The organism is Bacillus silvicola (assembly GCF_050524305.1).
Taxonomy (GTDB): Bacteria; Bacillota; Bacilli; order Bacillales; family Bacillaceae_G; genus Bacillus_A; species Bacillus_A cereus_AT.
In genome coordinates this window covers 645,001-702,671 of the sequence record NZ_JBNGVC010000013.1, presented here as the reverse complement: position 1 = coordinate 702,671, position 57,671 = coordinate 645,001, and the positions used below count along the sequence as shown (strand labels likewise).

Below are 57,671 nucleotides of genomic sequence, written 5' to 3'. Positions count from 1 at the left end.
TAAGCTATTAGTCCAAAACTTGTTTTTTAACGTTTGATCTTCTTCAATGGAAGCTATACCTTCAACTTCAATGTAATCTTCATCTAATTTCTTTCCCTCTCGCCCAAGTAGTACATGTACATTTGGATTCTTTTCGATATCTGTTATCTTTTTTGAATTTCGATCTGTTGCAACATATAGTACAAAATCTTCGTGGAAAAACATCATAAAGGCACCATGTGGCTTATCGTTACGTACAGTAGATAATACGCCAGTACGTTGACCTTGAATAATAGTTGCGATTTTTTCTTTTAAGTGCATATTTTTAACCCCTTTTCATAATTTATAATTTTCTCCGTTTAAACAAGATAATTTAAATATCTTTCATACTGTTTTCTTCAATCTGATTTTTTAAACACAATTGTGATGAAATCGGACAAGTTAGGAGAAGAATAATATTAATGATGAGGAGAAATACATACGATGGAAGGATGGAAAGCATGTTTAATAAAATATTTCTTATAGTAGCGCTTATAGGTGTACCACTTTCTGTACTCGGGAAAACAATGCATTGGCCTCAAACAATTATGTTTGCTGTATATTGCATTACGATTATCGCATTAGCGGGGTTTATGGGGAGAGCAACAGAAAGTTTAGCAATTGTCTCTGGACCTCGGATAGGTGGATTATTAAATGCAACGTTCGGTAATGCCGTTGAACTTATCATTTCAATTTTCGCACTTCAGGCAGGATTAATTGAAGTAGTGCTAGCATCTTTAACTGGTTCTGTACTTGGAAACTTACTATTAGTAGGAGGGCTATCCTTCTTTATAGGAGGCCTTAAATATAAAAGACAAAGCTTTAATGTTTATGATGCAAGGCATAATTCAGCTTTATTAATATTTGCTGTTGTTGTAGCCTTTGTTATTCCAGAGATTTTTTCAATGAAGATGGATGCTGGAAAGACGTATCAATTAAGTATTGGTGTTTCTATTATCATGATTCTTATGTACCTTGCTGCATTGTTATTTAAGTTAGTTACGCACCGTGGTGTATATCAACATAAAAGTGATGAAGTAGCACATGAGGAAGAGCCAGAGTGGTCCAGAGGTAAAGCGTTACTCATTTTAGCGATAGCAACACTTGCAGTTGCTTATGTGTCAGAGGCTCTCGTACATACTTTTGAAACGGTCGCAAAGTCGTTTGGCTGGTCGGAGTTATTTATCGGGGTTATTATCGTTGCAATTGTTGGTAATGCAGCAGAACATGCATCTGCGATTATTATGGCGTATAAAAATAAAGTGAATATCGCAGTAGAAATTGCAGTAGGTTCTACATTACAAATCGCGATGTTTGTTGCTCCTGTATTAGTACTACTATCCATGTCCTTTGCACAAAGGATGCCTTTAGTATTTACAATACCAGAACTTGTGTCCATGATTACAGCCGTTTTCTTAACGATTGCGATTTCAAATGATGGAGATACAAACTGGTTTGAAGGAGGCACTTTATTAGCAGCGTATGTCATTATGGGAATTGGTTTTTATTTATTATGAAAAATAGGCATAACAATTGTGCCCAGAGAAAACAATAAACAAAGTAGCATATATACCTTTATGTAGGAAGGAGCCAGACAGGTGAAACGAGTATACAGCATATGTCTTTCAACCATGGTCTCGTTTATTTTATTATTTCCTAACAGTAGTTTTGCAAAGACAACGGTAGAAGTAAAAATGCCTTCATCTGTTTTAAATATTTCAAAAGATAATACATTTCCAAATGACGCACAAGATTTACCGCGTTTACAGCCAAGTAAGTTTGCGCAAGAACTATTGAAAACAGCAAATATCAAAATTGAAAACCCTGATTTAATTCGAATGTTTAATGAAACAACAATTTCGAATGCGCCACTTGCAGTAGGATACCGAGCAAAAATTTATTTAGGTCAATGGGCATTAAATTATGAATCAATAGATACATCGATTAACTGGGAATATAAGCAAGTGAATCGAAATGTATATGACAATCGCGGGGGGGATCGCTTATACCCACTTCGCTATAAACAAGAAACCCAAAAGACAATCGAAGGTGATTTAACAGCAGATATGAAAGATGCTGCAGATGTGAAAAAAATGATGCTTTTAAAAGCGCTTGAAAAAGTACAATTGCCACTTTCATTTAAAACGACAATTGGTTATGGTACAGGACATGAGCGTGTATATAATATTAGTCCGAGTCAACTTGGATATTTATACGCTTATACACCAGCAGTAAATGAAAAAGGAAAAGTAACATTTGGCGAAGTCTACCTTGTGTTAAAAGGGAATCAAAAAAGGCTTGTCGTGAAAAATATTACATCTCAAGGAATTGGGGCAGCTATTCCAATTCATGATCATTTGTTTTTTAAATTTATTTCTTCATCGCATTCGCAATAATATGAAAAACGTCAGCTTATAAGCTGACGTTTCTATTTATAGTGTAATATTTGCTGTTTTTGATAAGAAATCTTCTGTCGGATAGTAGCTGTTTTTTACAAGAACATTTGGTCCAAGACATTTTACTGCAGGACAGTGACAGCTTAATGATTTTGCTGTTTTTGAAGCGCTCCATTTTTCATACGCTTCTTGTAATGTGTTTGTTTGTATGTTTCCTAGAAGTGGAACATCACCAAAGTCGGTCACAATAATATTTCCATCGAAAATATTTACGTTTAAACGAGAACGGCCATCTGGGTCATTACGAACTGTTACATTTTTGCTTTCTTGTAATTTTTTAAATGTAGCGATGTCTCGCTCATCATCACTGCAAGCATAGAAAGGTAATGTTCCGAATAACATCCATACATTTTCATCGCGAATTTCTAGTAAATGCTCAATTGCATCACGAATTTCAGCTTTCGTTAAAATTTCTAAATTGCTCGCGAAGTCACTCGGATACATCGGATGAACTTCATGACGCTTACATCCCATTTCTTCGACAATTTGACGATGAATATGTTCCATATGTGGTAGGGTTCTTTTGTTTAACATTGTTTCTGCTGATACGAGTACACCTGCATTTGATAGAGCTTTACTATTTGTAATCATTCTTTCGAATAATTTTGCGCGTTGTTCATAAGTAGGTTTACGCTCCATCATTGCAAATCCGCCTTCAACAAAGTCATCAATTGTTCCCCAGTTATGTGAAATGTGCAATACATCTAAGTAGGGAATAATTTGTTCATAACGTGCTAAATCTATAGTTAAGTTTGAGTTGATTTGAGTGCGAACGCCTCGTTCATGAGCGTATTTTAAGAGTGGTGTTACATAGTTGTCGACGGATTTCTTTGAAAGCATAGGTTCTCCGCCAGTAATACTTAAAGAACGTAAATGAGGAATCTCATCTAATCGTTTTAATAAAAGCTCCATCGGAAGCGGATTTGGATCTTTCGGCTGTAATGTGTAACCAACAGCACAATGCTCGCAACGCATATTGCATAACGTTGTCGTTGTAAACTCAACGTTTGTTAATAGTAGTTTGCCGTACTCTTCAAGGTCCATATACGCTTCCCATGGATCGTAAGAAGGAGTAATCGGCTTCATTTTTTGTGATATCGTCATATGAAATACTCCTTTGACTATTGAAATAACAATTTGTCCATTCTCTATAATAGAAGAATATGTACTTTTTATAAAGTGAAACTTTTTAGCGGAAAAAGAGAGAGGGCTTACATTATAGCGGATGACCGTGACAAAATTGATGAAATTTCATGCCCATAGCAATCATTTTTGCGGTATAATAAAAGCAACTCGAATTAAAAGGAGAGTGCCTTCATGGGAAAAGCAATTCAAGATAAAGATACACAATTAGTATATTTAAAAGAGCGTTTAAATATGTTCATTGAAGTAATTGATACAATTGAACCTGAAGAAGTAGAGTTAGAAGATGTAGATCGTCTTCTTGCGATGTTAGATGAATTAGAATTAAAATGTGAGCAATTTAAAAAAGACGAATAATATATTAAAAAGGCTGCCAATACAAAATTGGTAGCCTTTTTCTGTACGGATAATAGAAGGAATATAGAAAAAAAGGTATAATCAAGTTGTGAAAAATTTCATTTATACTTTAATAGCGTGATAAATAAAAAGCTGAAGAGCATAACAATGGAATTTTCATCTCATAACGTTTTGGTAGCGTTCACAATTGAGGGGGAAGTAACAATGGAAAAGCTTCAAGAAAGCATGTATCAACTAGTTGTTGAAACGTCAACGAACTTACCGAAAGATGTTCGTCGTGCGATTCAACAAGCGAAAGAGCGAGAAAACGCAGGGACTCGTTCAGCGATGGCACTTGGCACAATTACGAATAACATTAAAATGGCAGATGATAATATCTCGCCAATTTGCCAAGATACAGGGATGCCAACGTTTAAAATTTATACACCAGTTGGTGTGAATCAATTAAAACTGAAGGAAGCTATCTATAGTGCGCTTGAGCGGGCGACAAAAGATGGTAAACTTCGCCCTAACTCTGTTGATTCTCTTTTTGGAGATAATAGTGGAAACAATTTAGGACCGGGAACACCAGTTATTAAGTTTGAGCAATGGGAAAAAGATTACATTGATGCACGTTTAATTTTAAAGGGCGGCGGCTGTGAGAATAAAAATATTCAATATAGTTTACCGTGTGAATTAGAAGGGCTTGGACGTGCAGGTCGTGATTTAGAAGGAATTCGTAAATGCCTTCTTCATGCAGTATATCAAGCACAAGGCCAAGGGTGTAGTGCAGGTGTAATCGGCGTCGGTATCGGGGGAGACCGCACATCAGGTTACGAATTAGCAAAAAATCAATTATTCCGCACATTAGATGATGTCAATCCAGTACCAGAGTTACAAAAACTTGAAGAGTACGTATTAGAAAATGCGAATAAACTTGGCATTGGTACGATGGGATTCGGCGGAGAGACAACTTTACTTGGTTGTAAAATTGGCGTATATAATCGCCTGCCAGCTAGCTTCTATGTATCTGTTGCCTATAATTGTTGGGCATATCGCCGCCTTGGTGTAAAAATCCATCCTGAAACAGGAGAAATTATGGATTGGTTATACCAAGAAGGTGAAGACACACTTCAGCAAGAAGCTGCACAAGAACAATCAGAGCAGCGTGAAATCGTATTACAAGCTCCAATTACAGAAGAGCAAATTCGTGAACTTCGTGTTGGTGATGTTGTTACAATTAACGGCATGATGTATACCGGACGTGATGCGATTCATAAACATTTAATGGATAATGATTGTCCAGTAGATTTAAATGGACAAATTATTTATCACTGTGGTCCAGTTGTAGTGAAAGATGAAAATGATAATTGGCAAATTAAAGCGGCAGGTCCAACGACAAGTATCCGTGAAGAGCCATATCAAGGCGATATTATGAAAAAGTTCGGTATTCGTGCTGTAATTGGTAAGGGTGGTATGGGTGCTAAAACATTAGCTGCTTTAGAAGAACACGGTGGTGTGTACTTAAATGCAATTGGTGGTGCAGCACAATATTATGCTGAATGTATTAAAGAAGTGAAAGATGTTGATTTCTTACAATTCGGTATCCCGGAAGCAATGTGGCATTTACGTATCGATGGTTTTAAAGCAGTTGTAACGATGGATTCTCATGGGAAAAGCCTACATGCTGATGTTGATAAAACATCACTTGAAAAATTGGCGAGCTTTAAAGAACCTGTATTTAAGTAAAGAGAAATACACCTCGAATCATTCGAGGTGTATTTTTTTGGTATATATAGAAAAACATGTTCAGCATGAAAGGAAGAACGAAAACAGAAACTACAGGTACGATTATATATGGAAAGGAGACTATTTATGAAATATAAATGGTTATATATAGGTCTCATTTTTTCAATTATGATGGCACTTGTTCCAGTTTCAACATTTGCTTATACGAATACACCACATAACTGGGGAATCCCACGCCCTAAAAATGAAACGGTGCCAGATGCAGGGAAATTATATACAGAATTACTACAAAAAAATGGTGGGTTTTACTTAGGCGATACGAAGAAAAAAGATATTTATTTAACATTCGATAATGGATACGAAAATGGATATACAGGGAAGATTTTAGATGTACTGAAGGAGAAAAAAGTACCAGCAACTTTCTTTGTGACGGGACATTATATAAAAACACAAAAAGATTTATTATTAAGAATGAAAAATGAAGGACATATTATCGGTAATCATTCTTGGAGTCACCCTGATTTTACAACGGTAAATGACGCAAAACTTCGTGAAGAATTAACGAGTGTAACGGAAGAAATTAAAAAAGTAACTGGGCAAAAAGAAGTGAAATATGTACGTCCTCCGCGAGGGGTGTTTAGTGAAAGAACGCTAGCTCTTACGAAAGAAATGGGATACTATAACGTGTTTTGGTCGCTTGCATTCCTTGATTGGAAAGTAGATCAGCAAAGAGGATGGCAATACGCTCATAATAATGTAATGACTATGATTCACCCAGGATCTGTTTTGTTACTTCATGCGATATCAAAAGATAATGCGGAAGCACTTGCGAAAATCATTGATGATTTGCGCGAGAAAGGGTATCATTTTAAAAGCCTAGATGATTTAGTAAACAGCAATCAACCGTAAGCATGTATGCTTGCGGTTTTCTCATGCTATAATGATGTGTAAAAAGGATGGGGAAACGTATGTGGAGCGAACATGTTACGTTAGAATATCCGTACCATTTTGAGGAAGTACTAAAGCGTTTATCTTTCGATCCGTTAAACGTCATTCAATTAGACGAGAAAGTAATTTATGTCCCGCTTTTTATAGACGAAGAACAGATTGTTGTTCGTTTGCAAGGGATTGGTACTGTTCAAAATCCACAGTTTTGGATTTCTAGTCAGACAGGAGATCCAGAGAAAGTAATGAAACGAATGAGGTCCATCTTTCATTGGAATGATTCGTTTCAAGATATACAAAATCATTTTTCAAACACATCATTACGTCCACTATTTGAAATGTATGCCTATACTCCAATTATTTTAGAATTCGATTATTTTGCATGTTTACTTCGCTGTATCATTCATCAACAAATAAATTTGAAATTTGCTACTGTGTTAACAGAACAATTTGTAAAACGATATGGAATAGAGAAGAACGGTGTATTCTTTTTCCCCACTCCGGAAATAGTAGCAAATATTTCAATAGAAGAATTGAGAGAGCAGAAGTTTAGTCAGCGGAAGGCTGAATATATAGTAGGATTGGCAAAACATATTGTAGACGGTAAATTAGATTTAGCGAGTATAGAAACCAGGGCGGAAGAAGAGGTTTCGGCACAATTGTTACCAATTAGGGGGATTGGTGCATGGACAGTGCAAAACTTTTTAATGTTTGGGCTTGGACGGAAAAATATGTTTCCAAAAGCAGACATCGGAATTCAGCGCGCAGTGCAAGGTATATTTCAATTAGATGATAAACCGGATGATGCATTTTTAGAAAACGTGAAACAAGAGTGTGAACCATACTGCAGTTATGCAGCGTTATATTTATGGAAAAGTATAGAGTAGAGGTGTAATAATGATACAAAAACAACAAGAGAGTAAGTTGGAAGTTGGTCAAACGTTTCCTGTGACAATTAAACGTCTTGGGATTAACGGAGAAGGCGTTGGTTATTTTAAGAGACAAGTTGTATTCATTCCAGGGGCATTACCAGGAGAAGAAGTTGTTGCTGAAGCAACGAAAATTCAGCGTGGCTTCGCTGAAGCAAAAGTGAAAAAAGTTCGTAAATCGTCACCACATCGTGTGAAAGCACCGTGCTCAGTATATGAGGAATGTGGTGGCTGTCAATTGCAACATTTAGATTATAAAGAACAATTAAATCAAAAGCGTGATATCGTTGTACAAGCATTCGAGAAGTATATGAATAACAGTCTAGAAGAGAAAATTCGTCCAACGCTTGGAATGGAAAATCCATGGCATTATCGTAATAAAAGTCAATTACAAGTGGGACGTAAAGATGAAAAGGTTATTACAGGATTATATAAACAAAACTCACATCAGTTAATTGATATTTCTCATTGTATGATTCAACATAAAGCAACGAATGAAGCGACAAAAGTCGTAAGACGTATATTAGAAAAATTAAATGTTTCTATTTACAATGAGAAAAAACAAAAAGGTTTAGTACGTACAATTGTGACACGTACTGCAGTTCAAACAGGGGAAGTACAAGTCACACTTATTACAACAAAAGAAGAATTACCAAATAAAGAGCAGTTTATCACAGAAGTACAAAAGCAGATGCCAAGTGTGAAATCAATTATGCAAAACGTGAACTGGCGTAAAACATCTGTTATTTTCGGTGATAAAACATTTAAATTAGCTGGAAAAGACGTAATTCAAGAAACACTTGGTGATTTATCATTTGAATTATCAGCGCGTGCATTCTTCCAGTTGAATCCAGAACAGACGGTTGTTTTATACGATGAAGCGAAAAAAGCAGCTGCTTTAACAGGCAATGAGAAAATTGTAGATGCTTATTGTGGTGTTGGTACGATTGGACTTTGGCTTGCGAATGATGCAGCGGAAGTACGTGGTATGGATGTAATTCCAGAAGCGATTGAAGATGCAAAGAAAAATGCAAAACGCCACGGATTTACAAACACAAAATATGAAGCTGGAAAAGCGGAACAATGGTTACCAAAGTGGGTAAAAGAAGGCTGGCGTCCAGATGTCATTGTTGTCGATCCACCGCGTACAGGTTGCGATGATAAATTACTTGAAACGATTTTAAAAGTGAAACCGAAACAAGTTGTTTATGTGTCTTGTAACCCGTCATCGCTAGCACGTGATGTAAATGCATTAATGCAGAGTTATGAAGTGGAGTATGTGCAACCAGTTGATATGTTCCCACATACAGCTCATGTAGAAAATGTAGTGAAGCTTGTTAGAAAGTAAAGTTTATTCATATTCCCTCATGGTATGAGGGAATATTTTCTATGAAGGAGAATACTATGCACAATTATAAATTAACGATTCAGTATGACGGTGCGCGTTATAAAGGGTGGCAACGTCTTGGTAATAACGATAATACGATTCAAGGGAAAATCGAAAGCGTAATATCTGAAATGGTCGGGAAAGAAATTGAAATTATCGGCTGTAGTAGAACAGATGCGGGTGTACATGCTTTGAATCAAGTAGCTAATTTTAAAAGTGATGAAAAGTTAGTGGAACATAAAGTGAAAAAGTATTTAAATCAATACTTACCAAATGATATTAGTATTACGAGTGTAGAAGAAGTATCAGATCGTTTCCATGCTCGTTACAATTCTAAAGCAAAAACATATCTTTATAAAATTTGGAATGAAGAGCATACGAACCCATTTATGCGTAAACACAGCATGCACGTGAATAAACAATTAAATGTGGAAAGTATGAAAGAAGCGGCGAAACATTTAGTTGGTTCACATGACTTTACTGCTTTTTCGAATGCAAAATCTAAGAAAAAGTCTATGGTTCGTGAAGTGTATACACTTGATGTGATAGAAGAGGCAGGATTTGTACAAATTAGAGTAAGTGGTAATGGATTCCTTCATAACATGGTGCGAAAAATTGTTGGGGCATTAATTGAAGTTGGATTAGGACAATTAGATGCTGAAGCAATTCCAAACATTTTGGAGGAAAAACAGCGCAATCAAATTAATTGCCTTGCTGAGGCGAGTGGTTTGTATTTGGAGAATGTTGAATTTTAATAATAAGTAAAAAAATCGAGCTGATAAGGCTCGATTTTTTTATGTTTTGGCGTTAAGAAGATTTCTCTCTCTTCATACGCAACTTCAAATTCCAAAAAGCAGCAAGCATAATAGCTGCAAAGGAGCCGCTAATTGTTCCTAAAAGTTTTGCATAAGGAAAACTACTCATATCAGTATTAATAAATAACATCATACATAGCATGGCAGGGAAAAAGTATAAATATTGTAATAGCTTTAACTTGTTATTATTACTCATATATATCGCCCCCTTCTAGCATGTTATATGTTTATCGTAACATCAATTTCCATTTTTTTGCACCTGGTGAAATATTCATTTCATATGTGTAAATGCAATTTTTTAATTCGATATTGTAAGTTTTGCCTACTTAATCCTAAAAACTTTGCAGCTTGTGAGATATTACCATGATTCTCTTTAAGGATTTGATTGATGTAGTTCTTTTCCATTTCTTCTATTGTGCGCTTTAAAGTTTTAGGTGTATCAGCAGTCTGACTAGTTAGGGAAGGTTGTATATGGAATTCTTTTTTTATTCGTTCGCGAAAGCGAGTGGGAAGATGAAACGCTGTAATGACATTTTCATCTTCTATTAAGTTCATTGAACCTTCTATTATATGTTCCAATTCTCGTACGTTTCCGGGCCAATCGTGTGCATAAAAGAATTCTCTTACATGTACATCTATATCCGTTACGCTGAGCCCAAATTGAGTGTTATACTTTTCGATAAAGTGCTGAATAAGAGCTGAAATATCTTCTTTTCTTTCACGTAAAGGTGGAAGACATAAAGTAACGACGCTTAATCGATAATATAAGTCTTCCCTTAAGCGATTGTGCGTAATAGCTTCAAGAGGATCTTCATTAATAGTTGCTATAATACGAACATCAATTTCTTTTTCTTGTGTGCCTCCGATTCTTCTTATTGTTTTTTCTTGTATAGCTCGTAATAACTTCGCTTGAAGTGCTGGACTTAATGAATTGATCTCATCTAATAATAAAGTTCCTCCGTTTGCTTCTTCAAATAAACCAGCTTTATCGATAGCTCCTGTAAAAGCACCTCGGTTCGTACCAAATAATAAGCTTTCCATGAGTGTATCAGGTATAGCGGCACAGTTTTGTGAAATAAATGGTTTTGTTGAACGCTGACTTTCATTATGGATACTTTGTGCAAATAGTTCTTTACCGGTCCCTGTTTCTCCTACGAGAAGTATGGATGAGGAGGTACGAATTACCCTCTTTGCTTCTGTAATGACCGATTGAATAGCACTAGAATCACCGATTATGTGATCAAAGGTAAACTTAGTATTTTGTTTTCGAGAAAGGTTCGTTTTCATTGTTTGCTTTAAATAGCTTATCTCTTTGGAAATTTCAATAGCACCTTTAATTTTTCCATTTTCTATTATAGGAAAAGTATCATTAATCGTCGTAATTTCTTGCCCTTTATTGTTAAAATACGTTTGTTTTATATTTTTGTTTGTTTTTCCAAGCTTTAATGCCTCTATAAGAGTACTACTTTTATTTTCTTCAAATGCAAATACTTCTAAAGGATTTTTATATAGCACATCTAAGCGGTCCATTGATTCAATTTCCATCATTTTGCGGTTATAGATAATCGTTTTACTTTCCTCATTAATAATATGAATCCCAATATCTAGTTCATTGAGTAAAGTTTCGTATAGCATATTCATTTCAATAATCTTTTTAAAATTGATTTCTTCTGTATACATGTATTATCTTCTCCTCGTTATACCCTATGAAGACTGACTTTTTATAATTTTATTAAAATTCTTATAAAATCGCAAAAATTTTTTGCTATTTTCCCTTAAAACTTTTCAAATGATAGAAAAATTTTGCGGTTATGCAGATTTTTTTCGTAAGAAATCCTAATTTTACATAGGTGTTGAGGTTGGTACGTATTTTGCATGAATAGTAGTTGAAATCTTTAAATTGAAGGAGTGGGTGGATTAGAATTTTTCATAGGGTATACGACATTTCAGTGCAAATTAATTAAGAGGAGGAATTTATAAAGTGAAGACGGTTATAGAAGGCGTGTATAGTCCTTGTTACGGGAAAGTAGAGAAATTATTTGTTACTGAAAGTTCTTACGTATATGAGTGGGAGAAATTAGCGTTAATTGAAACAAAAGATAAGCAGCAAGTGGAAATTAAAGTGGGAATCAGTGGTTATATTGAATCATTAGAAGTGGTAGAAGGAGAAGCTATCGCTGATCAAAAACTATTAATAACAGTGAGGGATGATCTATTAATAACAGGAAGTGATTAATAGAAGTAATATGTATTTTGCACTTTTTAATAATTATTTTTACTATGAAGAATCTTAAAAGCGCTTACATTAAATGGGTTTGCAAAGTGAAAAGGGGGGAGTTATATGATGGATCAAAACCAAGGATTAAAAAGGGAATTGAAAAGTCGGCACATATTTATGATTGCACTCGGGGGAGTTATTGGTACAGGACTTTTTTTAGGATCGGGTTATACAATTCATGAAGCTGGACCTGGAGGAGCAATTGTAGCGTATCTTGTTGGTGGGTTTGTTATGTATTTAACGATGCTCTGTCTAGGAGAGTTAACGGTTGCGATGCCTGATGCAGGATCTTATCAAACATATGCTACAAAGCACATTTCTCCTGCAGCAGGTTATGTAGTCGGATGGATGTCGTGGCTAAACTGGTCCGCTACGATAGGTATTGAATTAATTGCAGTTAGTATTTTGATGAAACGATGGTTTCCTGATGTACCGTCATGGATTTGGTGTGTAGTGTTTGCAGTGTTGCTCTTTGGTATTAATGCGTTATCTTCAAGAAGTTTTGCGGAAGTTGAATTCTGGTTTGCAAGTATTAAAGTAATTACAATCATTGCATTTATTATTTTGGGCGGGGCAGCAATGTTTGGTTTTCTAGATATGAAAGGAAATGAACCAGCACCGATGTTTTCTAGCTTTACTGATTATGGTGGATTGTTCCCAAATGGATTATCAGCAATTTTAATTACGATGATTGCAGTTAACTTTTCCTTCCAAGGAACAGAACTAGTTGGTATTGCAGCTGGTGAGAGTGAAAATCCAGAGAAAACGATCCCGAAGGCAATTAATAATACGGTTTGGCGCATACTTGTTTTCTTTGTACTATCTATTTTTATTCTTGCGGGACTATTTCCTTGGCAGCAAGCAGGCGTGATAGAAAGTCCATTCGTAGTTGTATTTGATAAAATTGGTATTCCTTATGCGGCTGATATTATAAATTTCGTTATTATTACAGCGGTACTATCAGTTGCGAATTCAGGATTATATGCAACTTCCCGTATGCTATGGTCGATGTCTAAGCAAGGAATGATTAGCCCGATTTTTAGTAAGTTATCTAAAAACGGTGTTCCTATTTATGCATTGATTGTAAGCACGATTGTAGGGTGTCTCTCATTACTATCAGGTATTTATGCGGAAGATACAGTTTATTTATGGCTTCTTTCAATTGCAGGGTTCGGAGCGATATTAGTTTGGGCATCAATCGCTCTATCTAATCTATTAGCTAGAAGGACATACGTGAAGCAAGGTGGGGATATTAAAGACTTGAAATTTAAAACGCCATTGTATCCATTCGTACCACTGCTTGCTTTAGTATTAAATTTAACAGTAATTGTAGCTATGGCTTTTATTCCAGAACAAAGAATGGCATTGTATTGTGGTATTCCATTTATGATAGTTTGTTTACTGTTTTATCGTGCTACCAAAAATAAAAGAAGTAAAGTAGAACTTATTGAAAAGACAAATACAACCGAATTAGAAAGTTTATCCCGCATTAACGGGCAGTAAAACTCCCACCTCAAAATTCGGCTGGAGCAAAGAAGTTAGGTGGGAGTCGGGCTGCCCGTAAACGCCCGATTGGTGAGGAATGATAATTAGTGGGGATGAACACCCCCACTAATTATAGTTTCACTTTATAATATTGATTGATTTGGAGACTGTAAGATTGTAAACAGTCTCTTTTTTTGTGAAAATAAAGCTGGAAACATACTACGTATGCAAAGGGGAATTAGCAATGAATCAAGAAGTTTCACAGCTATTAGAACAGATTGATTTACGAAAAGAGGAGCTACTAGAACTCACAAAAACTTTAATTCGTTTTGAAACACCAGCACCGCCGGCGAGAAATACAAATGAGGCGCAAGAATTTGTTGCAGAGTTTCTAAAAAAACGAAATTTCAGTATTGATAAATGGGATGTATATCCAAATGATCCGAATGTTGTTGGGGTAAAAAAAGGGACGGAAAGTGAGTTGTATAAAAGTCTTATTATTAATGGCCATATGGATGTAGCTGAAGTATCGGTAGATGAGGCGTGGGAAACAAATCCGTTTGAGCCATTTATAAAAGATGGTTGGTTAGTTGGGAGAGGCGCGGCAGATATGAAAGGTGGACTAGCTGGAGCCTTATTTGCAATTCAGCTTTTAGAAGAAGCGGGAATTGAATTGCCAGGTGACTTAATGTTTCAATCGGTAATTGGAGAAGAAGTGGGAGAAGCAGGAACACTTCAATGTTGTAAGCGTGGTTATGATGCTGATTTTGCAGTAGTAGTTGATACAAGTAATTTACATATGCAAGGGCAGGGTGGCGTAATTACTGGATGGATTACAGTGAAAAGCCCGCAAACGTTTCATGATGCAACACGTAGACAAATGATTCATGCTGGAGGCCGTTTATTCGGGGCGAGTGCTATTGAGAAAATGATGAAAATTGTTCAAAGCTTACAGGAGTTAGAGCGTCATTGGGCAGTCATGAAAACGTATGAAGGGTATCCATCAGGGACGACAACAATTAATCCAGCTGTCATTGAAGGAGGGCGTCATGCGGCATTTATTGCGGATGAGTGCCGGTTATGGATAACGGTTCACTTTTATCCAAATGAAACGCATGAACAAATAATAAAAGAAATAGAAGAGTATTTAGGAAAAGTGGCAGCAGCAGATCCATGGTTAAGCGAGAACCCACTACAATTTAAGTGGGGCGGAGAATCAATGATTGTTGATCGAGGTGAGATTTTCCCCTCTTTAGAAGTAGATAGTAATCATCCGGCTATTCAGAAACTAAGTTCCACACATGAATCTATATTACAGAAAGTTGCAACTTTAGATATGTCTGCTACAGTAACGGATGGCGGATGGTTTAGTGAGTTTAATATTCCAGCTATTATTTACGGACCAGGCACATTAGAAGAAGCTCATTCAATAAATGAGAAAGTTGAAGTTGAGCAGTTAGTTGAGTTTACAAAAGTAATTACTGCTTTTATATATGAATGGTGTCATATGAATAAATAAGAAAATAGTTTGATTTTTGAATCGTGCGAGTAAGTATGCTTGTACGATTTTTTTGTAACTATTTCAGAGGCGGATAAATTCAATATCTGAAATAGCTTGTTATGCTTTCTATGTTTTTCGTTTTATTTCAATTAATTTTTCCTTAGCTAATTCAACGGCAATTGCATCATCTAAATAGCCGATTGGAAAAAGATAATCAGGGATAATGTCTGTTGATAAAATGAAATATAGTAAGGCACCCCCAAGAATCGCACGCTCTTCGGTTGAAATGGTTTCTGTACAAAATTGTTGATACATATCTGTTAATTGTTCAATAAAAGGACCAGCGCTATCAATTTGTTCTAATTTACTTGCGAAACTTTCGTGAATACGTTTTTCACCTTCTGTTGTTTGAGCATAGCGTTCATAGTTTTCAAGTTCTTGTTTTACGCGCGTTGTTGTGTAGTCGAAATCAAATAAGTTAGAGGATTGCAGAGTTTGCTGAATTGTATCAAGAGATGTGTACATATCCGTCTTTTCTTTATTTATGTGAGGAGAATCAGGATACATCGCATCAAATAACAATTGTGGTGGAACTTGTAGACATTCTGCAAATTTTTGTAGATGTTTTTGTTTTGGCGGTTGTTTGCCATTCATAATTCTTGAGATTGTTGCGGGATCAATATTTGTAAGCATTCCTAATTGGCGCATGGATAAAGCACGTTCTTTTAAAAGCTTTTTTATTAATGTACTAAGCCGCTCATTCGAATTTTCTTTAGGCATAGTGAAGGCACTCCTTTTTTATTGTTGAAAAAATGTTGAGCATTTATTACAAGTATATGAAACAGACAGGCACAGTTGCTCAACATTTTCATAATATGCATTGAAAAGTAAGAAAAAGGGGTGACTGTTTATGAGTACGGCAGGTCTATTTTCAATTTTTTTAATCGGAATTGCTTCTAATTTAGATAATGCAGGTGTTGGGATTGCATATGGCATTCGTAAAATTCGAATTTCGTGGTTTAATAATTTTATCATTGCATTTTTTGGATTTTTATTTACTTTATTAGCTGGATTTTTTGGGAATTGGATCGCATTATTTATTTCAGAGTCTACGGCAAATTTGATTGGGGCAATTGTTTTAGGAATAATTGGAGTGTTTATTTTATGCCAGCCTTTTTTGAGTAAAAAAGAAACCATAGAATCTAAAGATGGTAGTGTACTTATGGGGATCTTACGTGATCCAGAAAAAGCAGATTTTGATGGATCTAAAACAATTAGTTTTTCTGAAGCTATCATTTTAGGGGTGGCATTATCTATTAATAATATTGCAGGTGGATTTGATGCTGGAGTAACAAATTTAAATCTTTGGCTTACAGCATGTATTTCTGGGGCGTTTAGTTTTATTTGTATTAGTGGTTTTGCGTATGTAGGAAAACGATTTTTAGCTGAATACTTAGGGAAATGGGCTACAGTTATTGCAGGCGTGTTATTAATTCTTATAGGGATAGATCAGTTATTATAAAAAATACAATGTTCGAGCATTTCCTCGGAAATACTCGAATGAATCGCATATATCGACATCGGATATTTTCTTCTGTAAATGTAAAGTAGATATCGTATAAAAGTGCATTATGTATAAATATTTGTTAATAAACATTAAAAGCACCTACATAGGTGCTTTTTTAACGTATATCTTCAATTAATTGTTCCGATTCTTCATGCATACTGTACTCACTTAATACTTGGATGCAAAGCCACTTTAATTCTTCGATAGTATGCTCAAGTTCTTCAGGAAGCACATGATGAATGTCTTCAAGTCCCATTCCGAAATGAATAAGCTCTAGTACTTGATCATCGATGTTCCGATCCATTAATAATTCAAGCACCTCTAAATTGAATATGTATCGGTGAGCTTCATCGAGTGAAACAACTTTTAACTTCAAGCTTTCTACAATACTCAATATAAAAAGAAGAATTGTCTTTTCAAGAACAGGTTGTTTTTCCATTTGAAATATCAGTTTCATCTTTTACACCTCCACATATAGCGTTAGGTTGTACTATATTATTCAGGAGGGGGGAGCAAATATGCATAATAAAGCGAAACTTTCATTATTGTTTTTGTTTTGTTATTGATGATTGGTGAAACTAAATTTTTCGTGAAATAAAAAATCCTGCTAGTATAGCAGGATAACTTCCGAATTTAAAATATACTCCAACCTTCTTGGGCAGAAAGTAATTCAAGAATTTTAAAACCAGCGATACTATTTCCGTTTGCATCTAAAGCGGGTCCGAAAATGCCGATTCCCATTTCGCCTTTTATGCAGCCGAAAATACCGCCCGCTACACCACTTTTTGCAGGGATTCCAACGCGAATTGCAAATTCACCAGATTCATTATACATCCCGCAAGTAACCATAAATGTTTTACAAATTTTTGTAATATGTTTAGGGATAATTTGTTTTTTCTTGTATGGATCGTAGCCGTCCATTGCAAAAATTAAACCAATACGTGCTAAATCGATACAGTTTACTTCAACTGCACATTGACGAGTGTATAAATCCATAAGTTCTTCAATGTCACAATCGATAATGCCGTTTTGTTTCATATAGTAACAAAGTGAACGGTTTAAGTAAGCAGTCTCTAATTCTGAATTGGCAACTTTAGAAGAATAGTTAATTGTAGGATTATCTGTTATTTCACGTACAAAATGAAGAATACGCTCCATTTTTTCTTCGTTATTTTTTCCAGCTAACATGCTTGTAATAGCTAGTGCACCTGCATTAATCATTGGATTAAGCGGTTTGGAAGGACTTGTCGTTTCTAACTTAATAATAGAATTAAAAGGGTCACCAGTTGGCTCCATTCCAACTTTAGAAAATACATATTCTTCACCACGATCTAAAAGGGCAAGTGCAAGTGTAATTACTTTGGAAATACTTTGAAGAGTAAATAGTGTTTGTGAGTTGCCAGCATGGATATATTCTGTTTCTTTATGGAAAATGGCAATCCCTAGATCATCTGGATTTGCATTTCCTAGTTCGGGGATATAAGTAGCAAGTTTTCCTTTTTTCGTATATGGTTTTACTTGTTCTAACAACTGTTGTAAGTTGTTTGTTTCAATGCACTGCATAGTACCAACGCTCCTATTTCGAATTAACTAAGTTTACTTTTCCCGATATGCTCGGAAATAAATAATAACATGAAAAAGTGGAATGATAAAACGAAAGTTATTTGTGTTATAATAAGTTTTTTTGTCTGTGTATTGTGTAGCTAACAAGGAGAATTTCCCTTTTATATAACAGTTTGGAAATAGAAAACTTATCCATAAAAAGTTCGAAAATAAAAACTACACATCTATACAACTATATGTTATTATGATTATGTAATAGAAAGCGTTTTCTAAAGCGTACTTATAATGATAACGATTTCATAAATTTGATAGGGGGAATTAAAATGTTGCAGTTTTTACAACGTATTGGTAAAGCGTTAATGCTTCCAATCGCCGTACTACCAGCAGCAGGATTATTGCTTCGTTTAGGACAAGAAGACGTATTTAATATTCCTGTTATGGCACAGGCCGGTGCAGCAATTTTTGATAATTTAGCACTTATTTTTGCAATTGGTGTTGCAATCGGTTTGTCTATTGATGGTAGTGGAGCAGCTGGACTTGCTGGGGCAATCGGATATCTTGTTTTACAAAATACAACGAATGCTTTAAGTAAGGCGTATTCAGCAGCAGAGCTGAATGATAAATTAAAAAGTGTTCAAGATTTAGTCGGTTCAGTAGATCCAACTAAATTAGCAGATACAATGACAAAAGTTTCAAAAGCAGCGGCGTTAACGCCGAAAATAAATATGGCCATACTTGGTGGTATTATTGCTGGGGTTGTTGCTGGATTACTATATAACAAATTCCATAAGATTAAATTACCAGAATGGTTAGGTTTCTTTGCGGGGAAACGTTTCGTACCGATCATTACTTCTATTGTAATGCTTCTTTTAGGATTAGTATTCGGTCAAGTTTGGCCAACAATTCAAAGTGGTATTGATGCGGTAGCACACGGCATCGTGAACTTAGGTTCAGTTGGTGCTGGTTTATTCGGATTATTAAACCGTTTATTAATCCCAATCGGTTTACACCATGTAATGAACACATACTTCTGGTTTGTACTTGGTGACTTTACAAATGCAGCTGGTGATATCGTTCATGGTGATATTGCACGCTTCTTTGCAAAAGATCCATCAGCAGGTATGTTCATGACTGGTTTCTTCCCGATCATGATGTTCGGTTTACCAGCAGCGTGTTTCGCAATGATTGCGGCTGCTAAACCAGAGAAACGTAAGATGGTTACAGGTATGTTAGGTGGTCTAGCATTAACTTCATTCTTAACTGGTATTACAGAACCAATTGAATTCTCATTCATGTTCTTATCACCAGTATTATACGGTATTCATGCAGTGTTAACAGGTCTTTCTTTATTCATTACAACAACACTTGGCATTCACGATGGTTTCTCATTTAGTGCCGGTGCAATCGATTACGTTTTAAACTTTGGTATTGCAACAAAACCAGTACTGCTAGCCGGAATCGGTTTAATTTACGCAGCAATTTACTTCGTAGTATTCTACTTCTTAATTAAGAAGTTCGATTTAAAAACTCCTGGTCGTGAAGATGACGATGAGTTAGCTGAAGAGGGTGATGCACCAGTTGCAGGTTCAATTGGTGAAACTTACGTAGCAGCTTTAGGTGGAAAAGAAAACTTAACAGTTATTGATAACTGTGCAACACGTCTACGCTTACAAGTGAAAGATGCTGGTCAAGTAAATGAAGCAGCATTAAAACGTGCTGGTGCAAAAGGTGTTATGAAATTAAGTAACACAAGTGTACAAGTTATCGTAGGTACAAATGTTGAATCTGTTGCCGATGATATGAAAAAACACGTATAAATAGTTAGATAAGAGGATATCCAAAAAGATTGATAACACCAGTCTTTTACAGGATATCCTCTTTTATTATGTTGAAATTTAAAAGGGAATCTTACTTTTGTAAATTTTCTTTTTCTTTTTTACACATATAGGTTGGTAATATGTTCAGCGCGTGATAAAGTAGGGATGACATAGAATGGAGTGTCTATAATCTACTGAAATGATTTGGAAAAAGTCTTATGTAAGTGAATTAAATTATCGGTAAATAAGGGGAAAAAGGCAATCATGGATCAGGAAAAAAATAATGCGAATGGGAAAGCACGTCGGCCGATTGTATACATAAAAAGAACAATCATTCTCGTCTTACTATTATCACTTGTATATTTCATGTATACAAAAATTGTTGCGCATAATAAGAAAGAGGAAACTTTAAAAGCGGCAGCAGAAATGAAAAAACAAGAAGAGCTAAAAAAGAAAGAAGAAGAAAAAAAGAAGCAAGAAGTACAAAAACAAAAAGAGCAGGAAAAACAAGTGAAGCAAGCACAAGCTGTGGAGAAGCCTGCTGAGGGACCACCTCAAGAAATTAATGAAAATGCTCAATTGGATCAATATTTACAGAGCATGGGATTTAGTGGGACAGCTGTTATTGTGAAGAATGGGAAAGTTCTTGTGAATAAAGGATACGGCATGGCGAATAAAGAGAAGCAAGTGCCGAATAATTCAGAGACGACCTTTTATATTGGTTCTATTTCAAAAGCATTTGTAGCGACTGCTATTATGCAATTAAAAGATCAAAATAAGTTACAAGTAGAGGATACAGTTGCAAAGTATATTCCAGACTTTCCTCAAGGTAATAGCATTCAGTTAAAACATTTATTAACACATACATCAGGCATTCCGGAATATGAGCAGGGAAAAGAGGATATTTCTCATGAAGAACTGATAAAGCGGATAGGAAATCAAAAGCGTATCGGGAGTCCAGGAGAGAAATGGAAGTATTCCGATTCGAACTACTCTATACTTGCTTACATTGCTGAGAAGGTAAGTGGACAGTCGCTCGAAGAATATATAAAACAACATATTTTTGCGATTGCGGGTATGAAACATTCTGGTTTTGGTACAGCGTTGGAACAAACAAGATTCCCATCAACGGGTTATAAAATAGTGAATAACAATATGACAACACCTAATATTCCGAGCATGTCACAACTATATGGTTGTGGTGATATATATACGAGCGCACATGATTTATATTTATTTAATGAAGCACTCTTTTCTGGAAAATTAATTTCAAAAGAGAGTTATAATCAAATGTTTACAGCCGTGAAAAAGGATTATGGATTTGGCTGGTATGTAGATCCAGGAAGCTATTCAAATCATGGTGTAATGCCAGGTTGGAATTGCTTAAATGGTTTTAGTAAAAATGGCAGTGTATATGTGGTTTTATTATCTAACATTCAAAATAACATTAAATCATTTGGAAAAGTGAATAACGATATTTATACGATGTTGCGGAATATTGAAGTGTAAAAGACTATCCTTTTGGATAGTCTTTTTTCATGCTCAGGAAATATATCTACAATTATTACTTAATGTAATACAAAAATAATCAATATATTCTAGAAAATGTATGCCTTACCTATCACAAAAAAAGCCTGCTTTGTATAAATTAAGATGTATGGATGTAAATTTTATACTTTAAAAATAATAGGAGGAGAAGCATATGTGTCTGTTCAGAAAATATTGGCATAAATTATCCCGACTGTTTAATAGACAATTAGGCTATTTTTTAGATGACAAGTTACTGCCTGCTGTGGAACGACTTTTATTTTCACAAAACTTCGCAAAGTTTATTCAAAGAAATTCTAAGCAAGCTACGGAAGATTTTATAGAATCAAGTCAATTCCAATCTATTATTTGTAACATTTTAAAAGAATGTAATACATCACCATTTAAAGAAATTGCAAAGCAGTATTTAGGTAAAAACGTCGAAATTACTGTGACAGTTGGACAGTTAACGGGTGTTATTGTAGCAGTTGGTGACGATTTCTTAACACTACAAGAAGGAATAGGAACTGAAGTTTTATTACCATTTACAAGTATTATATCAATTAAAGAAGTGTAAGAAAGGAGACTTATATATGTTATTTACTGATGAATTGCGTAACCATGTTGGTGAGTTAGTGCAAGTTGTGACAGCTGTAGAAATTGTTGCAGGCATTCTTTTATCTGTGACGGATGGAGCAGTAAGTGTTCGTACTTCTCCTTCTTATGGACCACCGGAAGATGTACTTGTACGCATGCCTATTATTTCTTATGTTCGCTTGGAAGGGTAAGAGTGATGCAAGTATGAAAGTATCAGTTGTTATTCCAGTGCATAATGAAGCAAGTACTTTATCACAAGTTTTAGTAGAAGTGGAGAAGCTCGAGCCTTATGAAATTATCGTAGTAGATAATGGATCGACAGATGAGACAAAGGAAATAGCCGTCCAACATCATTGCCATGTAATTTATTATAAATATTCTCTTGGCAATGATGTTGGACGGGCAATTGGAGCTAGAGAAGCAAAAGGTGACATCGTATTATTTTTAGATGGTGATATCGTTATTGATAATATAGAGCTACAACGTTTTGTGAAAGGAATCCAGCAGGGGCATCAAATTGTTGTGAATAATTTAACTTGGTCTGTGTATTTAAAGGTGAGACCACATTATACGACAGTTGGAAAATGTATGTTGAATCGTTATTTGAATAAAAAAGAGCTTGTTGTCGGATCTTTAATCGCAATTCCACATGCGATGAGTAGAGAAGTTATCAAGAGGCTTGGATGGTGGAATTTAGCAGATCCAGCATTATTTCAAGCAATGGCGATGTCTAGAGGAGTAGATATTGTCGATATGGCTTCGGTCGATGTAATTCACACAAATAAAATTCGTCCTGTGCATACTGGCACATCACCTGGTTCTCCTTATCCGAAAGCGACTAGTCGTATTATGGGTGATCATTTACGTGCTTTGCAATATGTAATCGAAACATATGGTAAACGTGGCGGTTTTTCGGAGGGAAACAGGGATAGAGAGTTTATAGGGAAGTATAAACCAGCTTTATTACAAAAGGAAAAGGCGAAATATAGTGCGATTATACCAGTGTCAGAAGAAAAAATGACTATCAGATCTGTTATACAAGAAGTGAAAAAAGCAGGTGTAGATGAAATTATAGTTGTTGCGAATGGAGCAGATGATGAGACGATTAAACAAGCAAAGTTAGAGAATGTTATTGTAGTGGAATTCACGAAGGCGCTTGGACATAATGTAGCACGAGCGATAGGGGCTATGCATGCTACGGCAGATATTTGTTTATTTGTTGATGGTGACTTTGCTATTCCGGCAAAAAAACTAATTCCATTTTTGCATGCTATTGAAGACGGGAATGATGTGGCGTTAAATGATTTGCAATGTTTGTTAGATATGTTTCATCCAGCAGATCCAATTAGTATGGGGAAATATTTCGTGAATTTGGTAGCAAAACGACCAGACTTATGGAACAACTCGTTAACGGCAGTACCACATGCTATGCGTAAAAAGGTAATAGAGAAAATTGGGTATGATTCTCTTATCATTCCACCATTAGCTCAAATGAAAGCTATTTTAGAAGAGTGTTCTATTACAGCAGTGGAATTTGTAGATGTTATAAAAACAAATCGAGTACGCCCAGAGCAACATGGGTTTGTAAATGGACGTATTCCAGCATTTGACCGTATTTTTGGTGATCAGCTTGAGGCGATTGCGTATTTATTACAATATAAGGACGAACGCGGAGGATTTACAGATGGAGAGCGGGATAGAGATATAATTCAACAATTGAGAAAGGAAGAAGAAAATATAGATGGATGCTAGTAGTAAAGTAACCATTATTGGATTAGGATATGTTGGTCTTCCTTTGGCTGTCCTTTTTGCAGAAAGAGGACATGCTGTACTTGGATTAGATAAAGATACTAGGAAGATAGAATTAATAATCAAAGGAGAAAGTTATATTCCTGATGTTTCTTCTAGCGTATTACAAAATTTATTGAACGAGAGAAAATTAATAGTAAATACACCAGATAAAGGTGTTACGGAGTTCCAAAATAGTGAGTATGTTATTGTGACTGTGCCAACGCCAATTAATGAGAATAAAGAACCCGATTTAAGTGCCCTCGTTTCAGCCTCTTATTATATACAACAACACCTTAAAAAAGGACAAACCTTCATTTTTGAAAGCTCCACATATCCAGGTACACTGGAGGAAGTTATCATTCCTATTATTTCTCAAACAGGTAAAAAGGTAGGAGAAGATTATTATATTGGGTATTCTCCAGAGCGAATTGATCCAGCGAATAGCCAGTATTCAGTCGAAACAATTCCAAAAGTTATTAGTGGACAAACCGAGCAGTGTAAACAAAAAGTACAGGATTTGTATAGCACTATATTTGATGTAGTCGTTCCAGTTAGCTCTCCGAAAGTAGCCGAGATGTGTAAGCTATTTGAAAATATTCAGCGCTTAGTTAATATTTCATTAGTAAATGAGTTAAATATACTTTGTGAAAGTTTGAATATTAATTTTTATGAGGCGCTTGAAGCTGCATCTACAAAACCGTTTGGATTTACTCCGTATTGGCCAGGTCCAGGAATAGGGGGACATTGTATCCCGGTAGATCCTTTGTATTTTCAATGGAGAATAAGAAAGGCTGGAGCAATTAGTCAATTAATTGAGGCAGCACATGTAATTAATGAAGAAATGCCAGAGAAAATAATCGGGAAAGTAAAAGGTGTGATGCAATCACCAGCAACGGTTTTAATTGTAGGGATTGCATATAAGAAAGATGTAAATGATTTGAGAGAATCACCAGCGTTGCCAATTATTCAATTATTAATAAAAGAAGGATACAAGATAGAATATCATGATCCGTATATTTCTACAGCGAAAATTGGAGATACACTATATCAATCCGTCCCATTAGATGAACAAATAATTAAAGAAGCGGATTGTATTTTAATTGTAACGGATCACTCTAATATCGATTGGAATCTATTTAAAGGAATTGAGCGATTAATAGATACACGTGGAATTATAAAGAAGGTGAGTGTATGAGTAAGAAATGTTTAATTACAGGTGGGGCAGGATTTATTGGATCGCATTTAGCTGAAGAGCTGGTGAAAAGAGGTTATGTGGTCACAATCGTTGATAACTTCTATAAAGGAAAAAATAAATATCATGATGAGTTAATGAAAGAAATTCGGGTTATTCCAATAAGTGTTTTAGATAAAAATTCTATTTATGAATTAGTAAATCAACATGATGTAGTATTTCATTTAGCGGCAATTTTAGGTGTAAAAACGACAATGGAAAAGAGTATAGAGCTTATTGAAACGAATTTTGATGGAACGAGAAACATTTTACAAGCAGCGCTAAAAGGAAAGAAGAAAGTAGTCTTTGCGTCTACTTCAGAAGTATATGGTAAGGCAAAGCCACCCTTCTCTGAAGAGGGGGATCGATTATACGGGGCAACTTCTAAAATACGTTGGAGTTATGCGGTGTGTAAAACGTTAGAAGAAACATTATGTTTAGGATACGCTTTAGAAGGTTTACCTATAACGGTTGTTCGTTATTTTAATATTTATGGTCCAAGAGCGAAAGATGGTCCGTATGCAGGGGTAATCCCACGATTTATCAGTGCGGCCTTGCAAGGAGAAGACATCCTTGTATATGGAGATGGAATGCAGACGCGTTGCTTTACGCATGTAAGTGATGCGGTAGAGGCAACGATTCGAGCGATGGATGAGAAGGTAAATGGTGAGATTATTAATATAGGTTCTGAGAATGAAAAAAGTATAAAAGAAGTAGCAGAAGTAATTAAAAAGCTAACGAAATCTTCTTCAAAGATTGTCCAAGTTCCTTTCGAAGAGGTATACCCATATGGCTTTGAAGAAATTCCAAATAGAAGACCGGATGTAACGAAATTAAAAGAACTTGTGCAGTTTCAAGCGACAGTAACGTGGGAACAAGGATTGAAAGAAACTATTAAGTGGTTTCGTGAAGAAAATAATGGCTAAGTCGCTATCAATTATTATACCTGTATGTAATGAAGTGGATACGATTTCAGACGTTATTCAATCGGTAAAAGGATTAAATCCAGTAGAGATTATTGTAGTAGCAAACGGTTGTAATGATGGTACAGAAGAGGTTGCTGATCGATTAGGATGTAAAGTAATCAAGTATACAGAGTTACTAGGGAATGATGTTGGTCGTGCAGTTGGCGCAAAACACGCCATAGGTGATGTATTACTATTTATAGATGGAGATTTTGCTATTCAAACTTCAAAATTACAATTATTCCTAAATCCAATTTTACATGATCAGGCCGACATCGTTTTAAATAATTTGGACGCACTATTTTTAAAAAAACAAAAACCGCACTCTGTGACAGTATGGCGTCAAATATTAAATGCAATGTTAGAGCGTGAAGCGTTAAAAATTGATTCTTTATTATCCGTACCTCATGCGTTGACGAAAGAAGTTGTTCAAAGTATTGGATATGAATGTTTTGTTAATCCTATTGTGGCTCATTTACGCCTAGTTCAAAGTAAATGGAGAATTAGTCGTCATTGTGCAATTGATGTTATTACGCCAAATAAATTTCGGCCGACTGAGCATGCTGCGTATGGCACGGGTCTTTCTCCATCTGAAAAACGGATGATAGGTGATCATATAGAAGCTGTAGCGGAGCGGATAGTAGGCAGTGATGAGCGCGGAGGATATTATGACGGAAATAGGAAAAGAGAAAGTGTCTATCATACGTTAAGTTTCGAAGATTTTTATCAAGGATGGGGCGTTACATCTAAGTTGTATAAAGGAAAGCAATTATCGGTCATTATTCCTGTACAAGATGAAGAAAAAACGATTGGAAATGTTATAGAAGAGATTCGCAAAATTGAACCTTTTGAAATTATCGTTGTTGTAAATGGGTCGTCTGATCAAACAGTAACGATTGCAAAAGAAAAGGGAGCAACAACAATTGTATATAAAGAAGCACTTGGAAACGATGTAGGGCGTTCACTTGGAACTTATTTTGCAAAAGGGGATATTGTGTTGTTTATAGACGGTGACTTTGTTATTCCGGCTAGAGAATTATATCCTTTCGCAAAAGCTATTGCAGATGGAATGGATGTCGCATTAAATGATCTAAATCATTATTTAGATTTAAGAGTACCGCTTCATCTTGTAACTGCATTTAAATATGCATTAAATTTAGCTTGTGATAGAAAAGATCTAGGAGTAGGCTCTCTTATCGCTGTACCGAATGCGTTTAGCCGTAAGTGTTTGAAAGAAATCGGGTATAGATCTTTACTGTCACCGTGTGTAGCACAAGTGAAAGCTATTCTGTCAGGATTCGAAATTGCATGTGTAAGTCGTATAGAGGTAGATAAGATGAATCGTATTCGTCCCAATGAACATTTTGCAAAAATAGGTCATCCTCCAGCTGTTTTGCGTATTATAGGTGATCATATAGAAGGATTAGAGCAATTAATTGTATTAGAAGGCAGTCGTGGTGGATTCTATGATGGGAATAGAAAAAGAGATGTTTTAGAGTAGTAACAAAAAAAGTGTACAACATATGTACACTTTTTTGTTCTGTTATAAAAACTATAACAGATTAGGAGATAAGAGTATTACAGCTCTACAATGGGTATTGTTCTTATATTACAAAATAGGACTCGTATATAAGGATACCAAAAAAATACAATTAAGGAAAGGGTTAATTATAAAGACTTTTAAGTGAAGTTAACACTATACATATAGTGGTTTGCTCAACATTTCACAAACATGTCACAACTATTTCGTTCACTTTCGCCAAAAAGTAGTATTCTAAGTGTGTAAGCTGTTATATAAAAAATCTTAGTCCTGTACTAATCAAAAATGGAGGAGATTAGGATGACTCAAGTATTAGAAAATGTTAAAAACGCATGGGAAAACTTTAAAGGTGAAAAATGGAAAGCAGAGATTGATGTTCGCGATTTCATTTTAAATAATGTAAACGTTTACGAGGGAGAGGACTCTTTCTTAGCGGAGGCAACTGAAGCAACGAAGAAACTTTGGGATCAAGTAATGGATTTAACAACAAAGGAACGTGAAAACGGTGGCGTTCTTGATATGGATACAAAAATTGTTTCTTCTATTACATCACATGAACCAGGATATTTAAATAAAGATATTGAGAAAGTGGTCGGTTTCCAAACTGATAAACCATTTAAACGTTCTTTACAACCATATGGTGGTATTCGTATGGCGGAACAAGCTTGTGAAGCGTATGGATATGAAATGGATAAAGAACTTAGCAGTATTTTCAGAGACTGGCGTAAAACTCATAATCAAGGTGTATTTGATGCATACACACCAGAAATGAAAGCGGCTCGTAAGTCAGGTGTTATTACTGGTCTTCCAGATGCATATGGACGTGGACGTATTATCGGTGATTATCGCCGCGTAGCATTATATGGTATAGATCGTTTAATTGAAGCGAAAAAAGCTGATTTTAATTTAACTGGTGGTGTAATGAGCGAAGAGACAATGCGCTTACGCGAAGAATTATCTGAGCAAATGCGTGCACTTCAAGAGTTAAAACAGATGGCTGCTTCTCATGGATTCGATATTTCTAAGCCAGCTACAAATACACAAGAGGCTTTCCAATGGTTATACTTTGCTTATCTTGCAGCAATTAAAGAGCAAAACGGGGCAGCAATGAGTCTTGGACGTACATCTACATTCTTAGATGTTTACATTGAAAGAGATTTAGCAAATGGTACTTTAACAGAAGAAGAAGCACAAGAAATCGTGGATCATTTCATTATGAAGTTACGTCTTGTGAAATTCGCAAGAACACCTGATTATAATGAACTATTCTCTGGTGATCCAACTTGGGTAACTGAATCTATCGGTGGTATGGCGTTAGACGGTCGTCCGTTAGTAACAAAAAACTCATTCCGTTTCTTGCATACATTAGATAATTTAGGACCAGCTCCAGAACCAAACTTAACAGTTCTTTGGTCTAAACAATTACCAGAGAACTTTAAAAACTACTGTGCGAAAATGTCTATTAAAACATCAGCAATTCAATATGAAAATGATGACATTATGCGTCCTGATTACGGCGATGACTACGGTATTGCTTGTTGTGTATCTGCAATGAGAATTGGTAAACAAATGCAGTTCTTCGGAGCACGTGCAAACTTAGCGAAAGCATTACTATATGCGATTAATGGCGGTAAAGATGAAAAATCGAAAGCGCAAGTTGGTCCTGAGTATGCACCAATTGCTTCTGAAGTATTAGATTACGAAGAAGTTATGCATAAGTTTGATATGACAATGGAATGGTTAGCAGGTCTATATTTAAACACATTAAATGTTATCCACTACATGCACGATAAATATAGCTACGAACGTATTGAAATGGCGCTTCATGATACAAATGTTCTTCGTACAATGGCAACAGGTATCGCAGGATTGTCTGTAGTAGCAGACTCATTAAGTGCAATTAAATACGCAAAAGTAAAACCAGTTCGTGATGAAAATGGTATTGCAGTTGACTTCGAAATTGAGGGGGATTTCCCTAAATACGGTAACAATGATGATCGTGTAGATGAAATCGCAGTAAATCTTGTGAAAACATTTATGAACAAGATTCGCAAACATAAAACATACCGTAACTCTGTTCATACAATGTCAATCTTAACAATTACATCTAACGTCGTATACGGTAAGAAAACTGGTAACACTCCAGATGGCCGTCGTACTGGAGAACCATTTGCACCGGGTGCAAACCCAATGCATGGCCGTGATACAAAAGGTGCATTGGCGTCATTATTATCTGTAGCTAAATTACCATATGAAGATGCACAAGATGGTATTTCAAATACATTCTCTATTATTCCAAAAGCACTTGGTAAAGAAGATGATGTACAAGTACGCAACTTAGTATCTATGCTTGATGGATATGCAATAAAAGAAGGACATCACTTAAATATTAACGTATTTAATCGTGAAACATTAATGGATGCAATGGAGCACCCTGAAAAATATCCACAATTAACAATTCGTGTATCTGGTTACGCTGTTAACTTTATTAAATTAACTCGTGAACAACAAATTGATGTAATTAACCGTACAATGCATGAAAGCATGTAAGTGAAAAAAGTGTCCCTCCGCTTTTAATCTATATAGCGGAGGGGGGCTGTTTCAATAAAGGAGGAAGTAACATGGTAAAAGGAAGAATACATTCTGTAGAGTCTTGTGGTACTGTTGATGGCCCAGGGATTCGTTATGTCATATTTACACAAGGGTGTTTATTACGTTGTCAATATTGTCATAATGCTGATACGTGGGAAATCGGTAAGGGTAAAGAAATAACAGTTGAAGAAGTGATGCAGGATGTGACATGTTACCTTCCATTTATTGAAGCTTCTGGAGGCGGTATAACAGTTAGCGGTGGAGAGCCACTATTACAGCTAGACTTCTTAATTGAGTTGTTTAAAAAGTGTAAAGAAGCTGGTATCCATACAACGATCGATTCTTCTGGCGGTTGTTATTCTGAAGAACCAGAATTCCAAAATAAGCTAGATATGTTAATGGATTATACAGATTTAGTTTTATTGGATTTGAAGCATATTGATTCAAAGAAACATCGTAAATTAACAGGGAAACCAAATGAACACATTTTACAATTTGCTCGTTATTTATCGGATAAAAAGAAACCAATTTGGGTAAGACATGTATTGGTTCCTGGTGTTACCGATGGTGAAGAGGATCTGCAAAAATTATCAAGTTTTATTCAAAGTCTATCGAATGTTAAGAAAGTGGAAGTGTTGCCATATCATAAACTCGGTGTTTATAAATGGGAGGCACTTGGGCATAAGTATCCACTTGCGAATGTGAATCCACCGACAGAAGAAAATGTTGAGCATGCAAAACATATTTTAAAAGCAGTCTAATCCAAATATTGGATTAGACTTTTTGTTTCTTTATCCCGCTATTTGTGGACAGTAAACACCCGATTGGTGAAGGCTAATAATTAGCGGGGGACGAAAAACCCCCCACTGATTAAAGTTTCACTTTATAATAAAATCTAGAGTATATATTCGGAACAGAGTATACTGAAGATAGAATATCCATATTTTTGTAAAGAATAAGCGGAGAAATTTACATAATTGTAAAGGGAAATCAAAATAGTAAAAAGAATTAAGAAGTAAAAGAGTGAGTATCATGAAATATAGAACATTTGTAAGTTATTGCGAAAGCTCTTATAGGAAAGTATAATGTAAAGATATGAGCACAGATAGGATTAAGGGGTCAATCTTATATGCTTTGCATATCCACGACAGGTACATAGCTAACAGGAGAATATTGGAATCCGAGTATGTAATGTTTAAGGAAAATGTTTTTCCTATTGTCGTATATGCAATATGGAGAAACAAAAAGCTAGGAGTGGATTTGTTTGATAAAAAACCCCAAGGTTTTAATATTAACTGCACATTACGGTAACGGCCATGTGCAAGTAGCGAAAACATTAGAACAAACCTTTCGCCAAAAAGGAATCAAAGATGTAATTGTATGCGACTTGTTTGGAGAATCACATCCAGTTATAACCGATATTACAAAATATTTATATTTAAAAAGTTATACGATAGGAAAAGAATTATATCGTTTGTTTTATTATGGTGTAGAGAAAATTTATGATAAAAAAATAGCATCTTGGTATGCGAATTTTGGGAGAAAGCGTTTGAAATCGCTATTACAGGTAGAGAAACCGGATATTGTTATTAATACCTTTCCAATCATCGCTGTACCAGAATTGAAAAAGCAAATAGGTATTTCTATTCCTGTTTATAACGTATTAACGGATTTTTGCGTTCATAAAATATGGATCCATCGAGAAGTAGATCGTTATTTTGTAGCAACCGATCATGTGAAAAAAGTGATGGTTGATATTGGTGTGCCTGCAGAGCAAATTGTTGAAACAGGGATTCCGATTCGTGGTAGTTTTGAGCTAAAGATAAATCCAGAAATTATATATAATAAATATCAGTTATGTAAGGATAAAAAGATTTTACTAATTGTAGCAGGTGCTCATGGTGTGCTAGGAAGTGTAAAAGAGCTATGCCAGTCATTTATGTCAGTACCAAACTTACAAGTGGTTGTCGTTTGTGGAAAAAACGAAGCTTTAAAGCAGGATTTATTGGGGCTGCAGGAGCAAAGTTCTGATACTTTAAAAGTATTTGGTTATGTTGAAAACATTGATGAATTATTCCGTGTTACTTCTTGTATGATTACGAAGCCTGGTGGTATTACATTAAGCGAAGCAGCAGCATTACAAGTACCTGTCATTTTATATAAGCCTGTCCCAGGACAAGAAAATGAAAATGCGTTGTATTTTGAAAGAAAAGGGGCTGCAGTTGTAATCCGTGATGATAGTGAAGTTTTTGCAAAAACAGAGGCGTTATTGCAAGATGATATAAAGCTTCTCCAAATGAAAGAAGCGATGAAAAGTATTTATCGTCCTGAACCAGCTGGTCATATCGTGGATGCAATTTTGGCAGAAAATCATGCAGAGCCGAGTCGTATACCTATTAAATCACCAGCTCTTGCCGAATCTTTTACTTAATATGAAACCCCTCTTTTAAACTTTTAAAGAGGGTTTTTTTATTATTGTAACAAAAGTAAGCCTGAATTATTAACTTATCCACAAAGGATTACGCTTTCATTAGACAGTAAAATCGGAATATTAACAACTATATCCACATAGTCCACAATTTTTAGAAAATTATCCACAATTCGTGCGTTTGGTGTTTAGTTAAATAAATGAATTCGCAAAAGATTTTTGGAATTTATGCACAATTCTATGGATTTTGTGGATAAAGTTGTCCACAAAAAAGGTTCCTTATTTATAAGGAACCTTTTTTGCCAATTCATTGAAAAATCTTATACAATGAAACTGAATAATTAGGGGGGAAAACCTTCTAATTATTCAGTTTCACTTTAAATACTTTTTGAGCGATATCCCGCTGCACGATCTGCTTTTCGAAATTCTCGTTGATAAAGAACTTCTTGTGTACTAGATAATGTGTTTTTCGCTTTGTCACGTTTCTTTTTATCCATTACAAATCACCTCGTGTCTTAAAGTCACTATCTATCGTTTCCAAAGACATGGGGTGATATACATATATGTCAAACGGTTAATGATTAATTATTATTTCTAAAAATTTAGATTACGCTTCTTTTAAGTGGTGGGCGTCTTGGAATGTTGTATCTCGCATTGTAGCAAGTGTATATTGATCTTTTGGAATTTCATATAGGTTATATACTTCTTCATTTGCGTTAATTTCATCATAAACGGCTTTTCTTGTTTCATTTGCTAGATTTACATATTGTAGTTTTTCGGCAGCTTTAATAGAACGAATATTTATTTTGCGAATACGCATAAAAATTGTTTCAATATCTAATTCGTAGAAAAGTTCGCTAAAAAATGAATCTTTCGCCAATTTATTATAGCCTTTGCCATGGTATGGTTTTCCAAGCCATGTTCCAAGGAATCCGGCTTTTTCTTGCACATCAAATAAGGTAATTGTTCCGATAGGGTTACCCCATTCATCTAAAATTGTGCGTGAAATTAATTCCCCACGCTCTTCAGCTTCAATCGTTTGTTTCGTTAAAAATAAATATTCCTCATAAGAATAAGCCTTTTGACGCACAAAAGGGAAGACAGCTGGATCCACCATTAATTCGTATAGAACGTGGCTGTCGTGTAAGTCGCGTTTTTTCAACACACTAACTCCTCCTCACACGAGGGTAGCATGACGAAAAAGCACCCCACCCTCGAAATTTTTATATCAATCTTTAAAAAATTTCGGGGTGGGAATCGAACCCACTAGAACCAGTTTATAACGCTGGTGGCGCACCATTTGCCTTCCCCATTCATCAATTTGAAAATGATAATCACGACACAAATTGATTATGGTTTCATTCAGTTTATAATCGTATAATACTTTATCTAGTCAAAAAAATAAACTAGTTTTTTTTATTTTTTTTGTAAATTATTTTCCCATCAATCATAGTTAGTACAGGCTTGGCTAAATAATGGAAAGGATGATGTGTCCATAACACGAGATCGGCGTCTTTTCCAACCTCAATGCTTCCAATTCTATCCTCTAAACGTAAATTTCGCGCTGGAAATATAGTGATTCCTTCCAATGCAGTTTTCTCGTCTAATCCTTCCCTTACTGCGACAGCAGCACAAACATTTAAATATTGAATGGGTGTATAGGGATGATCTGTTGTTATAGAAACTTCCACTCCATTTTTTGATAATATATGGTAAGTATCCCATGTTTTGTTTTTTAGTTCGATTTTAGAACGGCGTGTAAGAGTGGGGCCAACTGAAACCTTCAAATTGTGTTTCGAAAGCTCTTCAACAATAAAGTGTCCTTCTGTACAATGCTCAATACGTAAATCAAGATTGAATTCTGTTGCAAAGCGTAAAGCAGAACTAATATCGTCAGCACGGTGAGCGTGAATACGTACCGGTATTTCGCGGCGTAGTGCTTTTAAAATAGGAAGCATTCGAAAATCTGCTTCATGCCCGTAGTGCTGTGCTTCATAGAATGATTCGCGAAGTACCCCCATAATCCCCATACGTGTTATGGATTCTTTTGTTCCATTACTATGGATCTTTTTGGGGTTTTCTCCAAAGGCAATTTTTAAACCAGCAGGTTCTTGAATAATCATGTGATCAATACAAGTTCCAGCAGTTTTTATTACACAAGTAGTACCGCCGATAATATTTTGACTCCCAGGCATAACGTGAACAGTTGTGATCCCGTTTTGTACAGCGTCTTGAAATGCAATATCAAAAGGATGGATTCCGTCTAAAGAGCGGATATGTGGTGTTGAAACTTCAGATGTTTCATTTGCATCATTGCCAGCCCAACCAGTGCCTTCATCATAGAGACCAAGGTGAGTATGGACATCAATAAATCCAGGTAAGAGATGAAGGGCTCGTGCATCTATAACGGTCATATCTTGAGTAGGCTGAATAGAAGGTTTGACCTCAGCAATTCGTTCTCCTATAACAAGTACATCCCCTTGAAATTTTTGAGATGTAATAGGATATACAATGGCTTGTTTGAGCAATATTTTCATAGGTACCTCATTTCTGTTACTTTACAATGTTAATGGAATTTAAGAAAAAGTAACTGAAAGGTTATTTGTGCAGTAATGCTCTGGATCCTAGAAAATGAAAGTTTTGAAAGGGGACCCCCTTGTAAAGCTGTGTTTTAGAAGTACTACATTGTATGCGAAAGTATATTTTGTAATGCATGGTTTACTGTCGGAAATGTGTATTGGTACCCATGTTCAATTGCTTTAATAGGTAATACATGTTGCCCTTCTAGTACAAGTATACTCATCTCACCCAATAAAGCGTGAAGCATAAATGAAGGGACAGGTAACCAATGAGGCTTTCCCATTATAGTTGCAATGGTTTCTCCAAATTCCTTCATTCGTATAGGTAGGGGGGCTGTAATATTAAGAGGACCATCAATTTCTTCTTTGTGTATGATGAAGTCAATCATGCGAACGACATCGTCTATATGAATCCATGATAACCATTGGTTTCCAGATCCAATTGTACCTCCGATATAGAATCGATAGGGAAGTAGCATTTTTGGAAGAGCTCCTCCGTCGGCACCTAATACGACTCCGAATCTTGAGTAGATTGTTCTTATTCCAAGAGAATGTGCTTTAGATGATTCTTGCTCCCATAAAAATACTGTTTCTGCTAAAAAGTCATTTCCTGGAATTTCTTGTTGCTCGGTAAAAGACTCTGTTTCAGATGTTCCGTAGTATCCAATAGCGCTTGCGTTAATAAATGTGTGTGGTTTTGTACCAAGTGCTTGCAATTGTTTAATGAGTCCTTTTGTTGTTTGAATTCTACTGTTTAAAATTGCTGCTTTTTGTTTCTTTGTCCATCTACCATTAATAGACTCTCCAGCTAGATTAATAACTACATCGATAGAAGAGAGGGGGAAGGTCTGTAAATCCGGTGTCCATTGTACGTATTGAAGGTTAGTGTGTGAAGTTTTAGTAGTTTTTTTTCGAGTGAGAATGTAAACAGTATATCCTTTTTGAATAAAAAAACTAGAAAGGTATTTGCCGATAAAGCCAGAGCCACCAGAAATTGCGATTTTCACAATCATTTCCTCCTCATTATATATATTCTTGAAAAACAAAAATGTTTCTCGACTATGTTAAAATAGTAGAGAGGTGAGAGTATGGCTGTCATTACAAAAATAGAAGTGCAAAAACGATCGAAAGAACGATTTAATATTTATATTGATAAAGGTCAAGGTGAAGAGTACGGATTTAGTGTGGATCAAGTAATCTTAATGAAACACGGATTACAAAAAGGCTTAGAAATTGATGAAATAGCGTTAGGAAATATTTTGTACAATGAAGAGGTACAAAAAGCATATTTACAAGCAATCTCCTATTTATCCTATCAAATGAGAACAAAACAAGAAATAGAAGATTTTTTACGAAAAAAAGAAGTGGGACAGGCCATCATCTCTGAAGTCGTTTCGAAATTATTACATGACCGATATATTAATGATAAAGAGTACGCCATTTTATATACGCGAACGCAAAGTAATGTGAATCGAAAAGGTCCAACTGTTATAAAGAGAGAGCTGTTAAATAAAGGTGTTCAGGATCTAATCATTACACATAGTTTACAAGAGTATCCAAAGGAGAAGCAAATTGAAAATGCTTTGGTTCTTATAGAAAAGAAGAAAAGATCTTATCAAAAACATTCTTTTTTACAAATGAAGCTAAAGTTAGACGAAATGCTTGTGCGTAAAGGATATTCTAGAGATGTGATTCAAATTTGTCTAGAAGAATTGAAAGACGAAAAAGATGACGAACAGCAACAAGAAGCGTTACACTATCATGGGAATAAATATTATGAGAAATATAAGAAGTATGATGGATGGATATTCGAAAATAAGATGAAACAAGCGTTATATCGAAAAGGATTCTCTATTGATGAGATAGAGATATTTTTACAAATGAAACGTGAAGAGGGATGAGGAGAATAATAAAATGAATATGCCAAAACGCTACAGTGAAATGACAACGCATGAGCTTAGAGAAGAAATTGGGGCTTTGAAGGAGCAAGCAGTAAAGGCTGAGCAACTTGGAATTGTAAATGAATTCGATGTGTTAATGAGAAAGATGGCCATGGCCCGTGCTTACATGACTGATATAAATAAATTCCATATTGGTGAGACATATGAATTAGTAGAAGAACCTGGTGTATTATTTAAAATCACGTACTTCAATGGGGTATTTGCTTGGGGTTATAAGCAAAATGATAATGAAGAGATTGGGATACCAATTTCCTTGTTGCAAGAAAAATAAAAACCAGAGAGCGAATATCTCTCTGGTTTTCATCTTTGGTAGGCGTTAAAGGAGATAGGAGATTCTAAAATTGGCGTTTTTTACATTCATTGGCCAATATAATGAGAGACTGGGTTTGTTGCGTCTGTCCGTTAACTTGCGCTTTCGCATGTTTCGGACGAGTCCACGTATGGTTAAATAATTCAGAACGACTATCTAAACGATCACGGTAGCTCATCTTTATCACCTCGTGTAGGAAGTTAATTTTTTAGGTTGTACCTGTATTACTCTTCCTGCTGATTTGCAGCACGCATACGTTCTTGTGGGTGCGTGTTAATTGTGCCGTTAGGTCGTTTCGAAGCGAAGCGTGATTTCGCTTTCGGCTGACCATCGATTTTGCTGTTGTTTTTTGACTCAGACCAAAATTCGGCTTGTTTACCCATTGCGAACGCCCTCCTCATCATCAGTTGATACCTCTTTAAGAAGTATCACTTATAGAATGTGCAAAATAGAAGAAACTATCCTTTAGAAATGAAGGTATAAATAGGTAAAAGGAGATTAGAACATGAATGATATTTATGAAGCATTAACGAAAGAATTATTAGACAAGAATGACAAGCTTTCTTATGGACAAGCTCGTGCGTGGGTTGAATTACTGTGGGAAGATTTTCAAACAACTTATGCGAAATCGGGTCGTTATCAAGGTGAGGAAATGACTGAGCAAGTAGTACGAACATGGATTAATAATCATGGAGCGCGTCTTCATGAAATGCGTACAAATAATCCGAAGTATAGCCATTTAATCAATCAAGAAGATCATTTGAAACATTAAAAAAAAGCGACTTAAGTCGCTTTTTTTAATGTGGAAGCAATTCTAATTTCTTTCGAAGTTTTTCTTCGCTGAAAATCCATCCCGTATATGAATTAATAATATTTAAATTTTGATCGAGTTGAACGATTGCGACGAATGGATAATAATCTTTGCTTCGATACCGCAAATCAATGAACCGAACTTCATAATAGTTATCATAATCGAAAATATCCCAGCGATATACAGGTGAAAAAGATAAGAAAGCAGATATATTTTCATCTCGCACAGCAGCCTGCATAATGGCAGTATTCGGGAATGGTACGCGATCAAATTTATCGTATACGAGAATGTTACCGCGGTGCCATCTTGCGACGTAGTAATGTTCCGTTGTAACGACGGCTAAATGATAATGGTAAAATTTATAAGAAGGAGAAATAATTACTTTCTCTACATTTTTGAAACGTTTGTATACTACACTTTTAATATTTCGATGCATCATAACGCGGCCGATGTAGTAAACAAACATTAATATATACGCTGCTAAAGCAGTATATCCTTTATGTGATCCGACAAGCATACAAGCAATCGCAAGTATATGGATAAAGAAAATGACAGTATCGAACGTATTAATTATGCCAAGTGCTACCCATTTTTTGGTGAAGGGCCTTAATGCCTGTGTACCATAGGCATTGAAAATATCCACAAAGACATGAAGAAAGACGGCAATAAATGACCAAAGTAGTAGATGCAGATATGGAGCGTCTGAAAAGAAGGCGAACGAGATGCCGCTTATAAGGAATGACCAAAGAATTACTGCAGGAATGGAATGAGTAATCCCGCGATGATTTCTTATATATTTAGCGTTATTACGCAATTTTAAAACTGTATCGATATCAGGAATATTGGAACCAGCAATTGTTGCAAGCATCACTGCTTGAGGCCCAATATCACTTTGTGCTATGGTTGGATCTAATGTTGCCAAACTGCCTAGAGTAACGCCCATAACAAGGTGAGTGGCTGTGTCCATAGAAATCCACCTCCGTTTTTTATTAATGTAACTCTTTTTATTCGATACCTCAAGTCCTTTGCCTTCTATTTCCTATGTCATCTTACTTAAATTTTTTCCTAAAATCTTTATAATAGTACGTATATGCAAAAAAATGAGGAGGATCAAGTTTGACACTTGAAATATTAAATAAGTTTAACATAGAGCAGTTTCAAAATGATTTAATTGGTTGGTTTGAAAAAGAACAACGTGATTTACCGTGGCGAAAAAATAAAGATCCATACCGTGTTTGGGTTTCGGAAATTATGTTACAGCAAACAAGGGTGGAAGCTGTAAAACCATATTACGCAAATTTTATGGGGAAGTTTCCTACGCTTGAAGCGTTAGCAAATGCCGATGATGAAGAAGTATTAAAAGCATGGGAAGGCTTAGGGTATTACTCTAGAGCACGAAATTTACATGCAGCAGTAAAGGAAGTAAAAGAAGTATACGGCGGGGAAGTACCGAGCGATGTAAAGAAAATCGAAAAACTAAAAGGAGTGGGACCATATACAAAAGGTGCCATTTTAAGCATTGCATACGGTATACCAGAGCCGGCGGTTGATGGAAACGTTATGCGCGTATTATCTCGTATTTTATCAGTGTGGGATGATATTGCAAAACCAAAAACTAGAAAAGTGTTTGAAGAGATTGTGCGTGAAATTATTTCGGCTAAAAATCCATCTTATTTTAATCAAGGTTTGATGGAATTAGGAGCATTAATTTGTATACCGAAAAATCCATCTTGCTTACTTTGTCCTGTACGTGAACATTGCAGGGGATATGCTGAAGGCGTTCAAAAGGAGTTACCAGTAAAAAGTAAAGCGAAGGCTCCTACGATGGTACCGATTGTTGCAGGGGTGCTTCAAACGGAAGATGGTCGTTACGTCATTAATAAACGTCCAAGTACCGGATTATTAGCTAACATGTGGGAGTTTCCGAATGCCGAACTTGGCGAAGGGATTCGGAATCAGAAGGAACAGCTTACAGATTATATGAAAGAAAAATTTGAGCTTTCGATTTCTATTGAAGAATACGCAATGAATGTGCAACATACGTTTACACATCGCACTTGGGATATATTCGTATTTTACGGAAAAGTAACCGGTGATATTGTTGAAACAGATACATTGAAATTTGTATCAAAAGAAGCATTTGAGCAGTTACCTTTCTCGAAATCGCATCGTACAATTTACGAAAATTGTGTGGAGAAAATTACAATGCAATAAAGTGAAACTTTAATCAGTGGGGGTTTTCTTCATCCCCCACTGATTATTAGCCCGCCCCCAACCTAACGTCTTTGCTTTCGCTGCATTTTGAGGGGAGGGTCTTACTGCCCGGCGAATAGCGGGATAAATGAAAAAAACGTGTTCTAGAACTTTGGAACACGTTTTTTTATTGGGGGAAATTTGTATTTCGAGGCTAAAAATCCATGCTTTTATAATCCGCCACGTGACTCAATTTCTTTCACAATTTCTTTATAAATTGTTTGTCCCTCTACATTTAGATAAGGCATAATTTGCTGAAATGAATGATGAAAATGAGCTAATTCATCCTTGTTCCATTCATTTTTGGAAATCATAGTTAGCTCAGTCATATCACGTCCAGTATACATCTTCCCACCTCCATCATATGTAGTTTGAATGAGTGATAAGAGATATATTCGTGAATTTTTTAAAAGAAAATTAAGGATAATTTCTAAATGAATTGGTTACATTATTGGTTGTGGAGGTGAGAAAGATGAGTAAAAAACAACAAGGTTATAATAAGGCAACTTCTGGTGCTAGCATTCAAAGTACAAATGCTAGCTATGGTACAGAGTTTGCAACTGAAACGAATGTACAAGCAGTAAAACAAGCGAACGCACAATCAGAGGCACAGAAAGCACAAGCTTCTGCTGCTCAAAGTGCAAATGCTAGTTATGGTACAGAGTTTGCAACTGAAACAGATGTGCATGCAGTGAAAAAACAAAATGCACAATCAGCTGCAAAGCAATCACAATCTTCTAGCTCAAATCAGTAATGATGGAAAAACACTTCTCCGTTCGAGAGAAGTGTTTTCTATGTGTGCGGGTCATTGTAATGAAAATAAAGGGAACGACATAACTTCTAATAAGTCAACAAATGTAGTCAAAGGAGAAAGAAGTGCGCGATTAGAAATATGTAATAGGAATTATAACTGGTGAATGAATTTAAAAGGGGGTAAGTGATGAACGATTTTGATAAGTTGGTAGGAGAGCAGTTGGAAACGATGGATGAGCTTTTAAAGTTACAATCCCATTTAGAGAAGTATCAGCAAATTGAAATGAGTGAAAGGGATACGTGCGATAAAAAAGAATTGCATTTTATCCGTCAAGAAATATATAGAACAGAAATAGCATTAAAACTTTTACATGAAAAATTTGAACAGCAAACGAATAATGTGATTCAATCTTTTGAAACAGAAAAAATAATTTCAAATTAAGGGTGAGATATGTTGTCGATTTTAGGTGAAAAGTCCTTTCTTAAACTGAACTGCACCCCAATTGTTAGACACGACTAACAATTGGAGGTGCAGTTTTTTTATGGCTAAATTTTCTTCAAAAGAAAAAATACAAGCAGTAAAACGATATTTAGAAGGCCCAGAAGGCGGGACAAGCATTGCTAAATCTATAGGCGTGGATCAGCGGGTATTTTATCACTGGATTAGCCGATATGAATATTCCGGTGAAAAAGCTTTTGAAAAACGCTATACATCTTACTCTACGCAATTTAAACTAGACGTACTTAACTATATGATTGAAAATAGGACGTCTATTAGGGAAACAGCGGCAATTTTTAATATTCCATCTTATGAAACGGTTCGTAAATGGAAAGTAGCTTATGAAACAGAAGGATTGGATGCCCTACAACTTAAAGAAAAGAGGCATCCGTCTATGAATAATAAAAATCACAAAATAGTGAAAAAGCAATTACCAGTCGAAGGCTCCATTGAAGAACTCCAAGAGGAGTTAGAAAGGTTACGTATGGAGAATGCGTATTTAAAAAAGTTGAATGCCTTAGTTCAAAACAAACAGAAGTCACAAAAAAAGACAAAGCGCAAGTAGTTTATGAATTAAGGCATCAATTTCCGGTACAATCACTTTTAGTGCTTGCCAATATTCCACGTAGCACATATTATTATTGGTTAAAAAATGCCAAACGTCCGGATCCAGATGCAGATTTGAAAGTATTAATTCAAGCTGTTTATCATGAACATGAAGGCCGTTATGGTTATCGCCGTATTCGTGATGAACTTACTAATCGTGGACATAAAATAAATCACAAAAAGATACAACGCATTATGAAAGAATTAGGATTAAAGTGTTTGGTCCGTATGAAGAAATATCGCTCTTATAAAGGAACTGTTGGAAAGATTGCCCCTAATATTTTAGAACGTAATTTCAAAGCAGAAAGGCCAAACGAAAAATGGGTCACGGATATTACGGAGTTTAAATTATTTGGAGAGAAATTATATGTATCGCCAATGTTGGACTTGTTTAATGGTGAAATTATCACGTATACAATTGGTTCAAGGCCAACCTACGCCCTTGTTTCTAATATGTTAGACCAATCCTTTGAACGCTTAACAGATGAGGATGCCCTCCTTATTCATTCCGATCAAGGTTGGCACTATCAAATGAAAAAATACCGTGATTCTCTTCATAAACGTGGTATTACACAAAGTATGTCTCGGAAAGGGAACTGTTACGATAACGCAGTTATCGAAAATTTCTTTGGTATTATGAAATCTGAATTTTTATATCGAAAAGACTTTAAGAATATGGAACATTTTGAACAAGAACTAGCAAAATATATATCTTACTATAATCATAAGAGAATTAAGGCAAAATTAAAGGGTATGAGTCCGATACAATACCGGACCCACGCCCAAAACGCTGCCTAATGAAATAACCATGTCTAACTTTTAGGGGTCACTTCAAAACAGAGGTGAGGGGGCTTTTCTTTTTGTTATATCTTCGTTTGATCTTCTAAAATATGTATTGCTAATTCATAGGAAAAGTTCCTTTGTTAAAAGGGTTGGTGATATGGTATTCAATAATACAAACTTTATTATATTCCTCATGAAAACAAGTGCCCTATCGCTTTAGTTTTAAAATTTTGACAAAAAAGTTATAATAGAAAAAAAGTGAATGCAGTTCAAGGGGTAGTTAAGACAACTTAAGAAAAGCATTTGCGGTTGAAAGAAGGGAGCATATATGGGATTTCCCAAAGAAGGAGAAAAGGTACAAATACATAGTTATAAACATAATGGCTCCATTCATAGAATGTGGGAAGAGACAACAATTTTAAAAGGGACGCAGAGCCTTGTGATCGGAGCAAATGATCGTACAGTAGTTACGGAATCAGATGGTCGAACATGGATTACTCGCGAACCTGCGATTTGTTACTTCCATGCTAATTATTGGTTTAATGTGATTGGAATGCTGAGAGAAGAAGGAGTATATTATTATTGTAATTTAAGTTCTCCTTTTGCATATGACTCTGAAGCATTAAAGTATATTGATTACGACTTAGACATTAAAGTGTATCCAGATATGACATATACACTTTTAGATGAAGATGAGTATGAAAAGCATAGTCAGATCATGCAGTATCCGCCTGTTATTGATACAATTTTAAAACGAAATGTAGCACATTTAACACAGTGGATTCATCAAAGAAAAGGTCCATTTGCACCGGATTTCGTAGATATGTGGTACGAAAGATATTTAATGTACAGAAATTAAAACAAACCTGCAGGGGATTCCCCGGCAGGTTTGTCCTATTAGAGGGGGGATTATGTGCAAGATATAAAAAGATATTTACAATTTGTTAAACCATATCGATGGCTCATTGCTATTACAATTATTATTGGTCTTGTTAAGTTCGGTATCCCGCTTATTATGCCATGGTTATTAAAGTATATTATTGATGATGTTATTCAAGGCACAGCCTCACTTCAAGAAAAAACGTCGCAATTAATAACCGCAATTGGGATTGCTTTTTTTATCTTTGCGGTATTAAGACCACCGATAGAATATTATCGTCAATATTTCGCGCAACGTATCGCCAATACAATACTATACGATTTACGAAAACATATTTTTGGACACTTACAAAAATTGAGCTTACGTTATTATTCGAACACAAAAACAGGGGAGATTATTTCACGTGTAATCCATGATGTAGAACAAACGAAGGATTTTGTAATTACCGGTCTTATGAATGTCTGGTTAGATACTGCAACAATTGTTATTGCCATTATCGTTATGTTTTCTATGAATATAAAATTAACCTTTGTTGCTTTATTAATCTTACCTATTTATGTAGTTGCAGTGAAATATTTTTTCGGACGCCTTCGAAAATTGACGAAAGAGCGCTCGCAAGCTTTAGCAACGATGCAAGGATATTTACATGAACGTATTCAAGGGATGCAAGTGACACGTAGCTTTGCATTAGAAGAGTATGAAAGAGGACAGTTTGAAAAGAGAAATAATGAATTTTTAACGAAAGCACTAACACATACAAGTTGGACGGCGAGAACGTTTTCGGCAGTGAATACGTTAACGGATTTAGGGCCGTTACTCGTTATTGGTTTTGCAGCGTATGAGGTAGTTCAAGGATCATTAACACTGGGGACTATGGTGGCCTTTGTTGGATATATGGATAGTTTATATAGTCCGCTTCGTCGCCTCGTTAATTCATCTACAACATTAACACAATCTTTCGCCTCAATGGATCGAGTGTTTGAACTGTTAGATGAAAAATACGATATTGTTAATGTGCCAAATGCGGTGCAAACGAAAAGGCTAGATGGAGAAATTATATTTGATAATGTTTCTTTTCGTTATAATGCGGGTGAAAAAGAAATATTGCATAATCTGTCATTAACTATGCTGCCAGGAGAGAAGGTTGCGCTTGTAGGGGCAAGTGGTGGAGGAAAGTCATCGATCGCCAGTTTAATCCCGCGTTTTTATGATGTTTCTGAAGGAGCAGTTTATATAGACGGGATAGATGTAAGAAAGTATGATATGAGAAATTTACGTAGTAATATTGGAATTGTACTGCAAGATAATTTGTTATTTAGTGATACAATCGGGGCAAATATTTTATATGGAAATCCGAAAGCTACAAAGGCGGAAGTAATTTCAGCTGCTAAAGCTGCACAAATTCATAATTTTATTACAGAGTTGCCAGGCGGCTATGATACTGTTGTTGGGGAACGCGGTGTGAAATTATCCGGTGGACAAAGACAGCGTGTAGCAATCGCACGGGTTTTTCTAAAGAATCCGTCTTTACTTATATTAGATGAAGCAACTTCAGCTCTAGATTTAGAGAATGAACGATATATTCAAGAGGCACTTCAAACGTTAGCTGCAGATCGAACGACAATTATTATTGCACATCGATTAGCGACGATTACGCATGTCGATACAATTATTTATGTTGAAGATGGTGAAATAAAAGAAAAGGGTTCCCATGAAGAGTTAATGAAAAAAAGGGGATTTTATTACGATTTATATCAACTTCAGCATATAACAGAAACAGCTCCTTTAGCTTAAAAGGAGCTGTTTTTTATTCGTCTTCTTTTTTATCATCGATTCTGAGTTCTGTTTCTGGTTTATGGTATGTGTAGAAGCTATCTACAAGTAAATCTAAATGCTCTACTTCTTCACTATAGTTAATAATGGCAGAAATAAGAGGGAAGAGGTGTAGCCATGTTTTATACGCTTCCTCATCGTCCTTGTTTTGATAATCCATAAAGATATCAATTAACTCTTGTTTACCTGTTTCAACTTCATCAAGCATCTCAACGGATTGTTGTTTCTTTGCTTTACCAATAAATTTTAATAGCACTTGTTCGTGATAATGCGTTAATGAATCAAGTTCGTTTTGAATAGATTCCTGAAATTCTTCTGGCATATAGCGTAGTTCATTTTCAGTACGATGTAATGACTTTAACGTACTTAAAGCACGGCTTGTTGTCGCTAACATTTGTCTGAATAAAACGAGCTTACGAATTTTTGCAAACTTTACTTTTTTCGTGTAGCTTCTTTCTTCTTTATACAGCAAATAGTAATGGTTTAGTTTGATCATTTTTTCTTTCATACGATCAATATCAGTTTTTAACGTTGTGAAATCAGAAGCTTGCCTACTGTTCATACGAATCCATTTAACAATTTCCTCTGTATTATCAACGATGCGATGGTAAAGTTTTGTTTCATATTTTGGCGGCATAAATACTAAATTTACAAGCGAAGCCGCAATAATTCCAATCATAATCGTCGCAAATCGAAGTAAGGCAAAATTAAAGAAATCTTCGCCTTGATACTCCATAATGGCGATAACTGTTACTAAAGCGATTGATATTGTGTTTTCTAAACGTAATTGTAAAGTAAGAGCAATTACTAATATACACGTTAATCCAATAATAAAAGGATTATGTCCAAAAGCAGTAGCAAATACGATAGCGAATACCGCACCAATTACGTTTGCTTGAATTTGCTCAAGAGCTGTTAAATACGAGCGATATACAGACGGTTGCACAGCGAATATAGCTGAGATTCCCGCAAATACTGGACTCGGTAATTGAAGTAAAATACAAGCAAATAAAGCTAATGTGATGGCAATACCCGTTTTTAAAATGCGAGCACCAAGTTTCATACCCTTATTGATATCCTTTCTCTTGTCATAATGAATGTACAACATGATACTATACATTCATTACAATATGTTAGCAAGTGATATTTTAGTGACGTTAAAAAGTTTAATAAAGAAATTAAGATTAATTTATAATTTATCCAAATTCTCTTTAAACATCTATTCTTTAATAAAAAAACCTGCTGAAATTCAGCAGGTTTCAAATTGTTATTATAGATTACTATGCGATGCTTGCTTCGTCAATTTTTTTTATGAAAATAAATATTGTACATATCCCGCATTAACGCCCGATTGGTAAAGGCTAATAATCAGTGGGGGATGGACAATCCCCCCACTGATTAAAGTTTCACTTTATCATTCAGTTGAGATAGATGGGTCCGCCTGTTCTTTTTTCGGGATAATTTCATAGAAGTGAAGCTGGATATCATCTAATAATGGTGTTACTAAAGCGACTTCTTCATATTGTTCATGCTCATTTAATACACGAATGTAGTCTAATAATAATTCATTTACATCTTGCAAACCACTTTTACTAATCGGCTGCAATGTTACATTTGCACCTTTAGCGATTCTTTGTTTTAAGGCTTGCTCTGTTAAACCTAAGTTTGGCTCATGACGTAAATAAACAACACCACCAGTCATGCCGGCACAAATCCATGGACCAGGATCTCCTAAAACAAGAGCACGACCATTTGTCATATATTCAAAAGCAAACCCTTTTATATTGGAATATGCGCCTATATTCCCTTGTTTTTTTTCACGGAGTGGTTTTGTAATTCTACCTCCAATTATCATATCTGCCCCAGAAAGGCGAATGCCAGCACGAGCATCAGCGTTACCTTGCACGTATAATGCGCCTTTTTGAGCGCCGTACCCAAATCCTTTTCCGACAGAACCGTTATAATATGTTCCATCTTTTCCTTTTGCTTTCGTTATATAAATGCCACCACCAAATGAAGTTTTCCCAATGCCGTCTTGCGCACCGCCATTTACGTGTATAAATAAGTTCTCGCTATTGTACGCGCCTAATCCGTTTCCAGGAACAGAACCGTTTGTATACTTTAATGTAAGTGGTTCAAGATGAGTGTTTTCATATAATTTACTACGAACACGATAACAGGATTCTAGACCGCCCATTACACGGTGCTCTACGCCGACGCTTACTAATTCTTTTGACTGGAGAGAATTAGTTGATTCAAATTGTTTTTCTTGTACAGATTCCGTTATTTTCACGGAGGAATCTTCTATCGTTTGTATTAAGTTTTGTAAGTTTAATAAGTTCTTGCCTCGAGTTTGTTCTAATAAATCTGATCGCCCGACAATATCTTGTAAGTTTGTGTAACCGAGCTGCCCTGTTAAACGTTTTAGTTCTGTACCGAAAGTAGTGAATAGGTTTAATAGCCCGGCAACTGCGCTTTCTAATTCACGTGGAACGAAACGGCGCAGTCCATGTTCTTTTGCTTGAGCTTCAGATTCAATTTGTGTTGCAATTCCGACGTGGCACGTATCGAGATGACAACCACGGCAAGTTGTACAGCCAATGGCAATCATTGATAATGTACCAAATCCAATCCGGTTTGCTCCAAGGAGCATGATTTTTAAGGCATCGTTTACGCTTCGGATACCACCGTCTGCCCAAATCTCTACTTTATGTCTCATATGTGCTTCTAATAGAGCGTTATGTGCAGCTTTAACACCGATTTCTACAGGAAGACCTACATGTTGCAATGCATGAATACGTGCAGCACCTGTTCCGCCATCAAACCCGCTAATGTTAATAAAATCAGCACCAGCTTTTGCAATACCGACAGCAATTGTTCCAATGTTAGGAACGACAGGGACTTTTACGGCTACTTTTGCAAGGTGATTAGCCGTTTTAATTTCTGTAATCATTTGAGCTAAATCTTCAATTGAATAAATATCATGGTTGTTAGAAGGTGAAATTAAATCCGAACCAATTGTCGCATTACGTGCTTCAGCAATTTTGGCAGTTACTTTTGAACCAGGCAAATGTCCACCTTCACCAGGCTTTGCTCCTTGACCGATTTTTATTTCAATTAAATTTGATGAATTTAGTAGTTCAGCGTTTACTCCAAATCGACCAGATGCAACTTGTTGTCCGCGTGTATTTGGGTATTTGCCAATCATATCTTTAATTTCGCCGCCTTCACCGTTCAAACTAATCATATTTAGCTGATCGGCAGCTTCTGCATATGCACGGAAGGCTATTTCATTTTGAGAACCGAATGACATGGAACTAATAATAAATGGTAAATCATGATTGTGAATGCCGATGGACACTTCTTCAGTCGGAATTACATGTTTTGTTTGTTTTGTTTGAATAAGGTGCCTGATTGCGATAGAGTTATTTTCTTCTAATTCACTTAACTTGTCGCGGTAATCATCATAAGAGTTTCCTTTGGCAACATCACCAATTGCTTTCCAAATCCGCGGGAATATATGAAATGATTTTCTCATTCTAACTTGTGGATTGTTATAATCAATCGCACGAATTTTTGCATCTTCAGCAAGTGATTCAAGTGAAAATGCTAAATCATTTGAACCGAAGAAATTTGTAATTTGTAATGTGTTTGCGATTTCCTCATGTAATCCAATAGAGGAAAAGAGGCGACCGTAACCGCGTAATTCATGAATTCCAATCGTTGAAATTACTTTCTCTAGTCCTTTATTAAGTGCGGTATACAAATTAGTAATTGATGCTTTTGTTCCATCATTTACAGTTGCGAATAATAAATATGGATTAATACTGTCTGCCCCTAATCCGTATAGCGTGACGATATCGTGTAAGGAACGAAGGGCACCGGAACGTATAATGAGAGAGCATTTCCGGCGCAAGTTATTTTCAGTTAATGATTGATGTACTTTAGCGGTAACTAAATGTGGATCAATCCATAATAGTTCATTTTGATGAGAGTTAGCGTCATCTAATAATAGTAGGGAAGCCCCATTTTTCACGGCTGCTATCGCTTCGGAACTAATTCGATTTAACGCGCTTTGTAAAGTTTCTGATGGACTAAATGTAACAGAAATTGTAGAGACAGAGCTATGAGTGGTGAATAGCTGTATAAGTTGTTCGTACGTAATCGTCTGTAAGTCTGCCGCAATAGGCTGAGCTAAACTTCCTTCTAAAATAATTGGTGAAAGCATCTCGATTACAAATGGTTGTTTAGAGTTATCTAATAAACTTGGACGTTCTCCGAGTACAGTGCGTGTGGAGAAGTGCTCGACTTCTCGATCACGATCGATGGCTGGATTTGTCACAACGGCTACACTTTCCTTAATGAAATCGGCAATATTTCGTCTATCTGTATCAAGTGCGGCAAGTGGTGAGTCATGCCCAAGTGAACGAATTGGTTCGACACCTTTTGTCGCCATCTGTTCAAGGAGCTGAATATGTTCTCGATCCCAGCCGAAAGCGACGTATTGCTTCGTTTCAACTTGAACAGAATCACATAATCCTTGGGTTTCTTTCGTTTCAGGGATAGATAAGTTTAAATGATAATTGGTAACATCGATTCGTTTCTTAAAACGGTTGAATACTTCAATTTGATAATTGTCGTATTCATAGAGAACGAGCTCATCTTGTTCATTCCATTTTAATCCAACCTTTTCTCCAGGAGCGAGTGGTTTCGGCTCTGCTACATACTCAGTTGGTGATACAACTCCAGGTTCAGAAGAGAAAATATAGGAGCTCTCTGTCTCTACTTTCCAAACTGGGCGTAATCCAAGAGAATCGACACTGAAAACAGCTTCATCTTTATAACGTGAAATGATGCCAGCTGGACCTTGGGCGAAATGCCCCCAAGCCTCACGTATATAAGTGTATAAGTTTTGTAAGTTTGTTTCGTAAAGTTTTATTTCATTAATAATTGGTGGGAATAATATATCCATTGCTTCAAATAGGCTGTAGTTATACTGAACGAGAAGGGTTTCTAAGGTGCGATTTAAATCTTGGGAGTCACTGCCCCCAGCAGTAAGTGGTACATGAATCATTTCGGCTTGATCACGTAATTTGGCAATTGTATTAATTTCACCATTATGTCCGAGAATGCTAAATGGTTGTACACGAAAAAAATTAGATAATGTATTAGTAGAATAGCGATTATGTCCTAGTGTCATGGTTGAAGCGATAAGTGGGTGTTGTAAATCGTTGTAATAGGCAACGAGTGTATCTCCAGCACCTAGAACTTTATATACAACATGATCACGACTTAATGAAGCAACGTGAATCGCTTCGTTTTTCTCTATTTTTATCGTTACAGCAAATAATGTTTGCTCAATATTTTTAACTTCATTTTCAGCGATAAGGGCAACTTGCCAAAATAAAGGTTCTTCTTGTTTACCAAGTGGCCCGAGTGCATCGGAATTTATGACATCATCACTTTCGAAAATAATTGTAAAGTTTTCATTGTTTAGTTGTGTACGAATTTGATTTTTTAAATCAGCAATATTTTCTTTTTTGTTTAGAAAAAAATGTCCAACGATAAAGTGGGGATGATCCACAATCGTTGGATTATATCCGCTACTTTTCAGTTTTTCATTCCAAAGTGCTTTTGGTACATCAATATGGATTCCAATACCATCTCCTTCGCCATTGATGAAACCAGCTCTATGGTTCATTTTGATTAGTGATTGTATACAAAGGTCGATATTTTCTTTTGTAGGAATTTTTCTTTTTTCCATAACGGAAACGATTCCACACGCATCATGTTCTGTATTTCTATAATCTCGAAATAAAGACGGTGTCCATGTATTTTTTTTATTGAGCATCCGTCAATCCCCCCTCTTGTAAAAGATTGAATAATCTTACTATTTAAGGTGTAAATCACCTTGTACACAGAGATAATAACGATCTAAAAGAATATAAAACAGATAATTATGAATAATTATACTATTAATATGAGATTTATGAAATAGAAAAAAGGAAAAAAGAAAGGTGAGCTTTCTTTTTTCCTTGTAATGACAGTATTATTTATTGTCTGCTAAAGCAGCAAATGCTCTTCCAACAGCTTCAATTGTATATTCGATATCTTCTTTTGTATGTTCTGTCGTTAAGAACCATGCTTCATATTTAGATGGTGCTAAATTAATACCTTCTTGAAGCATAAGTTTGAAGAATCTACCGAACATTTCACCATCTGTATTTTTGGCTGCATCGTAATCTTCAATTGTATTTGTCGTGAAGTATACAGTTAATGCACCTTTTAGACGGTTTACTGTAATATCGATGTTATGTTTTGTAGCTTGCTCTAAAATTCCTTTTTCAAGCATTGCGCCAAGTTCATCTAATTTCTCGTATACGCCTTTTTGTTGAAGTACTTCAAGGCATGCGATACCTGATGCCATAGAAGCAGGGTTTCCTGCCATTGTACCTGCTTGGTATGCAGGTCCGAGTGGAGCAACTTGTTCCATAATTTCTTTCTTACCACCGTAAGCGCCAATTGGAAGTCCACCGCCGATAACTTTACCGAGTGCTGTTAAGTCTGGTGTCACGCCAAGTAAGTCTTGAGCACCACCGTACATAAAGCGGAAAGCAGTAATAACTTCATCATAAATTACTAATGCACCAGCTTCATGGACAAGCTCATTTACTTTCTCAAGGAATCCAGGTTTAGGCTCTACGATACCGAAGTTTCCAACGATTGGTTCTACAAGAATAGCTGCTACTTCATGTCCCCATTTATCTAACGCTTCTTTTAAAGTTTCTACATTATTAAAGGGAACGGTAATAACTTCTTGTGCAATACTTTGTGGCACACCAGCTGAATCAGGAGTTCCAAGAGTAGAAGGACCAGAGCCAGCTGCTACAAGTACTAAATCGGAATGACCGTGGTAACAACCAGCGAATTTCATAATTTTTGTGCGACCAGTGTAAGCGCGGGCAACACGAATGGTTGTCATAACGGATTCTGTACCAGAGTTTACGAAGCGGACTTTATCTAATGCGGGCATTGCTTCTTTTAGCATTTTTGCGAATTTTACTTCTAGTGCTGTTGGCGTTCCGTATAGTACACCATTTTCAGCAGCTGTTGTAATTGCTTTTGTTATATGCGGGTGAGCATGTCCAGTAATAATAGGGCCATATGCTGCTAAATAGTCGATATATTTATTGCCATCTACATCCCAGAAATAAGCACCTTTTCCGCGTTCCATTGCAACTGGAGAACCGCCTCCAACTGCTTTGAAAGAACGGGAAGGACTGTTAACACCACCAACGATATGTTCTAAAGCTTCCTTATGTAACGCTTCTGATTTTGTGAAATTCACTTCAATTCATCTCCTTACAAAAATCTATGTATTATTCTAACATGTTTTTTGAAAAGACGTATTGTTTGTGATAGAAGGAGCAGTTGGGTAAACTATTCGTTGTGACATTTAGGAAGGGGGTCCGATTATGAAATCGGTAATTGAGGTACAAGGGTTACGTAAAGAGTTTACAGCCTATTCAAGTCGTCCGGGATTAAAGGGTGCATTTCGCGATTTATTAAATCGTAATTATAAAATAGTACCAGCAGTAAATGATGTTTCTTTTACTGTGAAGCAAGGTGAAATGGTCGGTTATATTGGTGAGAATGGTGCTGGTAAATCAACGACGATTAAAATGCTTACAGGGATTTTGACTCCGACATCAGGAGAAATTACAGTGAATGGAATGAATCCGCACAAACAAAGAGAAGAATTTGTAAGAACAATCGGTGTTGTGTTTGGTCAGCGTTCTCAGCTTTGGTGGGATATCGCTGTACAAGAATCGTTTCGTTTATTGAAGAAAGTGTACGGTGTATCGGATGCTCAGTATAAGGAACATATGGAACATGTTATTGAAACATTAGATATTGGTCCTTTATTGGATAAACCGGTGCGGAAATTATCTCTTGGTCAAAGAATGCGTTGTGAATTGGCAGCGGCATTAATTCATAATCCGCCATTATTATTTTTAGATGAGCCAACAATAGGACTTGATGTTCTTGTGAAACTGAAAATACGAGAATTTTTAAAAGAGATGAATGAACGTTATAAAACAACAATTTTATTAACGACACATGATATTACTGATATTGAAGCTTTATGTGAACGTGTCATCATGCTTGATGAAGGAAACATTATGTATGACGGATCTTTAGATAATCTTCGCACACAGTGGGGAGCGGAAAAAGAAATACATTTTCAGTTTATTGCCCCGGTTTCATACCAGGAGTTATCGATGGTTATGCCAGATAATCATGTCGTTTGGTCAAAAGCGAAAGAGGAAAATGCGTGGATTGCAAAAATACCGAATGAAGAGGTTATCATTTCTATGCTGATTTCTAAAGTAGTACAGGCCTTTCAAATTAAAGATTTAAAAATTAATGAAGTGTCTACAGAGGAAATTATTCGTAACATTTATGAAGAAGGTATTATGCATGGGTAAGTATATTGAAATGATTCGCATTCGCTTTTTAATGATGCTCGCCTATCGTACAAATTATTACAGCGGGATTTTAATTTATACGATTAATATCGGTGCGTATTATTTTTTATGGCAAGCGATTTATAGCGGGAAAGAGAATATTGAAAGTTTATCTATTTCGCAAATGACTACGTATATTGCGATCGCATGGATGGCACGTGCTTTTTATTTCAATAATATAGATAGAGAAATTGCGATGGAAATTCAAGAAGGACGTGTGGCGGTAGAGCTAATTCGTCCGTATAACTATTTAGGTATGAAAGTTATGCAAGGTCTTGGAGAAGGGATATTTCGTTTTGCTTTCTTTTCAATTCCAGGTATGGTCATCGTTACATTGTTATTTTCATTACAAATTACAACGGATTTTCAAACGTGGTTATTTTTCTTCTTATCTTTAATATTTAGTTTTATCATTAATACACAAATAAATTTAATGACCGGAATGCTTACATTCTTCTTATTTAATAATAGTGGAATTATGTATGCGAAACGTGTTGTTATTGATTTATTTTCTGGTTTATTATTACCGATTAGTTTTTATCCGTTATGGGCCCAAAAAGCAATGGTGTTTTTACCGTTTCAAGCAATTAGTTATATTCCGAGTATGATTTTCTCTGAAGGTATACAAGGGAGTAAGTTATATGAAGCTTTATTATTTCAATTGATTTGGGCAATTATACTTATTATTCCAATTGTACTAATGTGGAAAACGGCGAGAAAACGTTTAATTGTACAAGGGGGATGATGAGATGCTATATATAAAATTGTTTTTACAATATGCAAGTCAATATATAAAAACAAAATTGGAGTATCGGGGCGATTTTATCGTCGGATTACTTTCAGATTTATCACTGCAAGCCGTTAATTTAATCTTCATTCTTGTTGTGTTTGGACATACCCAAGCACTAAAAGGGTGGAGCCGAGAAGAAGTAATCTTTATTTACGGTTTCTTTTTAGTACCGTTTGCCATTTTTTCAGCTTTCTTTAATATATGGGACTTTAATGATCGTTACATTATTAAAGGTGAAATGGATCGTGTATTGACGAGACCAATTCATAGCTTATTTCAAATTATATTAGAAAGAATGGAACTTGAATCTTTAATTGGAGCGGTTACAGGAATTATTGTAATGGGCTATGCAGCAGCGGAACTAAATTTATCTTTTTACTGGTATGATTTCTTCCTATTCTTACTGATGGTAGGGGGAGGGGCGCTTGTGTACGGTGGGATATTTGTTACACTTGCAAGCCTTGGGTTTTGGTCGGATGCGAAAAGTTCGATTATGCCGCTTATGTATAACATAGGGAATTATGGACGCTATCCTGTTGATATTTATAACCGTGTTATTCGCTTTATTTTAACGTTTGTTTTACCGTTTGCATTTGTGGGGGTATATCCAGCAGCATACTTTTTAAGAAAAACAGAGTGGAATAGCTATGCTTTTGCGACACCATTTGTTGGTGTTATCTGTTTTACTATTGCAATTACCCTTTGGAATCAAGGGGTCAAACGATATCGCGGTGCAGGAAATTAATTATAGAAGCTTGTTCGTTTCTAAGGGATAAATCATCTATAGTCCTCATACATATAAAATGAGGTGGAGGACATGTTATGGGGATTTATTCTATTAATTGTAGCAATAGCTATTTTGAGAAGTGTCCAATTATTATGGAGTTCATATTCAGATTCCAAACGTTTCTTTTCGCTGTATAATTTAGCCACGTTGTTTTTAATTTATACAACGGTATTGATTGCGTTTGGATTAAGTTATGTTGTATTAGAGGAAATGGGTTTTGCAGTTTTGAAAGAAGATGGGGATAGGTTAAGTGCTCATTCCTTTCAACTTGTTGAAATATGTTTATATTTTAGCGCAGTTACTTTATTGTCCGTTGGATATGGGGATATAGCTCCGATTGGAATCGGAAGATGGATTGCAATTGGAGAGGCGTTAATTGGATATACATTACCGTTTGCCTTTGTGGTAAGGACTGTAATGGATAATGAAAAATAAGGTAGTATTTGTTATAGTAATGGAAAAGAGAAGGAGTGACAACAATGATCACAGTAGGAGAAATGGCACCGGAATTCACATTAGAGGGAAGTAACGGAGAACAAGTTCGTTTAGCTGATTTCCGAGGTGAAAATGTAGTTTTATATTTTTATCCGAAAGATATGACTCCAGGGTGTACAACTGAAGCATGTGATTTTCGTGATGCATATGGATTATTCCAAGAGAAGGATACGGTCATCCTTGGTGTAAGCCCTGATTCAGTGAATAGGCATATGAAATTCATCGAGAAGCATGAGCTTCCATTTGTCCTTTTAGTAGATGAAGATCATAAAGTAGCAGAATTGTACGATGTTTGGAAGTTGAAAAAGAACTTTGGAAAAGAGTACATGGGAATCGTGCGTTCTACATTCCTTATTAATAAAGACGGCGAACTTGTAAAAGAATGGCGTAAAGTGAAAGGGCATATTGAGGACGTTCTTTCTTATATAAAATAAATCCATATTAATGTGGAGAAAAAATACATATGTAAGGCATGCGTCTATACATATTTTCTTACGATACATAAAGTGAAAGTGTAGGGCATACCTCCTCAGATGATAGTATTCCAAGTGCGATTATGTCGCACTTTTTTCTATGCAAATGTATAGAAACTGGGGAAAGATACATAAGAATAAGGCTATATACAAAAATAAACCACATACTTATAGTAGAAATATTGACGATTTATAAGAAAAGGAGTACACTCTTTATAAGAATTATAAAATAATAATCCGTATAGAATCGGGGTGCATGACGGTGGTCAAAGAAGAATTAAAAGAAGCGCTAGAAATGCTGAAAAATACGGGTGTACGCATTACTCCACAGCGTCATGCTATTTTAGAGTACCTTGTGGAATCTATGACGCACCCAACAGCGGATGACATTTATAAAGCATTAGAAGGTAAGTTTCCAAATATGAGTGTTGCAACTGTTTATAATAACTTACGTGTATTTAAAGAAGTTGGACTTGTAAAGGAATTAACTTATGGAGACGCTTCAAGTAGATTTGATTATGTTACAAGTCAACATTATCATGTGATTTGTGAAAAATGTGGTAAGATTGTTGATTTTCCTTATGGAGGATTGGAACAGCTTGAAGAGGAAGCTGCGAAAACGACAGGTTTCGTTATTAATAGTCATCGCTTAGAAATTTATGGCGTTTGT

56 protein-coding genes (2 of these 56 only partly in view) are annotated in these 57,671 nt (G+C 35.8%); 38 read left to right on the top strand and 18 right to left on the bottom strand.

Annotated features, from left to right (window positions below):
- Window positions 1-300, bottom strand: the 5' portion of a protein-coding gene (locus ACP6L7_RS25740; protein WP_002151666.1) for a pyridoxamine 5'-phosphate oxidase family protein. 117 nt of this gene lie to the left of the window's left edge; only the first 300 of its 417 coding nucleotides appear in the window; it begins with the start codon at window positions 298-300; the stop codon falls past the left edge of the window.
- 179 nt (window positions 301-479) lie between these two features.
- Here ACP6L7_RS25740 and cax point away from each other — a divergent pair, with 179 nt between their 5' ends.
- Complete coding sequence (cax, locus tag ACP6L7_RS25735; RefSeq protein ID WP_141533323.1) at window positions 480-1,535, top strand: calcium/proton exchanger; 1,056 nt, start codon at window positions 480-482, stop codon at window positions 1,533-1,535.
- Window positions 1,536-1,616: 81 nt separating this feature from the next.
- On the top strand, window positions 1,617-2,414 hold the full coding sequence (locus ACP6L7_RS25730; RefSeq protein WP_002094746.1) for a YfkD famly protein: 798 nt from the start codon (window positions 1,617-1,619) through the stop codon (window positions 2,412-2,414).
- 36 nt (window positions 2,415-2,450) lie between these two features.
- Here ACP6L7_RS25730 and yfkAB read toward each other — a convergent pair whose 3' ends face one another.
- Window positions 2,451-3,578, bottom strand: coding sequence for a radical SAM/CxCxxxxC motif protein YfkAB (gene yfkAB / locus ACP6L7_RS25725; protein ID WP_097828912.1), 1,128 nt, complete (start codon window positions 3,576-3,578; stop codon window positions 2,451-2,453).
- A gap of 213 nt (window positions 3,579-3,791) precedes the next feature.
- Here yfkAB and ACP6L7_RS25720 point away from each other — a divergent pair, with 213 nt between their 5' ends.
- The 6 genes from ACP6L7_RS25720 to truA all read left to right on the top strand — a co-directional run bounded on the left by ACP6L7_RS25720 (window position 3,792) and on the right by truA (window position 9,718).
- The gene (locus tag ACP6L7_RS25720) at window positions 3,792-3,974 is read left to right on the top strand and encodes an SE1561 family protein (protein WP_000513558.1); all 183 of its coding nucleotides are present in this window, start codon (window positions 3,792-3,794) and stop codon (window positions 3,972-3,974) included.
- Window positions 3,975-4,178: 204 nt separating this feature from the next.
- Window positions 4,179-5,702, top strand: a complete 1,524-nt coding sequence (gene fumA / locus ACP6L7_RS25715) for a class I fumarate hydratase (RefSeq protein ID WP_097828911.1) — start codon at window positions 4,179-4,181, stop codon at window positions 5,700-5,702.
- 126 nt (window positions 5,703-5,828) lie between these two features.
- On the top strand, window positions 5,829-6,611 hold the full coding sequence (gene pdaA / locus ACP6L7_RS25710; RefSeq protein ID WP_097828910.1) for a delta-lactam-biosynthetic de-N-acetylase: 783 nt from the start codon (window positions 5,829-5,831) through the stop codon (window positions 6,609-6,611).
- Between the two features lie 59 nt (window positions 6,612-6,670).
- Window positions 6,671-7,534, top strand: a complete 864-nt coding sequence (locus ACP6L7_RS25705; RefSeq protein ID WP_097828909.1) for a DNA-3-methyladenine glycosylase family protein — start codon at window positions 6,671-6,673, stop codon at window positions 7,532-7,534.
- Between the two features lie 10 nt (window positions 7,535-7,544).
- Window positions 7,545-8,924, top strand: a complete 1,380-nt coding sequence (rlmD, locus tag ACP6L7_RS25700) for a 23S rRNA (uracil(1939)-C(5))-methyltransferase RlmD (RefSeq protein ID WP_097828908.1) — start codon at window positions 7,545-7,547, stop codon at window positions 8,922-8,924.
- A gap of 56 nt (window positions 8,925-8,980) precedes the next feature.
- The gene (truA, locus tag ACP6L7_RS25695) at window positions 8,981-9,718 is read left to right on the top strand and encodes a tRNA pseudouridine(38-40) synthase TruA (RefSeq protein ID WP_097828907.1); all 738 of its coding nucleotides are present in this window, start codon (window positions 8,981-8,983) and stop codon (window positions 9,716-9,718) included.
- A 52-nt stretch (window positions 9,719-9,770) separates the two neighbouring features.
- On the opposite strand, the gene ACP6L7_RS25690 is transcribed toward truA, so the two are convergent.
- Both ACP6L7_RS25690 and ACP6L7_RS25685 read right to left on the bottom strand, forming a co-directional pair.
- Window positions 9,771-9,974: a hypothetical protein gene (locus ACP6L7_RS25690; RefSeq protein ID WP_097828906.1), complete on the bottom strand. Its 204-nt coding sequence runs from the start codon at window positions 9,972-9,974 to the stop codon at window positions 9,771-9,773.
- Window positions 9,975-10,054: 80 nt separating this feature from the next.
- Window positions 10,055-11,458 (bottom strand): sigma-54 interaction domain-containing protein, encoded by a 1,404-nt coding sequence (locus ACP6L7_RS25685; RefSeq protein WP_097828905.1) that lies wholly within the window; start codon window positions 11,456-11,458, stop codon window positions 10,055-10,057.
- A 301-nt stretch (window positions 11,459-11,759) separates the two neighbouring features.
- Here ACP6L7_RS25685 and ACP6L7_RS25680 point away from each other — a divergent pair, with 301 nt between their 5' ends.
- From ACP6L7_RS25680 to ACP6L7_RS25670, 3 genes are all read left to right on the top strand, one after another.
- Window positions 11,760-12,014 (top strand): biotin/lipoyl-containing protein, encoded by a 255-nt coding sequence (locus ACP6L7_RS25680; protein ID WP_071745373.1) that lies wholly within the window; start codon window positions 11,760-11,762, stop codon window positions 12,012-12,014.
- Between the two features lie 105 nt (window positions 12,015-12,119).
- Window positions 12,120-13,559: an amino acid permease gene (locus ACP6L7_RS25675; protein WP_097828904.1), complete on the top strand. Its 1,440-nt coding sequence runs from the start codon at window positions 12,120-12,122 to the stop codon at window positions 13,557-13,559.
- Window positions 13,560-13,785: 226 nt separating this feature from the next.
- Complete coding sequence (locus ACP6L7_RS25670; protein ID WP_097828903.1) at window positions 13,786-15,060, top strand: acetylornithine deacetylase; 1,275 nt, start codon at window positions 13,786-13,788, stop codon at window positions 15,058-15,060.
- A 108-nt stretch (window positions 15,061-15,168) separates the two neighbouring features.
- Here the strand turns inward: ACP6L7_RS25670 and ACP6L7_RS25665 are convergent, their stop codons facing one another.
- Window positions 15,169-15,822 carry a helix-turn-helix domain-containing protein gene (locus tag ACP6L7_RS25665; RefSeq protein ID WP_097828902.1) on the bottom strand — a complete coding sequence of 218 codons (654 nt, stop codon included), beginning with the start codon at window positions 15,820-15,822 and terminating at the stop codon, window positions 15,169-15,171.
- Between the two features lie 130 nt (window positions 15,823-15,952).
- Here ACP6L7_RS25665 and ytaF point away from each other — a divergent pair, with 130 nt between their 5' ends.
- Window positions 15,953-16,564 carry a sporulation membrane protein YtaF gene (ytaF, locus tag ACP6L7_RS25660; RefSeq protein WP_097828901.1) on the top strand — a complete coding sequence of 204 codons (612 nt, stop codon included), beginning with the start codon at window positions 15,953-15,955 and terminating at the stop codon, window positions 16,562-16,564.
- Window positions 16,565-16,724: 160 nt separating this feature from the next.
- On the opposite strand, the gene ACP6L7_RS25655 is transcribed toward ytaF, so the two are convergent.
- Window positions 16,725-17,066 carry a DUF3969 family protein gene (locus tag ACP6L7_RS25655; protein WP_000766602.1) on the bottom strand — a complete coding sequence of 114 codons (342 nt, stop codon included), beginning with the start codon at window positions 17,064-17,066 and terminating at the stop codon, window positions 16,725-16,727.
- A 176-nt stretch (window positions 17,067-17,242) separates the two neighbouring features.
- Window positions 17,243-18,172 (bottom strand): glutaminase A, encoded by a 930-nt coding sequence (glsA, locus tag ACP6L7_RS25650; protein WP_097828900.1) that lies wholly within the window; start codon window positions 18,170-18,172, stop codon window positions 17,243-17,245.
- Between the two features lie 323 nt (window positions 18,173-18,495).
- Here glsA and nagE point away from each other — a divergent pair, with 323 nt between their 5' ends.
- From nagE to ACP6L7_RS25595, 11 genes are all read left to right on the top strand, one after another.
- A complete protein-coding gene (gene nagE / locus ACP6L7_RS25645; RefSeq protein ID WP_097828899.1) occupies window positions 18,496-19,989 on the top strand; it encodes an N-acetylglucosamine-specific PTS transporter subunit IIBC in 1,494 nt (497 codons plus the stop codon).
- Window positions 19,990-20,253: 264 nt separating this feature from the next.
- The gene (locus tag ACP6L7_RS25640; protein WP_097828898.1) at window positions 20,254-21,498 is read left to right on the top strand and encodes a serine hydrolase domain-containing protein; all 1,245 of its coding nucleotides are present in this window, start codon (window positions 20,254-20,256) and stop codon (window positions 21,496-21,498) included.
- 193 nt (window positions 21,499-21,691) lie between these two features.
- Window positions 21,692-22,093, top strand: coding sequence for an LSm family protein (locus tag ACP6L7_RS25635; RefSeq protein WP_097828897.1), 402 nt, complete (start codon window positions 21,692-21,694; stop codon window positions 22,091-22,093).
- Between the two features lie 16 nt (window positions 22,094-22,109).
- Complete coding sequence (locus ACP6L7_RS25630) at window positions 22,110-22,304, top strand: hypothetical protein (RefSeq protein WP_097828896.1); 195 nt, start codon at window positions 22,110-22,112, stop codon at window positions 22,302-22,304.
- Window positions 22,255-23,865: a glycosyltransferase family 2 protein gene (locus tag ACP6L7_RS25625; RefSeq protein ID WP_141533326.1), complete on the top strand. Its 1,611-nt coding sequence runs from the start codon at window positions 22,255-22,257 to the stop codon at window positions 23,863-23,865. Before ACP6L7_RS25630 ends, ACP6L7_RS25625 begins: the two co-directional genes overlap by 50 nt.
- Window positions 23,855-25,099 carry a nucleotide sugar dehydrogenase gene (locus tag ACP6L7_RS25620; RefSeq protein ID WP_097828894.1) on the top strand — a complete coding sequence of 415 codons (1,245 nt, stop codon included), beginning with the start codon at window positions 23,855-23,857 and terminating at the stop codon, window positions 25,097-25,099. The genes ACP6L7_RS25625 and ACP6L7_RS25620 overlap by 11 nt, the downstream gene beginning before the upstream one ends.
- The gene (locus ACP6L7_RS25615; RefSeq protein WP_097828893.1) at window positions 25,096-26,061 is read left to right on the top strand and encodes a UDP-N-acetyl-alpha-D-glucosaminuronate decarboxylase; all 966 of its coding nucleotides are present in this window, start codon (window positions 25,096-25,098) and stop codon (window positions 26,059-26,061) included. The genes ACP6L7_RS25620 and ACP6L7_RS25615 overlap by 4 nt, the downstream gene beginning before the upstream one ends.
- Entirely contained in the window at window positions 26,054-27,601 is a 1,548-nt protein-coding gene (locus tag ACP6L7_RS25610; protein WP_141533327.1) for a glycosyltransferase family 2 protein, read from the top strand. Before ACP6L7_RS25615 ends, ACP6L7_RS25610 begins: the two co-directional genes overlap by 8 nt.
- A gap of 339 nt (window positions 27,602-27,940) precedes the next feature.
- Entirely contained in the window at window positions 27,941-30,190 is a 2,250-nt protein-coding gene (gene pflB / locus ACP6L7_RS25605; RefSeq protein ID WP_097828891.1) for a formate C-acetyltransferase, read from the top strand.
- Window positions 30,191-30,261: 71 nt separating this feature from the next.
- A complete protein-coding gene (gene pflA, locus ACP6L7_RS25600) occupies window positions 30,262-30,993 on the top strand; it encodes a pyruvate formate-lyase-activating protein (protein ID WP_430529480.1) in 732 nt (243 codons plus the stop codon).
- Window positions 30,994-31,496: 503 nt separating this feature from the next.
- Window positions 31,497-32,663, top strand: coding sequence for a diglucosyl diacylglycerol synthase (locus ACP6L7_RS25595; RefSeq protein ID WP_097828889.1), 1,167 nt, complete (start codon window positions 31,497-31,499; stop codon window positions 32,661-32,663).
- Window positions 32,664-33,037: 374 nt separating this feature from the next.
- Here ACP6L7_RS25595 and ACP6L7_RS25590 read toward each other — a convergent pair whose 3' ends face one another.
- The 4 genes from ACP6L7_RS25590 to ACP6L7_RS25575 form a co-directional block, all read right to left on the bottom strand.
- On the bottom strand, window positions 33,038-33,157 hold the full coding sequence (locus ACP6L7_RS25590; protein WP_000358484.1) for a YfhE family protein: 120 nt from the start codon (window positions 33,155-33,157) through the stop codon (window positions 33,038-33,040).
- Between the two features lie 110 nt (window positions 33,158-33,267).
- A complete protein-coding gene (locus ACP6L7_RS25585; RefSeq protein WP_000914736.1) occupies window positions 33,268-33,825 on the bottom strand; it encodes a GNAT family N-acetyltransferase in 558 nt (185 codons plus the stop codon).
- Window positions 33,826-34,066: 241 nt separating this feature from the next.
- A complete protein-coding gene (locus ACP6L7_RS25580; RefSeq protein ID WP_070140777.1) occupies window positions 34,067-35,197 on the bottom strand; it encodes an amidohydrolase in 1,131 nt (376 codons plus the stop codon).
- A 143-nt stretch (window positions 35,198-35,340) separates the two neighbouring features.
- Window positions 35,341-36,246 (bottom strand): TIGR01777 family oxidoreductase, encoded by a 906-nt coding sequence (locus ACP6L7_RS25575; protein ID WP_098361681.1) that lies wholly within the window; start codon window positions 36,244-36,246, stop codon window positions 35,341-35,343.
- An 81-nt stretch (window positions 36,247-36,327) separates the two neighbouring features.
- Between ACP6L7_RS25575 and recX the strand changes: the two genes are divergently transcribed.
- Both recX and ACP6L7_RS25565 read left to right on the top strand, forming a co-directional pair.
- Complete coding sequence (gene recX, locus ACP6L7_RS25570) at window positions 36,328-37,140, top strand: recombination regulator RecX (protein WP_097828887.1); 813 nt, start codon at window positions 36,328-36,330, stop codon at window positions 37,138-37,140.
- Window positions 37,141-37,153: 13 nt separating this feature from the next.
- Complete coding sequence (locus tag ACP6L7_RS25565) at window positions 37,154-37,471, top strand: YfhH family protein (protein ID WP_071745392.1); 318 nt, start codon at window positions 37,154-37,156, stop codon at window positions 37,469-37,471.
- A gap of 64 nt (window positions 37,472-37,535) precedes the next feature.
- On the opposite strand, the gene ACP6L7_RS25560 is transcribed toward ACP6L7_RS25565, so the two are convergent.
- Window positions 37,536-37,688 (bottom strand): YpzG family protein, encoded by a 153-nt coding sequence (locus ACP6L7_RS25560; protein WP_000122093.1) that lies wholly within the window; start codon window positions 37,686-37,688, stop codon window positions 37,536-37,538.
- A gap of 46 nt (window positions 37,689-37,734) precedes the next feature.
- Window positions 37,735-37,893, bottom strand: a complete 159-nt coding sequence (locus ACP6L7_RS25555) for a small, acid-soluble spore protein K (protein ID WP_000517891.1) — start codon at window positions 37,891-37,893, stop codon at window positions 37,735-37,737.
- 122 nt (window positions 37,894-38,015) lie between these two features.
- Between ACP6L7_RS25555 and ACP6L7_RS25550 the strand changes: the two genes are divergently transcribed.
- Window positions 38,016-38,282, top strand: a complete 267-nt coding sequence (locus ACP6L7_RS25550; protein ID WP_000998161.1) for a YfhJ family protein — start codon at window positions 38,016-38,018, stop codon at window positions 38,280-38,282.
- 25 nt (window positions 38,283-38,307) lie between these two features.
- On the opposite strand, the gene ACP6L7_RS25545 is transcribed toward ACP6L7_RS25550, so the two are convergent.
- Complete coding sequence (locus tag ACP6L7_RS25545; protein WP_097828886.1) at window positions 38,308-39,288, bottom strand: metal-dependent hydrolase; 981 nt, start codon at window positions 39,286-39,288, stop codon at window positions 38,308-38,310.
- Between the two features lie 149 nt (window positions 39,289-39,437).
- Between ACP6L7_RS25545 and mutY the strand changes: the two genes are divergently transcribed.
- Window positions 39,438-40,535, top strand: a complete 1,098-nt coding sequence (gene mutY, locus ACP6L7_RS25540; RefSeq protein ID WP_097828885.1) for an A/G-specific adenine glycosylase — start codon at window positions 39,438-39,440, stop codon at window positions 40,533-40,535.
- A gap of 209 nt (window positions 40,536-40,744) precedes the next feature.
- Here the strand turns inward: mutY and ACP6L7_RS25535 are convergent, their stop codons facing one another.
- Entirely contained in the window at window positions 40,745-40,921 is a 177-nt protein-coding gene (locus tag ACP6L7_RS25535) for a hypothetical protein (RefSeq protein ID WP_002094743.1), read from the bottom strand.
- Window positions 40,922-41,046: 125 nt separating this feature from the next.
- On the opposite strand from ACP6L7_RS25535, the gene ACP6L7_RS25530 reads away from it, so the two are divergent.
- From ACP6L7_RS25530 to ACP6L7_RS25510, 5 genes are all read left to right on the top strand, one after another.
- Window positions 41,047-41,328: a gamma-type small acid-soluble spore protein gene (locus tag ACP6L7_RS25530; RefSeq protein ID WP_000039043.1), complete on the top strand. Its 282-nt coding sequence runs from the start codon at window positions 41,047-41,049 to the stop codon at window positions 41,326-41,328.
- A 186-nt stretch (window positions 41,329-41,514) separates the two neighbouring features.
- Window positions 41,515-41,769: a YgaB family protein gene (locus ACP6L7_RS25525; RefSeq protein ID WP_000997589.1), complete on the top strand. Its 255-nt coding sequence runs from the start codon at window positions 41,515-41,517 to the stop codon at window positions 41,767-41,769.
- Between the two features lie 100 nt (window positions 41,770-41,869).
- Window positions 41,870-43,230, top strand: a protein-coding gene (locus ACP6L7_RS25520) for an IS3 family transposase (RefSeq protein WP_430528870.1) whose coding sequence is annotated in 2 segments (ribosomal slippage) — window positions 41,870-42,326 and window positions 42,326-43,230 — 1,362 coding nt in all. Because the reading frame shifts where the segments join, the coding sequence is not laid out codon by codon here.
- A gap of 313 nt (window positions 43,231-43,543) precedes the next feature.
- On the top strand, window positions 43,544-44,074 hold the full coding sequence (gene ntdP / locus ACP6L7_RS25515; RefSeq protein WP_000506627.1) for a nucleoside tri-diphosphate phosphatase: 531 nt from the start codon (window positions 43,544-43,546) through the stop codon (window positions 44,072-44,074).
- 54 nt (window positions 44,075-44,128) lie between these two features.
- A complete protein-coding gene (locus tag ACP6L7_RS25510; protein ID WP_097828884.1) occupies window positions 44,129-45,889 on the top strand; it encodes an ABC transporter ATP-binding protein in 1,761 nt (586 codons plus the stop codon).
- A gap of 13 nt (window positions 45,890-45,902) precedes the next feature.
- Here ACP6L7_RS25510 and ACP6L7_RS25505 read toward each other — a convergent pair whose 3' ends face one another.
- The 3 genes from ACP6L7_RS25505 to hemL all read right to left on the bottom strand — a co-directional run bounded on the left by ACP6L7_RS25505 (window position 45,903) and on the right by hemL (window position 53,276).
- A complete protein-coding gene (locus ACP6L7_RS25505; protein ID WP_097828883.1) occupies window positions 45,903-46,991 on the bottom strand; it encodes an aromatic acid exporter family protein in 1,089 nt (362 codons plus the stop codon).
- Window positions 46,992-47,342: 351 nt separating this feature from the next.
- Window positions 47,343-51,779 carry a glutamate synthase-related protein gene (locus tag ACP6L7_RS25500; RefSeq protein WP_097828882.1) on the bottom strand — a complete coding sequence of 1,479 codons (4,437 nt, stop codon included), beginning with the start codon at window positions 51,777-51,779 and terminating at the stop codon, window positions 47,343-47,345.
- Window positions 51,780-51,977: 198 nt separating this feature from the next.
- A complete protein-coding gene (hemL, locus tag ACP6L7_RS25495; protein WP_002125067.1) occupies window positions 51,978-53,276 on the bottom strand; it encodes a glutamate-1-semialdehyde-2,1-aminomutase in 1,299 nt (432 codons plus the stop codon).
- A gap of 127 nt (window positions 53,277-53,403) precedes the next feature.
- On the opposite strand from hemL, the gene ACP6L7_RS25490 reads away from it, so the two are divergent.
- The 6 genes from ACP6L7_RS25490 to perR form a co-directional block, all read left to right on the top strand.
- Window positions 53,404-54,417 carry an ABC transporter ATP-binding protein gene (locus tag ACP6L7_RS25490; protein ID WP_097828881.1) on the top strand — a complete coding sequence of 338 codons (1,014 nt, stop codon included), beginning with the start codon at window positions 53,404-53,406 and terminating at the stop codon, window positions 54,415-54,417.
- Complete coding sequence (locus ACP6L7_RS25485) at window positions 54,410-55,201, top strand: ABC transporter permease (protein WP_097828880.1); 792 nt, start codon at window positions 54,410-54,412, stop codon at window positions 55,199-55,201. Before ACP6L7_RS25490 ends, ACP6L7_RS25485 begins: the two co-directional genes overlap by 8 nt.
- 4 nt (window positions 55,202-55,205) lie before the next feature.
- Window positions 55,206-55,991 (top strand): ABC transporter permease, encoded by a 786-nt coding sequence (locus tag ACP6L7_RS25480; protein ID WP_097828879.1) that lies wholly within the window; start codon window positions 55,206-55,208, stop codon window positions 55,989-55,991.
- 72 nt (window positions 55,992-56,063) lie between these two features.
- Window positions 56,064-56,468 carry a potassium channel family protein gene (locus ACP6L7_RS25475; protein WP_097828878.1) on the top strand — a complete coding sequence of 135 codons (405 nt, stop codon included), beginning with the start codon at window positions 56,064-56,066 and terminating at the stop codon, window positions 56,466-56,468.
- A gap of 44 nt (window positions 56,469-56,512) precedes the next feature.
- Window positions 56,513-56,962, top strand: a complete 450-nt coding sequence (gene bcp, locus ACP6L7_RS25470) for a thioredoxin-dependent thiol peroxidase (protein WP_430529479.1) — start codon at window positions 56,513-56,515, stop codon at window positions 56,960-56,962.
- Window positions 56,963-57,263: 301 nt separating this feature from the next.
- Window positions 57,264-57,671: the 5' portion of a peroxide-responsive transcriptional repressor PerR gene (gene perR, locus ACP6L7_RS25465; protein ID WP_000237831.1), read on the top strand. Its footprint extends 21 nt past the window's final position; the window shows 408 of its 429 coding nt (coding positions 1-408); it begins with the start codon at window positions 57,264-57,266; its stop codon lies beyond the right edge, outside the window.

Coding starts and splice junctions, on each gene's coding strand:
- ACP6L7_RS25620 (WP_097828894.1), top strand. CDS start 23,855: ATGGATGCTAGTAGTAAAGTAACCATTATTGGATTAGGATATGTTGGT.
- ACP6L7_RS25475 (WP_097828878.1), top strand. CDS start 56,064: ATGTTATGGGGATTTATTCTATTAATTGTAGCAATAGCTATTTTGAGA.
- fumA (WP_097828911.1), top strand. CDS start 4,179: ATGGAAAAGCTTCAAGAAAGCATGTATCAACTAGTTGTTGAAACGTCA.
- ACP6L7_RS25545 (WP_097828886.1), bottom strand. CDS start 39,288: ATGGACACAGCCACTCACCTTGTTATGGGCGTTACTCTAGGCAGTTTG.
- ACP6L7_RS25485 (WP_097828880.1), top strand. CDS start 54,410: ATGGGTAAGTATATTGAAATGATTCGCATTCGCTTTTTAATGATGCTC.
- recX (WP_097828887.1), top strand. CDS start 36,328: ATGGCTGTCATTACAAAAATAGAAGTGCAAAAACGATCGAAAGAACGA.
- ACP6L7_RS25565 (WP_071745392.1), top strand. CDS start 37,154: ATGAATATGCCAAAACGCTACAGTGAAATGACAACGCATGAGCTTAGA.
- ACP6L7_RS25675 (WP_097828904.1), top strand. CDS start 12,120: ATGATGGATCAAAACCAAGGATTAAAAAGGGAATTGAAAAGTCGGCAC.
- pdaA (WP_097828910.1), top strand. CDS start 5,829: ATGAAATATAAATGGTTATATATAGGTCTCATTTTTTCAATTATGATG.
- pflB (WP_097828891.1), top strand. CDS start 27,941: ATGACTCAAGTATTAGAAAATGTTAAAAACGCATGGGAAAACTTTAAA.
- ACP6L7_RS25685 (WP_097828905.1), bottom strand. CDS start 11,458: ATGTATACAGAAGAAATCAATTTTAAAAAGATTATTGAAATGAATATG.
- ACP6L7_RS25535 (WP_002094743.1), bottom strand. CDS start 40,921: ATGTATACTGGACGTGATATGACTGAGCTAACTATGATTTCCAAAAAT.
- ACP6L7_RS25610 (WP_141533327.1), top strand. CDS start 26,054: ATGGCTAAGTCGCTATCAATTATTATACCTGTATGTAATGAAGTGGAT.
- ACP6L7_RS25500 (WP_097828882.1), bottom strand. CDS start 51,779: ATGCTCAATAAAAAAAATACATGGACACCGTCTTTATTTCGAGATTAT.
- ytaF (WP_097828901.1), top strand. CDS start 15,953: ATGAGTACGGCAGGTCTATTTTCAATTTTTTTAATCGGAATTGCTTCT.
- ACP6L7_RS25580 (WP_070140777.1), bottom strand. CDS start 35,197: ATGAAAATATTGCTCAAACAAGCCATTGTATATCCTATTACATCTCAA.
- ACP6L7_RS25665 (WP_097828902.1), bottom strand. CDS start 15,822: ATGCCTAAAGAAAATTCGAATGAGCGGCTTAGTACATTAATAAAAAAG.
- ACP6L7_RS25560 (WP_000122093.1), bottom strand. CDS start 37,688: ATGAGCTACCGTGATCGTTTAGATAGTCGTTCTGAATTATTTAACCAT.
- ntdP (WP_000506627.1), top strand. CDS start 43,544: ATGGGATTTCCCAAAGAAGGAGAAAAGGTACAAATACATAGTTATAAA.
- truA (WP_097828907.1), top strand. CDS start 8,981: ATGCACAATTATAAATTAACGATTCAGTATGACGGTGCGCGTTATAAA.
- ACP6L7_RS25490 (WP_097828881.1), top strand. CDS start 53,404: ATGAAATCGGTAATTGAGGTACAAGGGTTACGTAAAGAGTTTACAGCC.
- glsA (WP_097828900.1), bottom strand. CDS start 18,172: ATGCAGTGCATTGAAACAAACAACTTACAACAGTTGTTAGAACAAGTA.
- ACP6L7_RS25615 (WP_097828893.1), top strand. CDS start 25,096: ATGAGTAAGAAATGTTTAATTACAGGTGGGGCAGGATTTATTGGATCG.
- ACP6L7_RS25530 (WP_000039043.1), top strand. CDS start 41,047: ATGAGTAAAAAACAACAAGGTTATAATAAGGCAACTTCTGGTGCTAGC.
- ACP6L7_RS25690 (WP_097828906.1), bottom strand. CDS start 9,974: ATGAGTAATAATAACAAGTTAAAGCTATTACAATATTTATACTTTTTC.
- bcp (WP_430529479.1), top strand. CDS start 56,513: ATGATCACAGTAGGAGAAATGGCACCGGAATTCACATTAGAGGGAAGT.
- ACP6L7_RS25655 (WP_000766602.1), bottom strand. CDS start 17,066: ATGAAACTGATATTTCAAATGGAAAAACAACCTGTTCTTGAAAAGACA.
- nagE (WP_097828899.1), top strand. CDS start 18,496: ATGTTGCAGTTTTTACAACGTATTGGTAAAGCGTTAATGCTTCCAATC.
- yfkAB (WP_097828912.1), bottom strand. CDS start 3,578: ATGACGATATCACAAAAAATGAAGCCGATTACTCCTTCTTACGATCCA.
- ACP6L7_RS25625 (WP_141533326.1), top strand. CDS start 22,255: ATGTACTTGTACGCATGCCTATTATTTCTTATGTTCGCTTGGAAGGGT.
- ACP6L7_RS25630 (WP_097828896.1), top strand. CDS start 22,110: ATGTTATTTACTGATGAATTGCGTAACCATGTTGGTGAGTTAGTGCAA.
- ACP6L7_RS25555 (WP_000517891.1), bottom strand. CDS start 37,893: ATGGGTAAACAAGCCGAATTTTGGTCTGAGTCAAAAAACAACAGCAAA.
- ACP6L7_RS25480 (WP_097828879.1), top strand. CDS start 55,206: ATGCTATATATAAAATTGTTTTTACAATATGCAAGTCAATATATAAAA.
- cax (WP_141533323.1), top strand. CDS start 480: ATGTTTAATAAAATATTTCTTATAGTAGCGCTTATAGGTGTACCACTT.
- ACP6L7_RS25720 (WP_000513558.1), top strand. CDS start 3,792: ATGGGAAAAGCAATTCAAGATAAAGATACACAATTAGTATATTTAAAA.
- ACP6L7_RS25505 (WP_097828883.1), bottom strand. CDS start 46,991: ATGAAACTTGGTGCTCGCATTTTAAAAACGGGTATTGCCATCACATTA.
- ACP6L7_RS25640 (WP_097828898.1), top strand. CDS start 20,254: ATGGATCAGGAAAAAAATAATGCGAATGGGAAAGCACGTCGGCCGATT.
- ACP6L7_RS25635 (WP_097828897.1), top strand. CDS start 21,692: ATGTGTCTGTTCAGAAAATATTGGCATAAATTATCCCGACTGTTTAAT.
- ACP6L7_RS25525 (WP_000997589.1), top strand. CDS start 41,515: ATGAACGATTTTGATAAGTTGGTAGGAGAGCAGTTGGAAACGATGGAT.
- rlmD (WP_097828908.1), top strand. CDS start 7,545: ATGATACAAAAACAACAAGAGAGTAAGTTGGAAGTTGGTCAAACGTTT.
- ACP6L7_RS25590 (WP_000358484.1), bottom strand. CDS start 33,157: ATGGATAAAAAGAAACGTGACAAAGCGAAAAACACATTATCTAGTACA.
- ACP6L7_RS25705 (WP_097828909.1), top strand. CDS start 6,671: ATGTGGAGCGAACATGTTACGTTAGAATATCCGTACCATTTTGAGGAA.
- ACP6L7_RS25670 (WP_097828903.1), top strand. CDS start 13,786: ATGAATCAAGAAGTTTCACAGCTATTAGAACAGATTGATTTACGAAAA.
- ACP6L7_RS25550 (WP_000998161.1), top strand. CDS start 38,016: ATGAATGATATTTATGAAGCATTAACGAAAGAATTATTAGACAAGAAT.
- pflA (WP_430529480.1), top strand. CDS start 30,262: ATGGTAAAAGGAAGAATACATTCTGTAGAGTCTTGTGGTACTGTTGAT.